The sequence below is a fragment of the Sulfuriroseicoccus oceanibius genome, assembly GCF_010681825.2.
Taxonomy (GTDB): Bacteria; Verrucomicrobiota; Verrucomicrobiia; order Verrucomicrobiales; family SLCJ01; genus Sulfuriroseicoccus; species Sulfuriroseicoccus oceanibius.
Genome location: NZ_CP066776.1, coordinates 173014 through 230684 on the forward strand (window position 1 = coordinate 173014; position 57671 = coordinate 230684).

Annotated in this window: 45 protein-coding genes (2 of these 45 only partly in view); 21 read left to right on the plus strand and 24 right to left on the minus strand. The window is 59.7% G+C overall.

The features are described from left to right. Positions 1 to 636 carry the 5' portion of a Stf0 family sulfotransferase gene (locus G3M56_RS00720; RefSeq protein ID WP_164364954.1) on the minus strand. Its footprint begins 138 nt before the window's first position, so 636 of the gene's 774 nt are visible here — the first part of the coding sequence; it begins with the start codon at positions 634 to 636; its stop codon lies off the left edge, out of view. 54 nt (positions 637 to 690) lie between these two features. Between G3M56_RS00720 and G3M56_RS00725 the strand changes: the two genes are divergently transcribed. Continuing rightward, a complete protein-coding gene (locus tag G3M56_RS00725; protein WP_164364953.1) occupies positions 691 to 1554 on the plus strand; it encodes a hypothetical protein in 864 nt (287 codons plus the stop codon). 387 nt (positions 1555 to 1941) lie between these two features. Here G3M56_RS00725 and G3M56_RS00730 read toward each other — a convergent pair whose 3' ends face one another. From G3M56_RS00730 to G3M56_RS00755, 6 genes are all read right to left on the minus strand, one after another. Beyond that, the gene (locus G3M56_RS00730) at positions 1942 to 3930 is read right to left on the minus strand and encodes an ABC-F family ATP-binding cassette domain-containing protein (RefSeq protein ID WP_164364952.1); all 1989 of its coding nucleotides are present in this window, start codon (positions 3928 to 3930) and stop codon (positions 1942 to 1944) included. Positions 3931 to 4006: 76 nt separating this feature from the next. Then, on the minus strand, positions 4007 to 4441 hold the full coding sequence (locus G3M56_RS00735) for an STAS/SEC14 domain-containing protein (protein ID WP_164364951.1): 435 nt from the start codon (positions 4439 to 4441) through the stop codon (positions 4007 to 4009). A 291-nt stretch (positions 4442 to 4732) separates the two neighbouring features. Further along, a complete protein-coding gene (locus G3M56_RS00740) occupies positions 4733 to 7066 on the minus strand; it encodes a sulfatase-like hydrolase/transferase (RefSeq protein WP_164364950.1) in 2334 nt (777 codons plus the stop codon). Positions 7067 to 7248: 182 nt separating this feature from the next. Next, complete coding sequence (galK, locus tag G3M56_RS00745; protein WP_164364949.1) at positions 7249 to 8442, minus strand: galactokinase; 1194 nt, start codon at positions 8440 to 8442, stop codon at positions 7249 to 7251. 158 nt (positions 8443 to 8600) lie between these two features. Continuing rightward, a complete protein-coding gene (locus tag G3M56_RS00750; RefSeq protein WP_164364948.1) occupies positions 8601 to 9620 on the minus strand; it encodes an aldose epimerase family protein in 1020 nt (339 codons plus the stop codon). Positions 9621 to 9626: 6 nt separating this feature from the next. Then, entirely contained in the window at positions 9627 to 11627 is a 2001-nt protein-coding gene (locus tag G3M56_RS00755) for a sodium:solute symporter family transporter (RefSeq protein ID WP_235203507.1), read from the minus strand. Positions 11628 to 11960: 333 nt separating this feature from the next. Here G3M56_RS00755 and G3M56_RS00760 point away from each other — a divergent pair, with 333 nt between their 5' ends. Next, positions 11961 to 12566 carry a DOMON domain-containing protein gene (locus G3M56_RS00760; protein ID WP_164364947.1) on the plus strand — a complete coding sequence of 202 codons (606 nt, stop codon included), beginning with the start codon at positions 11961 to 11963 and terminating at the stop codon, positions 12564 to 12566. 65 nt (positions 12567 to 12631) lie between these two features. Then, positions 12632 to 14257, plus strand: a complete 1626-nt coding sequence (locus G3M56_RS00765; protein ID WP_235203508.1) for a sialidase family protein — start codon at positions 12632 to 12634, stop codon at positions 14255 to 14257. A 74-nt stretch (positions 14258 to 14331) separates the two neighbouring features. Here the strand turns inward: G3M56_RS00765 and G3M56_RS00770 are convergent, their stop codons facing one another. From G3M56_RS00770 to G3M56_RS00785, 4 genes are all read right to left on the minus strand, one after another. Then, complete coding sequence (locus G3M56_RS00770) at positions 14332 to 15246, minus strand: ROK family protein (protein WP_164364945.1); 915 nt, start codon at positions 15244 to 15246, stop codon at positions 14332 to 14334. An 80-nt stretch (positions 15247 to 15326) separates the two neighbouring features. Next, entirely contained in the window at positions 15327 to 15770 is a 444-nt protein-coding gene (locus tag G3M56_RS00775; RefSeq protein WP_164364944.1) for a hypothetical protein, read from the minus strand. Positions 15771 to 15807: 37 nt separating this feature from the next. Continuing rightward, positions 15808 to 16227, minus strand: coding sequence for a secondary thiamine-phosphate synthase enzyme YjbQ (locus G3M56_RS00780; protein ID WP_164364943.1), 420 nt, complete (start codon positions 16225 to 16227; stop codon positions 15808 to 15810). Positions 16228 to 16246: 19 nt separating this feature from the next. Next, a complete protein-coding gene (locus G3M56_RS00785; protein ID WP_164364942.1) occupies positions 16247 to 17371 on the minus strand; it encodes a serine hydrolase domain-containing protein in 1125 nt (374 codons plus the stop codon). A gap of 121 nt (positions 17372 to 17492) precedes the next feature. On the opposite strand from G3M56_RS00785, the gene G3M56_RS00790 reads away from it, so the two are divergent. Beyond that, on the plus strand, positions 17493 to 18596 hold the full coding sequence (locus G3M56_RS00790; RefSeq protein ID WP_164364941.1) for a TlpA disulfide reductase family protein: 1104 nt from the start codon (positions 17493 to 17495) through the stop codon (positions 18594 to 18596). A 433-nt stretch (positions 18597 to 19029) separates the two neighbouring features. Here the strand turns inward: G3M56_RS00790 and G3M56_RS00795 are convergent, their stop codons facing one another. Further along, the gene (locus G3M56_RS00795; protein WP_164364940.1) at positions 19030 to 19860 is read right to left on the minus strand and encodes an SAM-dependent methyltransferase; all 831 of its coding nucleotides are present in this window, start codon (positions 19858 to 19860) and stop codon (positions 19030 to 19032) included. Positions 19861 to 19889: 29 nt separating this feature from the next. On the opposite strand from G3M56_RS00795, the gene G3M56_RS00800 reads away from it, so the two are divergent. Beyond that, positions 19890 to 20462 carry a pseudouridine synthase gene (locus tag G3M56_RS00800; protein WP_164364939.1) on the plus strand — a complete coding sequence of 191 codons (573 nt, stop codon included), beginning with the start codon at positions 19890 to 19892 and terminating at the stop codon, positions 20460 to 20462. A 4-nt stretch (positions 20463 to 20466) separates the two neighbouring features. Here the strand turns inward: G3M56_RS00800 and G3M56_RS00805 are convergent, their stop codons facing one another. The 6 genes from G3M56_RS00805 to G3M56_RS00830 form a co-directional block, all read right to left on the minus strand. After that, positions 20467 to 21747, minus strand: a complete 1281-nt coding sequence (locus G3M56_RS00805) for a Glu/Leu/Phe/Val family dehydrogenase (RefSeq protein ID WP_235203509.1) — start codon at positions 21745 to 21747, stop codon at positions 20467 to 20469. Positions 21748 to 21845: 98 nt separating this feature from the next. Next, positions 21846 to 23336, minus strand: a complete 1491-nt coding sequence (locus G3M56_RS00810; RefSeq protein WP_164364938.1) for a cryptochrome/photolyase family protein — start codon at positions 23334 to 23336, stop codon at positions 21846 to 21848. Positions 23337 to 23384: 48 nt separating this feature from the next. Continuing rightward, positions 23385 to 25400, minus strand: a complete 2016-nt coding sequence (locus G3M56_RS00815; protein ID WP_164364937.1) for a beta-N-acetylhexosaminidase — start codon at positions 25398 to 25400, stop codon at positions 23385 to 23387. Between the two features lie 87 nt (positions 25401 to 25487). After that, a complete protein-coding gene (gene mazG, locus G3M56_RS00820; RefSeq protein WP_164364936.1) occupies positions 25488 to 26354 on the minus strand; it encodes a nucleoside triphosphate pyrophosphohydrolase in 867 nt (288 codons plus the stop codon). 14 nt (positions 26355 to 26368) lie between these two features. Continuing rightward, positions 26369 to 27259, minus strand: a complete 891-nt coding sequence (locus tag G3M56_RS00825; RefSeq protein ID WP_164364935.1) for a rhomboid family intramembrane serine protease — start codon at positions 27257 to 27259, stop codon at positions 26369 to 26371. Between the two features lie 160 nt (positions 27260 to 27419). Further along, positions 27420 to 29270 (minus strand): phosphoenolpyruvate carboxykinase (GTP), encoded by a 1851-nt coding sequence (locus G3M56_RS00830; RefSeq protein WP_164364934.1) that lies wholly within the window; start codon positions 29268 to 29270, stop codon positions 27420 to 27422. Positions 29271 to 29589: 319 nt separating this feature from the next. On the opposite strand from G3M56_RS00830, the gene G3M56_RS00835 reads away from it, so the two are divergent. Then, positions 29590 to 30573 (plus strand): hypothetical protein, encoded by a 984-nt coding sequence (locus G3M56_RS00835; protein ID WP_235203510.1) that lies wholly within the window; start codon positions 29590 to 29592, stop codon positions 30571 to 30573. A 582-nt stretch (positions 30574 to 31155) separates the two neighbouring features. Further along, entirely contained in the window at positions 31156 to 31923 is a 768-nt protein-coding gene (locus tag G3M56_RS00840) for a peptidoglycan recognition protein family protein (protein WP_164364932.1), read from the plus strand. 64 nt (positions 31924 to 31987) lie between these two features. Here the strand turns inward: G3M56_RS00840 and G3M56_RS00845 are convergent, their stop codons facing one another. Together G3M56_RS00845 and G3M56_RS00850 are read right to left on the minus strand one after the other, a co-directional pair. Next, entirely contained in the window at positions 31988 to 32812 is an 825-nt protein-coding gene (locus G3M56_RS00845; protein ID WP_164364931.1) for a YdjY domain-containing protein, read from the minus strand. 147 nt (positions 32813 to 32959) lie between these two features. Continuing rightward, positions 32960 to 34771: an assimilatory sulfite reductase (NADPH) flavoprotein subunit gene (locus G3M56_RS00850; protein WP_164364930.1), complete on the minus strand. Its 1812-nt coding sequence runs from the start codon at positions 34769 to 34771 to the stop codon at positions 32960 to 32962. A 604-nt stretch (positions 34772 to 35375) separates the two neighbouring features. Between G3M56_RS00850 and G3M56_RS00855 the strand changes: the two genes are divergently transcribed. From G3M56_RS00855 to G3M56_RS00910, 12 genes are all read left to right on the plus strand, one after another. After that, complete coding sequence (locus G3M56_RS00855; protein WP_164365767.1) at positions 35376 to 36326, plus strand: IS110 family RNA-guided transposase; 951 nt, start codon at positions 35376 to 35378, stop codon at positions 36324 to 36326. 565 nt (positions 36327 to 36891) lie between these two features. Next, positions 36892 to 37485 (plus strand): trimeric intracellular cation channel family protein, encoded by a 594-nt coding sequence (locus tag G3M56_RS00860; protein ID WP_164365699.1) that lies wholly within the window; start codon positions 36892 to 36894, stop codon positions 37483 to 37485. Between the two features lie 123 nt (positions 37486 to 37608). Continuing rightward, a complete protein-coding gene (locus G3M56_RS00865) occupies positions 37609 to 38601 on the plus strand; it encodes an AAA family ATPase (protein WP_164365708.1) in 993 nt (330 codons plus the stop codon). Next, positions 38598 to 39491: a DUF58 domain-containing protein gene (locus G3M56_RS00870; protein ID WP_164365700.1), complete on the plus strand. Its 894-nt coding sequence runs from the start codon at positions 38598 to 38600 to the stop codon at positions 39489 to 39491. The genes G3M56_RS00865 and G3M56_RS00870 overlap by 4 nt, the downstream gene beginning before the upstream one ends. Before the next feature lie 10 nt (positions 39492 to 39501). Continuing rightward, entirely contained in the window at positions 39502 to 39957 is a 456-nt protein-coding gene (locus G3M56_RS00875) for a hypothetical protein (RefSeq protein WP_164365701.1), read from the plus strand. Further along, the gene (locus G3M56_RS00880; RefSeq protein WP_164365702.1) at positions 39954 to 40988 is read left to right on the plus strand and encodes a VWA domain-containing protein; all 1035 of its coding nucleotides are present in this window, start codon (positions 39954 to 39956) and stop codon (positions 40986 to 40988) included. Before G3M56_RS00875 ends, G3M56_RS00880 begins: the two co-directional genes overlap by 4 nt. A gap of 6 nt (positions 40989 to 40994) precedes the next feature. After that, positions 40995 to 43136 carry a VWA domain-containing protein gene (locus tag G3M56_RS00885; protein WP_235203511.1) on the plus strand — a complete coding sequence of 714 codons (2142 nt, stop codon included), beginning with the start codon at positions 40995 to 40997 and terminating at the stop codon, positions 43134 to 43136. Between the two features lie 19 nt (positions 43137 to 43155). Then, positions 43156 to 44829 carry a BatD family protein gene (locus tag G3M56_RS00890; protein ID WP_164365704.1) on the plus strand — a complete coding sequence of 558 codons (1674 nt, stop codon included), beginning with the start codon at positions 43156 to 43158 and terminating at the stop codon, positions 44827 to 44829. A gap of 3 nt (positions 44830 to 44832) precedes the next feature. Continuing rightward, a complete protein-coding gene (locus G3M56_RS00895) occupies positions 44833 to 45600 on the plus strand; it encodes a tetratricopeptide repeat protein (protein WP_164365705.1) in 768 nt (255 codons plus the stop codon). A 22-nt stretch (positions 45601 to 45622) separates the two neighbouring features. Further along, positions 45623 to 46480, plus strand: a complete 858-nt coding sequence (locus G3M56_RS00900; protein ID WP_164365706.1) for a fructosamine kinase family protein — start codon at positions 45623 to 45625, stop codon at positions 46478 to 46480. Between the two features lie 231 nt (positions 46481 to 46711). After that, entirely contained in the window at positions 46712 to 47119 is a 408-nt protein-coding gene (locus tag G3M56_RS00905; RefSeq protein WP_164365707.1) for a hypothetical protein, read from the plus strand. Between the two features lie 168 nt (positions 47120 to 47287). Continuing rightward, a complete protein-coding gene (locus tag G3M56_RS00910) occupies positions 47288 to 48238 on the plus strand; it encodes an IS110 family RNA-guided transposase (RefSeq protein ID WP_164365767.1) in 951 nt (316 codons plus the stop codon). A 156-nt stretch (positions 48239 to 48394) separates the two neighbouring features. Here G3M56_RS00910 and G3M56_RS00915 read toward each other — a convergent pair whose 3' ends face one another. Further along, entirely contained in the window at positions 48395 to 49267 is an 873-nt protein-coding gene (locus tag G3M56_RS00915) for an N-acetylmuramoyl-L-alanine amidase family protein (RefSeq protein WP_164365406.1), read from the minus strand. A 177-nt stretch (positions 49268 to 49444) separates the two neighbouring features. On the opposite strand from G3M56_RS00915, the gene G3M56_RS00920 reads away from it, so the two are divergent. After that, complete coding sequence (locus G3M56_RS00920; protein ID WP_164365407.1) at positions 49445 to 50755, plus strand: muramidase family protein; 1311 nt, start codon at positions 49445 to 49447, stop codon at positions 50753 to 50755. Positions 50756 to 51058: 303 nt separating this feature from the next. Here the strand turns inward: G3M56_RS00920 and G3M56_RS00925 are convergent, their stop codons facing one another. Next, a complete protein-coding gene (locus G3M56_RS00925; RefSeq protein ID WP_164365408.1) occupies positions 51059 to 52372 on the minus strand; it encodes a paraquat-inducible protein A in 1314 nt (437 codons plus the stop codon). A 23-nt stretch (positions 52373 to 52395) separates the two neighbouring features. Next, a complete protein-coding gene (locus G3M56_RS00930; RefSeq protein ID WP_164365409.1) occupies positions 52396 to 54489 on the minus strand; it encodes a hypothetical protein in 2094 nt (697 codons plus the stop codon). A gap of 205 nt (positions 54490 to 54694) precedes the next feature. Between G3M56_RS00930 and G3M56_RS00935 the strand changes: the two genes are divergently transcribed. Next, positions 54695 to 55510 (plus strand): endonuclease/exonuclease/phosphatase family protein, encoded by an 816-nt coding sequence (locus G3M56_RS00935; RefSeq protein ID WP_164365410.1) that lies wholly within the window; start codon positions 54695 to 54697, stop codon positions 55508 to 55510. Between the two features lie 720 nt (positions 55511 to 56230). On the opposite strand, the gene G3M56_RS00940 is transcribed toward G3M56_RS00935, so the two are convergent. Then, a protein-coding gene (locus tag G3M56_RS00940; protein WP_164365411.1) for a M3 family metallopeptidase crosses the window boundary here: on the minus strand, positions 56231 to 57671 show its 3' portion. The gene runs 671 nt beyond the window's last position; only the last 1441 of its 2112 coding nucleotides appear in the window; its start codon lies off the right edge, out of view; the stop codon is at positions 56231 to 56233.

A 57671-nucleotide genomic window follows, 5' to 3' on the forward strand; every position in this document is an offset into this window, starting at 1 on the left:
GGTCTGCTCGTAGTCCTCGACGAAGTTTTCGTACTCGACCACATACGGAGCGATCTGATTGTCCTGGAAGAACTTCTGCCATTCCTGTTCTTCTTTCTCGAAGCGCTTCACCTCTTTATCGATCGCAGCGAAATCGTAGACCAATTCGACGTCCTGCTTGCCCTGACCATTGTCTTCCTGCATCGAGTTGTAGATCTTGGTCTGCTTGGCCTTGTAGAGGGAAATGGCCTGACGCACCTTGTCGCGACGACGAACCCAGAAGTACTTCAGCTCAGGGAACGCCCCCTTCAGCACCTCCGCCACGTTCTCGGAACGCGTGCCGGTGTACTGAGGATCGGCAAGCAATTGCTCGCGGAACCACGCCACGTGCTTCCACATGATCTTGGCTCCGAACACACCATTGGTCTGGCGCTTGGCCAACAGCGAGCGCAGGTACAACGAAAACGACTCCTCAGGCGGCGTCAATCCGTGCTCCTCGGCAATGACCGGGCTGCGGGTTGGCGAAAAACACTCCTGCGGATAGCCAGCCAGCTCACTCAGCCACAGCGACTGACAGAACAAATTACTCCCACTGCGGTGGGTGGCACAAACCAAGTACGTGATTTTTGGAGAAAGAGAGTCGTTGCCGGTAGTCATCGTGGGATAAACTAGCCTCATCCCCGCCCGCGTCGAGTGGAATCCTTGCACGTCATGACCATTGCTCCACCATCCCGCCCCGCCACCCTCTGGCCACTCAGTGACAACCCATTGGTAGCCGGCTCGTCACTGCACGAGTGGCAATCCCGCATCGCTGACGAACATGCCCCGGCCGAGGCCGCACTGATCGCCAACGCATGGGTCACCGCAGACGACTGGCAGGCGCTTGCCACCACTGCCCCCGGCACCCGGTTACTCTCCACCGACGGTGAACTCCTGGCGTGGCACGGAGCCCCATCTGACGAAGGCCCATCTCTCACCGCCTCGCCCCACTCGGGGTTACTGCAATTCCCCTGGGACGTACTCGAGCTCAACGAAAGCCTGCTCTCCTCACTACAAGCGGACCAGATCCTTGGCGAAGTGCATCCCGCCGCGCATGTCGAGGGCACGCTCCACCTCGGACGCGGTTCCCGCATTCTCCCTGGCGTCTTCATCGAAGGCCACGTCATCATCGGCGATGGATGCAAGATCGGACCGAACTGCTACATCCGCGGCAACACCACCATCGGCAACCGCTGCCACATCGGCCAATCGGTGGAGATCAAAAACTCGATCATCGGACACGACACCGCGATCGGCCATCTCAGCTACGTCGGCGATTCCATTCTCGGCAACAAAGTCAACTTCGGCGCAGGAACCATCGTCTCCAACTACCGCCACGACGCCATGCCCCACCGCAGTCTGGTCAACGGCAAGCTCACCGACACCGGACGCCTCAAGTTCGGCACCATCGTCGGCGATGGCGTGCACACCGGCATCCACACCGCCATCTATCCCGGCCGGAAAATCGGCACCGGTGCCACCACCCTCCCCCAAAGCACCGTCACCACCGACATCGATGACGGCGACGAAGTGTGAGGATCCCCCACTGACGCATCCTCCGCCCACTCGGCAGGAACGGCTCCCCCTCTGTGCGGCGGGCATCGAGTGCGTCCGCGGTTAGGCGCTCTGTATTGGAAGACTGATCGAACCGACGATCACGGAGCTCCGATTCCGATTCCGATTCCGATTCCGATTCCGATTCCGATAAGGATAAGGATAAGGATAAGGATAAGGATAAGGATAAGGATAAGGATAAGGACCTAACCCCACTGCCCTCCCCTGAAAGGGGAGCTCAAACCAGCCCACGGTGACGGGAGCCTCCGGCGACCACACCCTGGGTCACGCCACCGCCCGCAAATCCGGCGGAGCGTACGGCTCCGCCGAACCGCAATGGCCCACCCGATGGCCGCTTATCCAGCCCCGCTACGCTTCGAGCTCAGCCGTCACCTTCTCGATTTCTTCGGAAATATCCGACCACTGCGAGTACGCACCCTCAAGCTCGGCATCGACGTCCTTGAAGCTCTGCAAGAACAACTGCGCTTCCTCTTTGCTCTCGAAGGTCGACAAATCATTCATCTTCTCGACCATCTCCGCCTTGGTCGTCTCCAGCTCGGAGATCCGCGCTTCGACTTTTTCCAACTGATCCTCAAGCGGCTTCAGCTTGGACGCCCGCAACTTCCGCTTTTCAGCTTCGATGCGGCGTTGTTCTTTGCGGTTCACACCCGAGGCACCACCACCTGACGCAGCCGCCGCCCCGGCGCTGGCGGACGCATGCAATGCCTCCACCCGGGCAGCTTCCTTTTCCTCGGCTTCCCGCTTCGCGATGTAGTCGGACACATTGCCCAGGAACAACCGTGGCGGCGCCCCCACACGGAACTCGAGCACTTTGTTGACGATAGGATCGAGGAAGTCGCGGTTGTGCGAGACAATCGCAAACGTTCCTTGGTAATCGAGCAACGCCGACTGCAAACGCGCCTGCGACGCCATGTCCAGGTGGTTGGTCGGTTCGTCTAGAATCAAGAAGTTCGACGGTGTCAGCAACATCTTCGCCAGTGCCAAACGCCCGCGCTCACCACCGGACAGCACGCTCACCGACTTGAACACATCGTCGCCACGGAAAAGGAAGCAGCCGAGAATCGAACGCGCATCAATCTTCGAACCACGCGTATCCACCGACTCCAGAGTCTCCAATGCGGTCAGCTTTGGATCCAGTTCCTCCGCCTGATCCTGGGCGAAGTGGTTGAGCATCACATTGTGCCCGAAAGTCATCTTGCCACCGGTCAGCGGCTCTTTTTCCGCAACGATCCGCGAGAACGTAGATTTACCCGCGCCGTTCACCCCGACCACCGCAATGCGGTCGCCCTTTTCCACAGTGAAATCCCAGTTGTTGATGATGCGCTTCTCTCCGTAGTGCTTGGAGACATCCTCGAGCTTCACCACGGCCTGGCCACTCGGTGGCGCGTCCGGGAACTTGAACCGCACTTCAGGCCCATCCTGGTCGAGCTCGATGCGCTCGATCTTTTCCAGCATCTTGATCCGGCTCTGCACCTGCTTCGCCTTGGTCGCTTTGGCTCGGAAACGGTTGATGAAATCCTCGGTCTTCTCGATCTCGCGCTGTTGGTTGGCCGCCGCTTTCTCCAACTGCTCACGGCGCAGCACGCTCTCCTTCTCGTAGAACGAGTAGTTGCCCGAATACTCTTCGACCCGCCCATTACCGAATGCCAACGTGCGCTTGCACAGCGCATCCAAGAACGCCCGGTCGTGGGAAATGAGCAAAATCGCACCGCGGTAGCTCTTGAGATATCCCTCCAGCCAACGCTGCGCCTCGATGTCGAGGTGGTTGGTCGGTTCGTCGAGCATCAGCACTTCAGGCTCCTGCAACAGGAGCTTCGCTAACGCAATACGCATCTGCCAGCCGCCGGAAAACTCATCGGTCATGCGGTCGAAGTCGCCTTGCTTGAAGCCAAGTCCGCGCAAAATCGTCTCAATCCGCGGGCGGATACGCGACACGTCATGTTCTTCGAGCTGCAATTGCAGATCTCCCATACGGTCGAGCGTCTCGGCATAGTCGTCGCTTTTCGGGTCGAGCACCTCGAGCTCGGCGCCGAGTTCCTCAAGTCGCTTCTCCACTCCGAGGATATCGCCGAAGGCACTCTCCGCCTCCTGCATCAACGTCAGCCCCGACGTTTCAATCCCCTCCTGCGCGAGATAGCCCACGCGCACCGCTTTGGCTTTCACGATCTTGCCCCCATCCGGAGTCACTCTCCCAACGAGGATCTTCATCAACGTCGATTTGCCCGCACCATTCGGCCCTACCAGAGCGACACGCTCCTTCCCCTGAATCACAAAGGACAGATCGGCAAACAGCACACGGCTGCCATATTCAATTCGGACATGTTGGACGGCGAGCATGGGGCGCCAACTTACCGCTGCCCGCAGCAGATTCCATCACGAATCCACCGCGCCGCACGAACTTTCCCCGGCCACACTACGCGCCACCAGCTCTGCGCGCCGACGCCTCAATCACCGCATTGCGCGCCGCACGCTGGTCGTCCAGCCACGCCATAGCCTGCGACTCGACCCGAAACACCCGAATTCTCACCGATGACCGCGCAAATAGCGCCGCCAACTGGTTTGCCTGCCCATACACCCAATCCTCATTGCTCAAGATCGCTAACGACACTCCGTCAAAATGCCGCAACTGGGAGAACATCTTCGGCACGTGTGCCACGATCCCCAGAATCGACACGTCGACCCCTTCCACATCCCGGGCATCCAGCAGCTCGTACAAGTGCGCTCCCTCTTGCGGCAGCTTCTCAATCTGTGCCGAGGGGTGCCTCAGCAAGTCCTCCTTGGTCACACGGCCGAAAGCACGGGTGTGCATCAGGTCGTTTTCCGCATCGTAGTGAAGTTCGGTCGGCATGATCTTGGTATCGGGCTGAGAGAGACAATTTCAGCAACGATACGGCCAATGCCGGCCAAACGGTTTCACCTCGCAGAGCCCGCCCGTTATTCCATTTGAACGGTCAAATTGGCGGAATGGCGGAGAGCTTTTTCGAGTGAGGCAAGGCGCGAACCGCGATGCTAGCGGGCTACCTGAGCTATGAGCAACGCAGCATCACTCAAAAAGATCCCGCCAAGATCACATTCTTTATCTCCGATCCTACTCATTAAAATCCTCATCGGTTCCGCCAAGGTGACAGTTTAATTGGTATTATTCCTCAGCCGGATCGCGCCGCAACTCCACCCGGAGGAAGAACCGATCCAACGCATCCGGCATGTGCTTCCGCATCGCCTCCAGATACTCCGCTTCGGTATCAAACTCGATATCCCCTTCCGGTCCGATGAACCGGGACAACGTGATCTGATCCGTCGGCCGGCCATTCCAATAACTAGGCCACGTGAAGTAGGCTTTGTAGCCGTCCCGCGAAAGGAGCATTGCCTCACGTGTCGAGCCACCCTGCGCGGTCGTCGCGACGATCGATCGTCCCTCCCCGCTCAAAAGCGAAATCCCCGCCATATCCTTTGGTGGGTTACCGTCCGTCAGGTAATCGAGCAAACTCGGCAGCACATCAAGCTGGCTGGCATCGTCGACCAGCGGCCCACGACCATAGCTCGCAGGCCATTTGATCATCATCGGAACCCGCACTTGCTCGTCCTCAAGCGACGACACATGCAGCCAACCACCGTGGTCCTGGAATTCCTCACCATGGTCGCCCAAGACGATCACGATCGAGTCATCATACCGACCGCTCTCCTTCAAGAATTGACAGAACCCCTCGACCAAGTGATCCGCCCAGGCCACGGAGTTGAAGTATTTGTTCTTCACCAGCCGCACTTCCTCGTCCGAGGGGAACGCCGGAAAATAACGTGACTCGTAATAGTCCGGGAATGGCAGCTCGAAATCCTCGTGCCAGGTGTACATGAAATGCGGCGAGTCAATGGCCACGATGTCCAAGTGCCCGCCCACCGGACGCCCGGCGATCTGCGCTTTCAAATCCTCCATCAGCACACGCTCGCGCTCGGGCAAAGGCAGACCGAAAATCGGATCGCCTTCCACATTCTCACGCACGGCTTCAAACAATTCATCACCAGTGGAGAAGAAGTGTGGCCCCATATCGCGGAACTCCAGCTCGGATGCCGCATGCACGCGCATCTTGTATCCGGCGTCCTTGAACAGGTGAAACGTCCGCAAGCCGGGCCATCCCTGTTCTCTCGCCTCATCCCGTTCATCCTCCCAGTGGATCGGCACCTGACCAGACAAGGTTCCGAACCACCCGAGATGCGTTCCATTGGAGCTCGACCACCCGCGCCCGATCGGCTGGCACTCACGCGATTTGAACTGGTAGAGAAACGGGGTGACCTCCGGCGTCAGGGCATCCGCCCGCAGTGACTCCAGGAAAATCACGTAGATGTCAGGCTTCCGCTCCAGCTTCAACGCATCCAACTCCTGAAGCCCCGCATGATCACGGAACTTCACATCGAAATACGCCAATCCCTCCGGCGGACGCACAGGCGAAATCATCACCGAAAACTCATTGTACTCCTGCATCCAACTGCGCCGCGCCTTCCACTCGCGCCCCACGGTCTGCTCGATCGCCGCCCCGAAAAAGCCCAGCGCAATCGCCAGTAATGCCCACACCGGTGCCATCCGGAAGCGCACTTTGTGGGAGATCCAGATCGTCGCCCACGTCAGAGCACAGGCTCCGAAGAACACAGCCAACCCAAGCGCCACTGCAGCCGGCACGCTCATCTCAACACCGCCGCCGCGCAGTTCCTCTTCCAAATTCATCAACCCGTCCCAGCCAAAGTTGTTCAGAAAATCGAGCAGGGTTTGGTTCCAAAACCCGACGATGAAGTGGTCGAGCACGATCGCGATCGGCGCCAATGTCGCCAAACTCCAGATCACCTTGCGGCTCCACAAAGGACCATTCTGAATCGAAAGTTGGATCACAAAGTAGAACCCACCGGTCAACGCCAGCTGCGAAAACGCACGGTTCACAAAAAGGCTCAGCTTGTGCCAGCCGTCGATCTCGGTCATGCGCTCGATCAGATAGAGGTTATGCCACATCAACAGCAAATACAGCGCCAGGAAGAACAACGCATTCCATGGCTTTGGTCGCCGCATCCAAGCCACCGCCGAGCGGAAATCGTTGATCGTCGGCTTCGGATGCCGACTCAATTTCATCGCTCCCGCACTGATCGCCACGATCACCCCAAACCATAACGCGAGGTAGCCATAGCCAGTCACCACATTGCACGCCCCCATCACTCCGACCAACACCTGGGCGGCCAGCGTCACCTTCAGCCACATCGTCGAATGAATCGCCTCACGGTCGCCGGATCCCAACCAACGGGCCAGCCCACCCCAAACCATGGAGCCCACAGCCGCAGCTCCCAGCATAATCAAAATGTGACTACCGAAGTAACTCGGCCCGAGATAGAGCGACAACTCGTCCGCACCAAAGCGGTGGTGCTTGATCACCGGGATCACCCCAAGCAACAGGCCACAAACCCAAACAATAGAGTGCAATAGAGCGAAAGGCATAACAAAGATCCAGATGCCCGATCCGACAATCATCAACAGCACCGGAACAAGCGCGGGACTCTAGCTGCAGATTCATGTCCGCTCAAGTGAGGGAATCCAGCCAGCCGCTATCATAAAAAAACACCCCGTCGCACGCAATGGACGCGACCGGGTGTCGGTAATTGTTTTCAGGAACGAAGCTCTTACGCCTCGATCACCATGGCACCCTTGGATGGACGCGCTGCGATGATCTGCGGCACGATGCCGGTTTCCTTCTCGTAACGCTCGGCCAGGAAGGCGGCCACCGCATCCGCGCGGTCAGCACGGCACAGGGTAACAGTCGATCCACCAAAGCCACCACCGGTCATGCGGGCACCGATCACGCCGCCCTCGGCACCCAGCTCGGCAGCAGCCTCGACCAACACGTCGAGCTCGCGGCATGAGACTTCGAAATCATCGCGCAGCGACTCATGGCTCTGCCACATGTAGGTTCCGAGCTGCTCAAGATCGTCCTCCTCAAGTGCCTTGGCAGCACCAAGTGTGCGGGCGATTTCACCCACCACGTGACGCGCACGGCGGAACACTTCATCGCCCACTTCTTCGCGGATCGCCTCCACGTCGTCCATGGTGACTTCGCGCCAGTTCGGCTTGCCGATCGCGGCCAGGGCGACCTCGGTCTGCTTGCGGCGCTTGGCGTATCCACCATCGCTCAACTGGTGGGAAACCTTGGTATTGGAAATCAGAACGGTCAGCTCCTCGTGCTCGAATGGCACCAGTTGCGCCTCTTCCTTCACACAGTCGATCAACACCAGACGGTTCTCCTCGCCAAAGGCCGAAGCGAACTGGTCCATGATACCGCATGGCACGTTGGCAAACTCATGCTCCGCCTTCTGGCTCAGCAATGCCTTCTCCTTCGGCCCCAACTCGGTACCGGTCAGAACTTCAAGCAAGGTGGCAAAAACCACCTCCACCGCAGCACTACTGGAAAGCCCCGCACCAAGTGGGATCGTCGACCCCATCATCGCGTCGAACCCTTTGATCGGCCACAGTCCACGGGTGCGGAACCCATCAAGCACACCGCGTGGGTAGTTCGCCCAGGTTGGCTGGCCCACTTCCGGGTTGACCGAAAGGTCGATCACCGCGTCCTCAAACCCCTTGCCAGCGGTCAGCACCGCCTTCGGCTCGCCGGTCTCGTTCGGCGCGGCAGCCACCACAGCGTAGAGCGGCAGCGCGAATGGCATGACGTAACCGTCGCAGTAATCGATGTGCTCACCGATCAAGTTCACGCGCCCGGGAGCCGCCACCACAATGGTAGCCTCCCGACCAAAGCGCTCTTTGAAGTCGGCCTTCACTGAGGCGACAAGTTGATCAAGTGCTGGGATGGATTCAATAGCCATGGTTCTATTCAGGATCTGGATAACGAAGAGACGGACCAACGCGCCGCCCCTCCTAAAACTGAACAATCAGCGGCACCGCCGGAACTACCGGCAAATCCTCTGATCGTAAATGATTGCGCTCAATGAGCGGTTCTACGGGACATGCAATCAGGCGAATATCAACAGCCAAACCGCCAGCGGATGATGTGTCGGTAGGATTCGCCCGGATTCAATACCGCAGACGGAAATTCCGGATGATTCGGCGCGTCCGGGAAGTTCTCAGACTCCAACGCCACCCCCGAATACGCCCGATACTCGGCCCCGCCTTTACCCGGAACCGTCGCATCGAGATAACCGCCAGTGTACACATGCACCGCTGGCTGGTTGGTCAGCATTTCCATCCAGCGGCCGGTACCGCGGTCGGTCAAACGCAAGGCACAGCGGGTTCCATCGCCATCAATAGCCATTGCGTGGTCGAGGCCGCGCATCGGGCCAATCTGTGGGTCGTCCAATGCCAAAGTTTCTCCGAGATCAATGCCTTCGCGCATGTCGAATGGCGTACCATCAACCGCCAGCACCTCGCCGGTTGCCAGATGATCTTCATCAATTGGCAAGTAGCGCGACGCCGAAACCTTCAGGTCGTGCGACTCCACCGTCGACTCCGGATCCCCGCTCAGGTTCCAGTAGACGTGGTTGGTCAGGTTGACCACCGTCGGCCGGTCAGTCTCTGCGGTGTACTCGACGGACAACTCACCGTCATCCGACAAAAGATAAGTCGCACGCACGGTCAGCGCTCCGGGAAACCCGCCGTCACCGTCCGGGCTCTCGAGCAAAAACGTCACGCCCTGGCACACACCGTCGATCTCGATCACACTCTCCACCGACCATTCACGGTCGCCGAACGGCGCATCACCGCCATGGAGTGCGTTCGGGCCGTTGTTCACCGCAATCTGGTAGTCCTCGCCATTGAGCGAAAACTTACCATTGCGGATCCGGTTGGCCACCCGACCACAAGTCGCACCGAAGCAGGCTACATTGCGCTTGTGGTCGTCGAGTGTGTTGCCCCCCACCACCACGTCAGCAAGCTGACCGTTGGCATCCGGCACCTCGACCTTGAGGATCGAAGCACCGTGGGAGGTGACCACCGCCCGCACAGGAGACTGCGCGGACTCCAGTAGAATCACGTGTGACTGAGCCATTCCCGCTTACCAGAAGATCACGTACAGGGCGAGAGTCGCGAGCACCACGAGGCCACCAGCAAGTTTGGCACCACTCGAGGTTTCAAGCTCGATCTCTTTGGTCTCAGGCATTTCCACCGGCTTACGCATTGGCGCGATCATAGTCACAATCGCACCTGCAAGCAGCACAATGATGAAGCAAAGGCCCATGCGGTCGAGGAATGCCATATCGTCCGAATACCACCAGCCGTTCTTGGTGATCCATGGCCCCAGCACCCACTTGAAGGCTGCGTAAGAAACGATGTTCAGACCAATACCGACCGCGCCAAACCAACGCGGTGTGCGTGGCGAGAAGAAGCCGAAGATGAACACCGCGAGGATACCTGGGGAGATGAACCCTTGGAATTCCTGGATGTATGCGAAGATACTGCTGAAGTTGTTCAGAGCCGGAGCAATCAGACCGGCGAGGATAACGAACAAGATCACGAACACACGGCCGACCACCACCAGCTTGGCCTGGTCTTTCTGACCCGAGAAGTTCGCGTAAAGGTCCATCGTCGCGATGGTCGATGCCGAGTTGAGCATCGATGCCAGCGAGCTGATCACCGCACCGCAAAGAGCGGCCAGCACGAACCATGAGATGTACCAGTGGTCCTTGACCAAGTTGCGCACCAGAATTGGGAACGCGGCATCGTAGTCGTATCCGACCATCTTCGGACCGACCGCGATCGTCGCATTGTCGCCATTCGCTTCGACGTCCTTCTCGACCGCCTTGTCTGCAAGACCGTTTACCAAGGCCACCAGATCCTCAGGAGTCGCCTCCGCAGGAACCTCGACCTCTTCACCGGCCAGCTTGGCGTTGCGCTCCACGAGCACTGCAACCTGCTCGGGCTGCATGGTCACAAACGCACGGTCGACTTTGATGGCTTGGGTCTCCTTGATCCCTTCCATCGCCTTCGAGTTGCGGGTCTCCGCCGAATCGTGCAGATCACCAGAGAACAAGTTGAATGCCAGGATACCCGGAATCACCACGAGGAATGGAACCACAAGCTTCAGACCGGCTGCGAAAACGATACCTTTCTGACCTTCCGCCAGCGACTTCGAGCCGAGGGTTCGCTGCACGATGTACTGGTTGAGACCCCAGTAGTAGAGGTTTGGAATCCAGAGACCAAGCAGCAGAGCAGTCCATGGGATATCGGTGTCTTCCTTCGGACGGATCATGTGCATCTTGCCGCCGGATCCATTTGGTCCGTTCTGGGCAACCGCTTCGCCTTCCTTGCCGTCGTTGAGGAGAATCAGACGGTCGATCGCGCCCGCATTCTCAATATCTTCCACTGTTGCTGTCGAGTTCGCGACCTTGGTCTTGATCAACTCCTCAGCCGGAGCATCCGACAGGTGGCTGAACGCCAGGAACATCACGATCGCACCACCCACGATAAGAGCCGCACCCCAGATCAAGTCGGTCCAAGCAGCTGCTTTCAGACCACCGATGAACACGTAAATCGCTGCCGCAGCGGCAATCAACCAACAGACAGCGGTGAGGTTGTTGAGCACCGGCACGTCCTTGTAGTACTCGGAAATGAACTTACCACCGGAGAAAATCACCGACGAGGTGGTCACGAAAACCAGCGTCACGATCATCGGAATCGCCATCGCCATCCGCGCCACACCGTCAAAGCGGTACTGCAGGAACTCGGGAATCGTATAAAGACCAGCTTTCAGGAACTTTGGCAGGAACCAGAACCCCACAATCACCAGTGTTACCGCCGCCATCCACTCGTACGACGCAATCGCCATCCCCAGCCAGTCAGCAGCCTGACCGGACATACCGACAAACTGCTCGGTAGAAATGTTTGCCGCAATCAGCGAGAAACCAACCAGCCACCAGGTAAGTCCGCGTCCTGCCAGGAAGTAATCAGACGCCCCCTTCTCACTATCATGGGTCCGCTCCCCTTTTGACTTCCAAATACCAAGGGTGATCACGCCAATCACGGCGCCCACAAACAGGACAAGTTCCAGATAGTTCATATTTCTGAGGGTAAAAGTGAAGAACCCGCCACCGGTCGCGCAGCAGGCTCCAAACAAGTGTGTGGACTCTAATACGATGTTTTCCTCCCTAGGAAGAACAAATTTTCTAGATCCCCAATGTTTCGGCGGATTTCCCAGCGTGCCGGCAACCAAGGTATCAATGCACTACCAATTCCATTCACCGCTCCACCCAGCGCATTGCACTCAATTGACGGATTCTGCTATCTCCAATGACAATCGCCCGGCGCACCATCGATTGATCTTGATCCCCAGCCCCGTCGTATCGTCCATTGCCTTACCTCTTGAAGGTTCGCCAACCCACTATCTCTTCCCATGCCTGACGCCCCGCTTTCGACCCTGCTCATCGACCGCCAACCCGGCGCACTGCGCCCGCTCGTCACCGACGCCCTCGGCACCGACCACCCCAACGCAGACGCCAGCTACGCATTGACCATCGAACCCACAGACGCCCCCAGCGGACGCCGACTCGTCTTTCATTTCTCGGCCGCTCTCCCATTCGAAGCAGCCCCCGGCAGCACCTGCGGCGCCTTCCAAGCGGAACTCTGGAAGCACGACTGCGCCGAATTCTTCCTCGTGAACCCAGCCAACGGCCGCTATCTCGAGTTCAATATCAGCCCGACCGGTGCCTGGTGGGCCGCCAGCTTCACAGCCCCACGCCAACAGGAGGCCGAACAACACTTCCAAAACGTCGACTGCTCCACCACCACACTCGACGAGGATAAGCTCTGGGCCATCGAGTTCTCGCTCCCTGCCACCGACATCGAAGCCGTGCTCGGCGCACCACTCGAAGCACTGTGCGGCAATGTCACCGCCATCCTCCAGTCGCCGGATCAGATCTTCCTCACCGCCGCCCGCCTCGGTGGCACCCAGCCTGACTTCCACGTCCCGGAATCCTGGCTACCGGTCGTAGTCGCATGACGCAAAACCGGTCGGCCATCAAAACCAGTCAGTTCCAGACAGCCAACCCGCCACTTCTCCGTTACATGTCCCGTATGAACAGAATCCAGTCCCTCATCGCCGGAGCCGCCATGCTCTGCGCCATCGCGCCGGCCACCGCTGGCGTCTACAAGACCTCGTTCGAAGACACCAAAGCCGGTGCTATCGATACCTTCAGCGACCAGGACGGCATCACATGGGTTGCCGACGGCAACGCCGCAGTGACCGCCAAGTTCGCCAAGACCGGAAAGCAAGCACTTCACCTGCTCGGCGGCGAGAACCGCGTGGTCACCGTGAAGCTCGAAGGCAGCGCCCAAAAGGCGAAGGGCGTCCGCTTCCAAGCCGAGCGCTGGACCGGTAAGGATCCGTTCAAGTGCCTCCTCGAAGCACAGGTCGATGGCGAGTGGCGCAAAGTCGGCCAACTCGACCACGTCATCATCGTCGGCAAGCGCATGCTTTCGGACATCACGCTGGCCATCCCACCGGGCGACACCGTGGAAGCCCTCCGCTTCACCACCTCCACGCCAAAAGATGCTGGCACGTTGATCGACAACTTCGAACTCCTCTCCGAGAAGCCGGACAAAGTGACCGACATCCCGGAAATGCTGCCAGTCCCAACCGAGCCACTCCCGCTGGTCTCGGAGACCACCGTTTTCACCGCCGGTGAAAACGACTGCCACACCTACCGCATTCCAGCCATCATCACCGCACCAAACGGCGACCTCATTGCCTCGTGCGACGCCCGCTGGAAGACCAGTGCCGACCTGATCCACGCCCGCGACATCGACATCGTCATCAAGCGCAGCACGGACAATGGCAAAACCTGGGGCCCGATCGAAGTCGTCGCCGACTACCCGGATGGCACCGGCGGCACAGACCCATCGTTCATCCTCGACCGCGAGACCGGTGAGATCTTTGTCTTCTACAGCTACATGGGCAAAAAGGGCCAAACCAAGGAGTTCCGTTTCCACGTCCGCAGCAGTAAGGACAACGGCAAAACCTGGTCGGAGCATCGCGACATCACCGCAGACATCGCCCCTCAGGACTGGTCGAAAGGCGCGTTCAAGTTCATCTCGTCCGGACGCGGGTCGCAAATGGAAGACGGCACACTGATCCACAACTACGTCGTGCTCGGCAAAGGCGCGAAAATCTTCGGCAGCCGTGACCACGGCAAGACCTGGGAACTCATGGACTCGGAAATCAAGCCAGCCGATGAGTCCCGCGTGCTCGAACTAACCGACGGACGCCTGATGGTCAACTCACGCGTTGGCGGTGGTTTCCGCTGGGTCCACATCTCCGAGGACGGAGGTAAAACCTGGGACAGCAAGCGCGAGATCCAGTTGATCGATCCGAAGTGCAACGGTGCCATCATCCGTTACACATCGAAGAAGGACGGCTACGCAAAAGACCGCTTGTTGTTCTGCAACGCCGGCTCACAAAACGGCCGCAAGAACCTGACGGTCCGCATCAGCTACGATGAGGGCAAAACCTGGAGCGCCGGCAAGGTCGTCGACCCAGGCCCATCCGCCTACTCGGAGCTGACCATCCTCGAAGACGGCTCGATCGGTGTGCTCTGGGAGCCAGGCTACAATTCGATCAAGTTCGCCCGCTTCACTCTGGAAGCCCTCACCGACGGCAAGGACAAGCTGACCAAGCCATACGAAATCAAGTAAGCGGAATTCTTCCGCCTCTCAGCGCCGGTGCGGACCTCCCGCCCGGCGCATTTTTTTTGAACAGCACTCAGGCATCACTGGGGAATCACCAAGGAAGCCGCCCCCAGGATGCCCGCTTCATTGCCCAGAGACGCAGTGCGTATATCCAAACGGTTCAAATAATACGGGGTCAGCCACTCTTCCAGCTCAGCCATCATGCTCGGATACAGCACCTCGTAGGTCTTCGACACCCCACCTCCCAGAATGACCGTGGGAATGTCAAGAATACGCAGGTTGGAGACAATCCCCTGCCCGAGATACCGGCCAACCTCGGTGAACACCTTCACCGCCACCTCATCTCCCGCCAGACACGCCTTCTGAATCTTGCGAGAGTTCAGCTTGTCGTTGTTCTTGAGTTTGGATTTCCACTTTCCCTTCTTCAGATACTTGCGGCACATCGCTACCATCCCCGCTTTGCCGATGGTTTGCTCCAACGAGAGACCGTTCCCAACCGGAATGTGTCCGACTTCCATCGCATTCCCTCCTTCGCCCCCGAAGATTTCCTTGTCGTAGATCACGGCCCCGCCCACCCCGGTGCCCAGGGTTAGGAAAACATAATTATCCGGCAATGGTTCGGTCGCAAAAAGCAGTTCACCGAGAGCCGCCGCGTTGGCGTCATTCTCCAGCCTGAACACATGACCAGGGAACTCCCCTTCCAACCGGTCCATCAACCCGTAATAACTCAGTTCGGGGATATTCGGTAACTGCATCGTGCTTCGCCGCCGGGGGCCAAGCGTTCCCGGCACCCCGATCCCCACATTCGTGATCTCCGGATGCGCCGCCAGAAATGCCGCCAGAATCCGCAGGAAGGCTTCGATGTAGCCATCGTTGTCCTCCCGCAGCCCCGCCGTCGGATACTTCTCCTTCGCCAACAACTCACCGTGTCGGCTTACGATTCCAAATTTTGTATTGGTCCCGCCAATATCGATCCCCAAATATGTCTCATTCATTGTCTGTGGTCGTTTACCCAAGTCGCTGGGTAAAAGATACGGACACCGCTCATGGATTGGATGTGGCCTCGGTTACCTCATCACCACGTCTTGTAGCGGATGATCGCGCCACGCCCACCGCAATGAGGAAACCCACGATGATAGCGCTGCCAGTTCCAATGCCAGCCGTGCGGTGATCCGTACCACCCACGCCTCACACTCCATCCCACCGGCCACGCTCTGTTTTCAAAACCACGCCAGCGCATCAACTGATGCACAGCGCCCAGAGGCTCGCTCACCTCAATCGCCGGCTGCCCGGACGGATCGAGCTCCACCCCGATCTCGGCCAAATACTCTGCCCACTCGTCCAAATTGCTCACATCCAACTCCACCACCTCAGGGTGCCGCTGACCATCCCGCGTGATCTCGGACAAACGCACCGGATTCCCATCACGGTCAAACCACACCTCCGCCTTTCTCTCGTGCGCCCACCCAACGGACACGACCACCGCACTCCACAAAACCAACCATCGGCACATGCTCATGCAGAGCATGGTACCAGAAACCCACACGCCCCCGCAATCAGAGCCCCATCACATTGAGCGCCAACTCGCGCTGATGCGGAGCCCGCCGGTGCTCGAACAAAAACACACCCTGCCAAGTACCAAGCGCCAGCCGCCCATCCACAATCGGAATCACCTGGCTCACCGAAGTCAGTGCCATCCGGATGTGGCTCGGCATATCATCCGCCCCCTCATAGATATGGGTGAAATACGGTTCGTTCTCAGGCACCAACCGGTCAAAGTACTCCTCCAAATCTCGCCGCGCCGATGGATCCGCATTCTCCATCACGATCAAGCTCGCGCTCGTGTGGCGCACAAACACAGTCAGCGTCCCCGACTGCACACCCGACTCGCGCACCATCGTCTCCAGCGCATTGGTCACCTCATAGGTTCCCTTGCCAGATGTCGTTACCCGGATCCTTTTGCTCTCTGAGATCATCGCTTCGTTTCCTTTAGGGTTATCCCAACAAATCAGCGTACACGCCGGAAACCAAATCGGTCGCCTTCACATTCGGAAGCACACCGAGCTCCATCTGGTTCATCACATAACCAAAGCCAACCCCATTCTCCGGATCACCAAACGCATGGCTGCCACCCGCTCCAGGATGCCCGAACGCCCGCGTGGATGGGCCAAAATTGGTCCGTAATTTATGTCCCGCCGCATCCACCGGATCTTTCATCATTCCAGCTGAGAACGATGTCGGCATCAACAACACCTGGTCATCTCCATTCACCAACGGAGTCTCCATCCAATCGCGAACGCGCTGACTAAACAACGCACCACATGCGATCATGCCGTAATAAGTCGCCAATGCGGCTGCGGTTCCAATCCCACCCATCGCCGGCAACCCGGCCTGCCACGCCATCGGAACATTCATCTCCGCCACCGACTGCAGCCCACGCGGACTCGAAAACGCACTCTTGGTCAGCGATCCGTCTTTGTTGAAAGCCTCGTAGAAAACCGTTTCGGACGTGCTCGTCGTCATCTTTCCCGGATACAAAGTCGCCACTCTATCAAACTCAGACTCCGGCAACCCAATCCAGAGATCGAGACCGTTAGGCTCCGCAATCTCCTTGCGCCAGTATTCGCCCAATGTCTTCGCCCCGGTCAAACGGCGCACCACCTCATCGAGCAAGAACCCATACGTCCGTGGATGGTACCCGTGCTGTGGAGGGTCCCAGGCGGTTAGTTGCTCCTCCAGAGCATCCACCACCTCATCATAATCCCAAACCGAAACCCGACGGTCGAGCGCTGCCAATCCACCCTGGTGGGATAACAACTCACCGACCGTCAAATGCGGCTCGGGGAAGCCGGGCCACAGGGTATGCAATTCCACATCAAGACCACGGTCCACCGCATCGAGTGCATGCAACACACAACTCGACGCCAACCCCTTCGTCACCGAATAGAATGGCACCAACGTCTCCGCAGACCACCCCTTCACTTTCTTCCGCGACATCCAGCCCTCCGCCAAACTCAATACCAACTCGCCATCTTTCCAAACCGCCACCGACGCTCCTAACTCGTTCCTCGATTCGAAATTTCTGGCGTATGCAGCTCGCGTTGATACAAATTCGGTCATTGTTGGCACAGTGGAAGCTCCCTACCGGAAATTCAACCCCCAAGCCCCGCTGGAACAACCCAATCCACACAATCCATTTTCTCAAAGACAAACAGCGGTTCACCAATCGCTCACACTGACCATGAAAGTATCATCACTGATCAAGAAATCATCGCTCCTGATGGCGATGGCCGCCTCACTCAGCTTCACAGCGTCGGCTCAGGAAGCATCCCTCAAGCCAGGGGCGGAAGTCCCTTCGCTCGAACTTGAAGGCGTCACCTGGGTTCAGGGAGAGCCTGTGAAAACTCTCGATGAAGAGGGCAAACTCTACCTTGTCGAATGCTGGGCTACCTGGTGCGGACCATGCATCGCAGCCATCCCACACGTCAACGACCTCTCGCAAAAGTTCAGTGATGACGGACTCGTGGTGATCGGAATGAACGTCTGGGAAGACGGACTCGAGAAAGTCCAAAAGTTCGTCGCAGACAAAGGGGAAGGCATGAGCTACCGCGTCGCCTACTCGGGTGGCCGCAGTTCGGCATTCGCAGACCAATGGCTCAAGCCAGCCGGCGCCAAGGGCATCCCATTCGCCCTCCTCGTCCGCGACGGCAAACTCGTCGCCACCGCACACCCATCAGAGATCACCGATGACTTGGTGAAGATGGCTCTCTCAGATGACTTCGATGCCGAGCAGTTCGCCGCCAAGCGCGCCGAAGAAAAGGCCGCAGCAGAAGCTGAAGACAAAAAAATCCAGACACTCATGCAGCAGGAAAAGTGGGATGAGCTCAAGGCCTTCGCCAACTCGGAGCTCGCCGACAACCCAAGCAAGCAGCGCACCATCCTCGGCATCGCCGCCATCAACTCGGGCGACTGGGCTGAAATTCAGAAAATGGTCGAAGCCTCGGAAGGCCAGGAGCGCGACATGATGTTCATCCGTTCCGCTTTCATGGCTCCATCGACAGACGATGCCAAGGCATTCGCCACCAAGGCCCTCGAAACCTTCACCGAAAGCTACCTGATCGAAGAAGGCAATATCGCCCGCAACTTCGCTCCTACCATCGCCCGCGCCCGTTTCCTCTGGCTCTCCGGCGACCAGGACGCTGCCAAGGCATCCATCACCAAACTGAAAGAGCAAGTCGATGCCAACGAGCAGGCCAAAGCCAGCGGCATGGGCTCCATCCTCGATAAAATCGAAGCCAAGCTGACCGAGGGTGAGTTCCCTCCAGCCAGCACACTGATGCGCTAATCCTCCAAGCATCTACACCAATCTCCGCCCGCTCCGGCTCCGTCCGGCGCGGGCATTTTTGTGCCCCGCGCCAAATCCCGCGCCACCCCGACAAGGCAATCCCGAAACCCAAGAGAACAAACAACCTGCTGATTACAAGCTAGTTACACAACACCCACACCACTCCAAAACAGCGATTACGCACTTGATGTCTGGCATCAAATCTCACGCAATCACGAATCCGACTGCGATTGGGATAGCGATACGGATAAATACCATAGCAGCAACACGACCCCGTCATTTCAAAGAGGGCCGCATTCCTTCCCCTGAATGGGAATCGCAAGCCAGCCCGGGGTGACGGGAGCTTCAGGCGGCCACACTCTGGGTCACCACCCAGAAAAGCACGCGCGGCAGAGCGTGGGCCGCCGCCGAAGCGCACCCGATGGCCGCGCAATCAGCGACGAAACACCATCATCCGGTACTCCAGCCACCCTCGCTCATACCCACGCAGCATCCCAGCCAGCGCACCCACTCTCAGGTCCGACCACCGGCGCACTCGCGCCAGCGCCCGCCACACACCGGCCGATCGCCACGCTCGCGTCCACATCCGCCGCTGCAGCACACTCCACGTCGGTGCCACATGCTCCGACCAATCCCGATCGTCCTCCAATTCAAACCCGGCAGCCACCGCCGCAGCCACCACCTCATTCCGCGTTGCCAAGCCCGTCAGCCGACCATGCTCACACAAACGCATTAGCGTTCGTGATCCATCACACCATCCCCGGTCTGTCGCCAAATAGTCCGACATCACCACCACACCTCCGGGAGCCACCGACAGCGCAGCTTGATCAAAAAACGCGGAAACCGACGCCAAATGCCCCAACGCCTCGACTTCCACCAGCGCGTCGAACAGTCCCAGCCCATCAGCGGCCTGCATCCAGTCGCCACACACGATTCGCAGACTTGGATCCTCTGCCGCCCGCGCCGCCTGCACCGGAGAGACCGTCACCCCCACCACCTCCACACCCAACTCGTGCTGAAGCCGCCCGCTCAGCACACCATTGCCGCACCCGACATCCACCACGCGACCACCATTCACGCCGGCCTGCCCCAGCGCCGCCACAAGCTCGCATTCCAATGCATCCACCGCCTCACCCAGCGATTCACGCCCCGTCGTCCACAATCCGTGATGCAACGCATCGCCCCAAACCGCCCGATACACCGGATCCAGCTCGTCGTAATGACGCGCGACATTGGAACTGGCAACTTGTTCTGGCAATGGCATGATGAGCTCGAATCGGCGTCACTCTGCCCATGCTCATTGCCTTCCACAAGCCCTACGGTGTCCTCAGTCAGTTCAACCAGAACCCGGACCGCCCCGACCAGCCAACCCTGCAGGGCTTCGGACTCCCTAAGGAGGTGCACCCCGTCGGCCGACTCGACATGGACTCGGAAGGCCTACTCCTGCTCAGCGACGACCCGACCTTCGAGCGTGAACTGCTACACCCCACACGCAGTCACCACCGCACCTACACCGTGCAAGTAGACGGCACCCCAGACACGACGGCAATTGAGCAACTGCGCCGCGGAGGCCTCCTCATTCGCGGCCATTCCACCAAGCCGTGCCAGGCTACGCTCTTGGCCAGCGACCCGCCACTGGCTCCGCGAGATCCCGCCGTCGTCATCACTCCGGGCCGATCATTTTCCTGGCTCAAACTCACGCTCACCGAGGGAAAGAACCGCCAGGTCCGCCGCATGACCGCCGCAATCGGCCACCCGACCCTGCGCCTCGTCCGCACGAAAATCGGCGAACTCTCGCTCGCCCCACTCGCACCTGGCGAATGGATGGAGCTGAACCCGAACGAGGAACGAGCGGTTTTCCTGTAAGCGCCTACGGGAACAACCCCCGCATTCCCTTGGCCCCTGCGGTTTCTTCCACCCCGAGCGCCGTCGCAGCCATCCGGAAAGGCATGCCCCGCTTCTCCGCGGTGTAAATCACCCGCTCAAGCGACTGCTGCAGCTTTGTCTCAAGCTTGGTCAACACTTCACTGCGGCTCCAGTTGAAGCGCTGCAGGTTTTGCACCCACTCGAAGTACGACACAATCACCCCGCCGGCATTGCAAAGAATGTCAGGGATCACGAAGACGTCTCCCCGCTCCTCCAGGATCAAATCAGCATCCGGTGTGGTCGGACCATTCGCAGCCTCCGCCAGAACGCGACACTGCAGCTTGCCCGCATTTTCGCCGTTGATCACACGTTCCACCGCTGCAGGGATCAACGCGTCGCACTCCTGCAGCAACATCTCTTCAGGATCCATCGCCTCGGCCTCCGCATATCCGACCACCGAGCCCGTGAGATCCACATGCCGGCACAGCGCCTTCACATCTATACCGCTCTCATTCCACACCGCACCCTTCACATCGCTGATGCCCATGACCTTCACTCCGTAGGCCGCCAAAGTCAGCGCCGCGTGGCGCCCGACATTACCAAATCCTTGAATCACCGCCGACGCATGGGACGAACTGATGCCCAACCTGTCCAGCACCCGGTAGACAAGGAAACCAACCCCACGCCCTGTGGCTTCGGTCCGGCCTTCAGTCCCCTGCAACCCCACGGGCTTTCCGGTCACGATACCCGGCACCAAATAGCCGGCATGGGTCGAATACGTATCCAGGATCCACGCCATGGTTTGTTCGTTTGTCCCCATATCAGGGGCCATCACATCGGTCTCGACTCCGATGAATGGGATCATCTCCATGGTGAACCGGCGCGTCAGCCGCTCCTGCTCGCCGTAACTCATCGTCGTAGGGTCGCAGGTGATGCCCCCTTTGCCGCCTCCGTAGGGCAGCCCGGCCAGTGCGCACTTCCAGTTCATCCACATCGCCAACGCCGCGACTTCGCCAATCGAAACCTTCGGGTGGTAGCGCAGCCCACCTTTCGTCGGCCCGCGGGACAAATGATGCTGCACTCTGTGACCGAAAAATGTTTCCACCCGGCCGTCGTCGAGTTGCACCGGGCAGGTCACGGTCACGATACGCTTCGGCCATTTGCAACGATCGCGGATCGATTGGTCCAACTCCAACGCATCGGCCACACGGTCAAACTGAGCGGCGGCCATCGCGAAAACCGGATCCTGAAGCAGTTCGCTGTTCACGGTCGGAAATCTAACCATATCGACACATTCCGCTCCAGCACCAAATCCACAAATCGCGCGGCAGAGGCCCTCCCAAAACGGGCCCGTTTCTTCAAACCATCACCACCCCGCAGCGGTCACAACAACGCGCCCCACACCTTGCCATCGCGCATCGCCTGCCGGAACTCCGCGGCCAACTTCCGGTGCTGCTCCACCTTCTCCGCGCCCATCCGGTCGAGATGGCTCACCATCATCCGCATCCGGTACTGGCTCTCGAAGAACACACGATGATCCGCCACAAAGCTCCAGTACAGAGCATCCCACACCGCGCACCATTCGCCCTTTTTGAAGTCCGACATCTTGAGCACGTAGTTCGAGCCCGAGATATACGGCTTGGTCACCATCGACCCGCCATCACTGAACTGACTCATCCCGTACACATTCGGCACCATCACCCAGTCATAGGCATCCACGAACATGTCCATAAACCAGCGGTAGACCTCGTGCGGATGGATCCGCAGCAACAACATGAAGTTCCCCAAAATCATCAACCGCTCGATGTGGTGGGCGTAACCTTCGCGCTCGACCTTCTCCAACACATAATCCACCGGATCGATCCCCGTCTTCCAATTCAGAATCGACTGTGGCATCGGCTCCTCGAACTGCCAAAAGTTCGCACTGCGCATCCCGCGCCCATGTCGCAGATACACAATCGCCACAAACTCACGCCACCCGATGATCTGGCGCACAAACCCTTCCAGATCGTTGATCGGCACCTCCTTCTTCTCCGCAAACTCCAACGTCCGCTCAACCACCAGCCCCGGCGTGAGCAGTCCTATGTTGAGCATCGGAGTGAGCACGCTGTGAAAGAGAAAATCCCCGCGTGTGCTCAGCGCGTCCTCGTACGTCCCAAACCCGGCAAAGCGTTGGTCGAGAAACCGCTCGAGCCACTCCGCCGCCGCATCATGCGTGATGGGATACCTGAACCCATCAGCACCTCCCACCACGTCCCCTTGTTCCTCCACCCACGCCAGCGCCTCGTCGAGGAATGACTGCTCGGATCTGCCATACTTCGCCCGGGGAGCATCCGGCACAGCCACCTTCTTCGGAAGCTTTTTCCGATTATCAGCGTCAAAGCTCCACTGCCCACCTGCTGGCTGACCGTCCCCATCCACCAGCACCTTCATCCGCTTGCGCTGTGCCTCGTAGAACGTCTTCATGAACGGCTTCTTGCCATCGCCGAAGAACGCATCACTCCACTCACGAGGTGTCACGAAGCCCGGCGTATCCAGCCACTCGAGATCCACCCCACGCTCATCCGCCCAACTCGTGAGCTTGCGTTCCAACTCATCATCCACCACGCGGCACAGCCGTACGCGGTTGACCTTCTGATCCACCTCATCCAAGCCCGCCACGCATTCCACCTCCATCCCGCGCTTCTCAACCCGTTGTGCGTACGCCAAACCCGCCGCCTTTAACAACAACACCCGCTTGGCATGCGGCGTCATCCGCCACTCGCCCTCCCCCCAATACAGCAGCGGCTCATCCACCAACACGCACCGATCCACGCCCTCGAGCGCCGGATGGTCGTCGAACAATTGATGCGGAAATACCAGGCCAACACGCATCCCAACAGCTCAACACAGCGGCCAGCGGTCGGCAACAGGGAACCACCCTCATTCCGCGCGCACCAGCATCTTCACCTGACCCCGCGAATCCGTCCCACCCATGCCGCGAACCTTCACCCGCAGCGCACACTGCCCACCTTCGATCGCCGGAGCCATGAACGAGTACACCACTTGCTGAGGGTTCCCCCCTGCCGATCCCCGGTGCAGATCTGATGCGACAATTTTTCCGTCCACCAGCAGGTCGGCGCGTTCGATTTCGAGCGCGTGTTTTCCGTCCATGTACACCAATGCGAAATGCAGCTCCTCTTCAGTGTCGCCGGCATACTCCACGTTCCACTCGATCTCCCCCCAGTCGCTGCGCACGTTGTCAGTGGACCACGCCCCAATCACCGGAGCATCCGCAAAATCGCCTACCTCCGGAGGATCGATTTGATCCGCCCCCACCCGGATCCCCTGGCGCTGCCACTTCGCAACCAACGGCTTCAGCCGCTTCACAAACCCAGCATAATCTCTCCGCTCCTTGGCCGACCACGCAACCTCGGCATGCGCCGCGATCCGCGGGAAAATATAGTATTCCAGCTCCCTCACCGAGGGCACCCACTCTCCCCACATCTGGCACCCCATCCCGAGCACCCGCTTTTCCTCGTCTTTGGAAAGCCCGGAAGGCACAGGCTCAAAACCATACATTTTCTTCAGCGGCGTCCGAGCATACGCCTGGTTGAGATACGTGAATTGACTCCACGAGTTCACGATCCGGTAACCATCAGCTAGCACCGCCTTGGCCAAGCCTGGGTTGCCCGCCCAAAAGTGGATGATCGTCTTCAAGTCCACCTTGCCTGCAGTAGCGTCATCTCCGCCGCGCGCGCCTCCGTGCAGGTTCTTGCCGTAAATCTCATTCCATCCCATCGCAACCTTGCCCCGCGCCTCGACCATCTTCGCCACGCGCTTGGTAAAGTAGAGCTGCACGTCTGCCATCGACTTCAACTTTTCCCTCTGCATCAGATCGCGGATCGAGTCGCTCTTCTTCCAATGCGTGAAGTGCACTTCATCGCCGCCGATGTGAATGATCACCCCGGGAAAGAGCGCCGCCACCTCGTCGAGGATATCGCCTAACATTTCATACACCCGCGCCGAGGACGGATCGTAAATATCCACGGCCTCGTCAAAGTTATCCATCACGGGGACCTCGTTCTTTAGTGTCCCCAACTCCGGATACGCGGCAATCGCCGCCGCAGCGTGACCCGGCATTCCGATCTCCGGCACGACCTTGATGTGACGTTCAGCGGCATACGCCACGATGCGCTTGATCTGCTCCTGCGTGTAATAGCCCGCATGCGGTTCACCCGCCCGGCGCTCGCTTCCCCAACCACCCACTTGTGTGTCCGCCCGGCGCCCACCGACCTCGGCGAGGCGCGGGTACTTCTTGATCTCAATCCTCCACCCCTGGTCGTCGGTCAGGTGCCAATGAAACACATTGAGCTTCAGCGCCGCCATCTGATCGAGCAGCTTTTTCACCTCGGCTTCCCCTTTGAAATGGCGAGCCTCATCCAACATAAACGCCCGCCAGCCAAACCGAGGCATATCCTTGATCACGCCACAAGGCAGCACCCACTCATCCACATCAGCCGCTGGTGCCTCGTCCACAATTGCAGCTGGCAACAACTGCAGCATCGTCTGAATTCCATAAAACACACCAGCCGCCGTTCCTCCCCGAATGACCACTCCCTCAGACTCAATCTCCAGAACATACCCCTCAGGGTGATTCGCAACCACCCGCCGGTCCTCAACTAACCGGATGGCCGGTACAGAGCCCCCAGCCTCACTCGAAATCACCACCGGAACCCGCAGCCCCGTGGCAGGCTGCAACTTCCGCTGCAGATAACGCGCCTCGCCGCCTAACTCCCCGGGCGCCACAATCACCGTCTTCGCCGACACCAAGAACTGCCCGTCCTCCCGCTGCGCATAGGCGGGCAACGGCACCACTTCAGGCTCCCACCCCGCTCCAAAGCAAAGGTTGGCAATCAGCGAAAACAACAAGATGGGGCGCAGCAGGGATCGAAGCATAGGCACAGGGAAAACGGCCCCGTAATACTTCTTCCCCACGCATCCCCTATCAGCGGAATCCTTAAAAACCGCGGGTCAACCCGCTCCTCACGCCCGCTCTTTCGCAAACTGCCATGCCGCTTCCATCGTCTCAAGCGACGCTTCTTCAAGCGTCTCTTCCTGTTCGCTCAGAACGCCTTCCATCAGATCGAAACGGCGTGCGAACTTTTCATTCGCAGCCGCCATCAGCACCTCCGGATCCAGTCCCTCTTTGCGCGCCAGATTCACCACCGAAAACAACAAATCTCCGATCTCAGATTCGAGCCCGGCTCGATCTGCCACAGATCCGTCGTCTCCGTAATGCTCGCGCACTTCATCGAGCTCCTCGTCGATCTTGTCGATCACCTCGGCAGCATCGCGCCAATCAAACCCAACTTTGGCCGCTTTCTTCTGCAGTTTTGCGGCTCGCATCAAAGCCGGCAACCCATCGCCCACTCCGTGCAGATACGGCTTCTTCTGGTGCCCCTTTTCCTCACGCTTGATCGCATCCCACTGGTTGAGTACGGCCTCGCTGTCATTGGCCTCGGCCCGAGCGAACACATGTGGATGGCGCCGCACCAGCTTGTCGGAAATTTCATGCGCCACCTGGTCGAAATCAAACGTCCCCGCCTCCTCCGCCAGCTCGGAATGAAACACCACCTGCAACAGCAAATCCCCCAACTCCTCACGCAAGTGGACAATATCGTCCCGCTGAATGGTGTCCACCACCTCGTACGCTTCCTCGAGTAGGTTCGACACCAGCGACGCATGCGTCTGCTCGGCATCCCACGGACAGCCACCCGGTGCGCGCAGGCGGTGCATGATCGCCCGCAAACGATCAATCCCACTCACCCCGGACTCGTCGGTCAGCAATTGGGCGTCGGCAAACTTGTGATCGCCGGAAACGTAATCAGGATGAGGCGTGGGAGCAGACATAGCTTGGGGAAATTCTAGAGATCTTTGCGCGCGCGCTCGAGCACGTCGCGTTCTTTGGTGCTGAGCGAACCAATGCCCGACTTCGCGATTTTGTCCAGCACCGCATCCACTTCGTCGCGGGTCGGCGGGCCGCTTGTCGACGGCTTGGCCGCAGTCGCCTTGCCTCCGCTCATCACTTTGAACTTGCTGCGTCGGCGCCCACCACGCTTGGGTTTGATCATGCTCACCCCACGGTTCGCCCAGTCGAGGGACCGCGGGTTGCGCGCCAGCAGCCATCCGATCAGCGCGCCGCCCAAATGCGCAGCCTCACCTCCTGGGTTTCGACCGCCCGCAAGCAAGGCCAACACGGACAGCACCAGGAAAAAGCCTCCCAGTTGTTTGATCGAAAACTCAAAGGGCAGAAAAAGCGGCCGCACCCGAACATTCGGCATCACCGTCATCAGCCCGGCCACCAGCCCATACAACGCACCCGATGCCCCAACCACCGGCGTCATCGGCGACACCTTCAACAAATCGGGAACCAACAACACCAGCAAAGTCAGCAACAACGCTCCGCCGATTCCACTCAGCAGATAGAACGCGAGAAACTTACGCTCCCCAAAATGCGCCTCCAGCACGCGCCCCAGGAAGTAGATCCCGATCATGTTGAACAACAGATGGAAGAAACCTCCGTGCAAAAATTGATAGGTAACCACACGCCAGACCTGCAAGCCGTACACTCCCTGCTCCACTGAAAACGCACCCCAGGAAGTCGGTGCCAGCGCCGCCGCACGCGCTGAACCAAACAACACGGAGTCGATCAAAAACACGACCACGTTGATCAAGATCAACGTCTTCACCATACTGCGCTGCCCGATACCCGGCCGACGCCCAATGCGTGTGTAATCCCTGTCGTAAAGTCCCATACTCGCGTGATTGTCGTCGGCCCACTGTGAAGCCACCTCCCGTCCCCGGCAATGCCGATTTGTGTCAAGATACCCCAGCCCCGCTCCGGCCAGCCCCACACACCGAGAAAACAAGCGCCCCGCACCGAAGCACGGGACGCAGGAAATCCCCCGTCACCGATTAGGACAACCGCCCGGTCAGCAACTCCTTCTGGTAGATCATCTCTTTCGGCATCGGATCGTAGAGCTTCATGTACAACTCCCCTTGAGAGATGATCTCTTCCTTCCATTCATCGTAGGAAAAGTTCATCGCCTTCTCGAAGTCGTAGTGGCTGAAGTTCTCCAGCCCGTCGAAGTTGAAGTCCGAGTACTTGGGGCGCCACCCGATCGGCGTCTCATGACCAGCCACCTTGCCGCGGCAACGGTTCACGATCCATTCCAGCACCCGCATATTCTGCCCGAAGCCAGGCCACAGATAGTTGCCCTCATCATCGCGGCGGAACCAGTTCACATGGAAGAAGCGCGGAAACTCGGTCAGGTGCCGCCGCATGTCGTACCAATGGTGCAGGTAGTCGCCCATGTTATAGCCGCAGAATGGCAACATCGCCATCGGATCGCGACGCACGCCCGCCTTGAGCCCAGCCGCAGCCGCCGTCACCTCCGACCCCATGGTCGCCCCGACATACACGCCGTGGCTCCAGTTGAACGCCTGGTAAACCAAAGGCATCGTGCTCGGACGCCGCCCACCGAAAATAAACGCACTAACCGGAACTCCCTCCGGATTCTGCCATTCAGGATCAATCGTTGGGCATTGCTTCGCAGGCGCGGTAAAGCGCGCGTTAGGATGCGCCGCCAACCTGCCGCAGCCAGGCTCCCAGTCCTCACCCTTCCAGTCGATCAAGTGCGCCGGCGGTTCTTTGGTCAGCCCCTCCCACCACACATCGCCGTCATCGGTAAGCCCCACGTTGGTGAAGATGGAGTTCTCCTTCATCGATTCCATCGCAATTGGGTTGGTCTCGTAAGACGTCCCCGGAGCGACACCAAAATACCCGGTCTCCGGGTTGATCGCATGCAACCGCCCATCCTTGTGCGGCCAAAGCCAGGCAATGTCATCGCCAATGATCGATGTCTTCCACCCCTCGTATTCCTTCGGCGGCACGATCATCGCCAGATTCGTCTTGCCGCAGGCACTCGGAAACGCACCGGCAATGTACGTCTTCTCACCATCCGGAGACTCCAATCCCAACACCAACATGTGCTCGGCCATCCAGTTGTTATCACGCCCAATGCACGACGCGATACGCAGCGCCAGGCACTTCTTGCCCAACAACGCATTCCCTCCATAACCAGACCCGTACGACCAAATTTCGCGCGTCTCGGGAAAGTGCACGATGTACTTCTCGTCGTTGCATGGCCACGGATCGTTGTCCTCCACACCCGCGGCAAGAGGTACACCCACCGAGTGAACACACGGCACAAAGTAGCCATAGCCCTGCCGCCCTTTCGGTGCATCGCCTCGCATCTCGCTCTCATAACGCTCGAGCACATGCCTCCCGGTGTGGCACATGATGCGCATGTTCACCACCACATAGGCAGAGTCCGTCAACTCGATGCCAATCTTGGCCAATGGCGAGTCCGGAGGACCCATACAGAATGGGATCACATACATGGTGCGCCCCGCCATCGATCCATCGAACTTCTCGTTCATGATCACCTTCATCTCCCGCGGGTGCATCCAGTTGTTCGTCGGCCCCGCATTCCCTTTGCGGCGCGAGCAGATAAACGTCCGGTCCTCCACACGCGCCACATCCGACGGCTTTGATCGAGCCAGATAACTATTCGGCCTTATCTCAGGGTTGAGGCGTGTGAACGTCCCTTTCTCCACTAACAGATCGCACAACTGCTGGTTCTCATCTTCAGATCCATCCACCCAGTGCACGGCCGACGGCTTGCACAAGGCGACCATTTCTTCGACCCACTGCAGGAGCTTTGGTTCTGCGGTTGGCGTTCCAGTAACAGGAGGATTACTCATAGTTTACAAAGAGGTAATAGGTTCAGGTGTATTGAGTACGAACGACCATTCGTTATGGCCGCGTGGAATTGGAATTCCTGCGCCAATTCGCCACCTTTTTTCTCGTGACCAGTCCGCGCCTACCCCGCTCTCCGAACTCGGCGATTGCATCCCCCCGCCGAATTTCCGATGCTCGGCAATCATGACCTGCTCGCCGCTGCGCTCATTTCTTCTCTACTCGGCCATTCCATGGACGTGTGCGCTCACCCTGCTCGTCTTAACCACCGGCTGCGACCAACCAACGGCACCGCCTCAATACTCGCCACCTCCGCCGCCAACTGTGCCCCCCCAACCCAAGGCCTCGCTAGGGACAATTGAAGGAACCTTGGCCGGCGAGCCCATCTCCATTCCGCTCAACACCCACGAAACCCTCCTCAGTGTCACCTCGTGGGAAGGCCTCAAACACGCCGAGGAACCCGAATCCGACGACGCTCTCAGCATCGAAGCCTTTCTCTTCGGTGCCGACGCCTGGAAGGGCCCCGCCCGCCGGCTCTCCATCGACCACCAAAGCGCCGATGCCTCCCTCCAGCTTCACATCGAGTTTGTCGGCGTGTTAGCCATCGACCAATCGCTGCGCGCCCTGCCTGGCGCCACACTCACCCATCAAGGCATCACCTGGTATCCCGAGGCCAATGGCACATGGACCGCTGAAAACGGATCCGTGCTACCAAACTATCAAATCGAGCTCACTGTAAAGCGCTACACCCAAGGCACCGGCGCCCTCACCGGCACCCTCAACGGCAGCTTCCTCGACCCAACCACCCCAAGCGTGCCCCCAAAACCACTCATCGCCAACTTCACCATCCACCCCGCCGCCAAACCCACACCGGAACCCACACCGGAACCCACACCGGAACCCACACCGGAACCCACACCGGAACCCACACCGGAACCCACACCGGAACCCACACCGGAACCTGCAGAGCAACCAGGCGACGCCCCCGTGAAAGTCGTGGTTCCCAGGGTCGTGACCATAGAAGAAATTCTGGCCGCCGAGGAAACCGAGGACGACTCCGCTCCCGAAGACGCTCCCGAAGACGCTCCCGAAGACGCTCCCGAAGACGCTCCCGAAGACGCTCCCGAAGACGCTCCCGAAGACGCTCCCGAAGACGCTCCCGAAGACGCTCCCGAAGACGCTCCCGAAGACGCTCCCGAAGACGCCCCCGAAGACGCCCCCGAAGACAACTCCGACAACTCCGACAACTCCGACAACTCAGACTCGGCTATCGATCCCCCAGCTCAATCCGCCTCAGACATTCCCTGAAAGGGAAGCGCAAATCAGCCCAGGGTGAAGGGAGCCTCAGGCGACCACACCCTGGGACAAATCGCCCAGCCGCATGCTGGCCGAGCCTATGACTCCGCCAAAGCGCAACGCACACCCGATGGCCGCTCGCCTATCGCCGATGCACCAATAACTGGTACCGGGCTCGCCCAACACGATCACCCACAATCTCGAATCCGACTGCGATTGGGATACCGATAACTATATTAATCGGAAACGGACCGCTCGCCTCCCCTAGACTGGGTCGCTGCGCTCCGATTAGGATTTGGATGACGATAAGGATAAAGACCGTAACAACGGCATCTCTCCGTATCTCCAAGACGGGTCGATTTTCCCCTTCCCTGAAAGGGAAACGCAAACCAGCCCAGGGTGACGGGAGCCTCAGGCGACCACACCCTGGGTAAGATCACCCAACCCCAACCAGGCCTAGCCTACGACTCCACCGAAGCGCAACGCACAACCGATGGCCGCTCGTCCCGCGCCGGAACACGCATTCCCGCGTCCCACGCAGCGCTTCTATACTATTTCTTGCAGCTATAGTTAGATCCGCGCACAATCCACCCCATGCCCCCCGCGATCCGCCTCCTTCTCACCGCCACACTCGGAGCGCTAGTCGTCCTAGCATCGACCAGCTGCCAATCGAGCAAGCTCACCTATCTCGAGCCCCCCACCCAATTCGAATCTCCCGAGGAACTTTTCTACAGCCTCAACCTGGAGCAGGACTTCATCCGCCGCGGCACCGCCGGACGCTGGAAATTCCGCCCGATGCAGCCGCGCTATATCACGCTGCACTCCACCCAGAACTACGCCCACGGAGCCGACGCCCATCGCCACGCCCTCGCTCTCAAACGAGGTGCCCTCAAAGGACACAACAGCCTCGGTTACATGACCTGGCACTTCACCGTCGACGACTACCACACCGTCCAACACCTTCCAACCAGCGAGCGCGGCGAGCACGCCGACTTCGAAGGCCCGGGCAACCGCTACTCCATCGGCATCGAGATGTGCGAACACGCCGGCCATGATCGCGCCAAAACCGTCGACCGCTCAGCCCGCCTTGCTGCTGCGCTGATGCACGCCTACGACATCCCATTGCGCAACGTCGTGCCGCACCACCACTGGCCGCGGGCATACTACAAGCAGCCCCACAAGAACTGCCCACATTTCTTGTTAGACAACGGCAAACCCGGTGCCACCTGGCGCGACTACCGCAAACGCGTCAAAGCCTACTACACGCAGATCAAAGACAAGAAGCTCGCCGCTCCCGTCTTTCCACTCAGCCCCGGCCGCGTCACCCGCATCGACCGCGACAACCACGGGCCAAGGGGGTAACTCAAGTAGCGGGTAGCAAGCAGGTAGTAGCAAGAGCCCTCCCTACCCGCTACTTCCTACTTTGCTACTTCTTCGGCAGCTCCAGCACGAGCTGGACGTTGCGGCCTTTTTTCGGCAGCGCCTCCTGGTTTGCCGCGTGCATTTCGTCCTGATCGCGGCCGCGGCGGATACCGTTGATCAACGCAGCGCTGTCACCGATCACCGCAACGATCGACCCTTCTTTCTCTGCGGCAAACCCACCGCCGTAGAAGTTCGATCCGGTGTAAAACCAGGCACCATCCGCCAGCGGTTTACCCGCCGACTGCGGCCCAAGCGAGGTGTCCGCTTTCACCACGCAATCCGACAGCGGCATTTCCCTGTCGGGCCCGTTGGTGGCCCAGGTAACTTTGGCGCGAACTCCGAACTCACTCGGGATCGCAGTCTCGTCCACCGGCCACTTGGTGCCTTCAAATCCCTTCATCCCGAGCAAAATGCACGCCAAATGCACATCGCGCGGACGTGCCTTCGTCGTAAAGACCGATTCGTGCACCTTGCCGCTCTCAGCAACCAGCAGGTACTCCACAATCCCCCGGTCCATGTTCACCGTCATCGGCACCGTCACTGTGCGCGCCTTCTTGTCGAAGGTCACCTTGCCAAGACGATACACATGCTTGCTCACCTTTTTGATTTCCAGCCCACTCTTGATCTCCTCGGCCATCTGCTCGCGGGTGATCGTCGGTCCGCCACCCGGGCCCTCGTGACCACCGCGGGGAGTGAACTTCCCTGAAGAATCCACCCTGCCCTTGTCGGAGGAAGGCTGGGCTTGCGATTGGGCGTGAATAGAGAAGGTACCCACTACGGCACACACACCAACAACCGTTGCTACGACGGGGGAAAGGAATCGTTTCATGGCAGTTTTCGTTTTGTTGTGATGGCTCACTAATCAGAGTCAGGGAGCCGGCGGATGGGTATAGCACAGCCCATCCCCACCAACCATAAAAAATGCGCGCACCCGGAATCCCACCGGATGCGCGCATCAAAACAACTGCGTATCAAATTAGTACACGTCGCGCTGGTAACGCTTCGACTTCTTCAAGTCCTCCACGTAGTACTCAGCCGCGTCGCGCTTGAGTCGGGCTTCCTTCATCGCAATCGCGATCAGTGCCTCGTTCACATCGTTGGCCATGCGCGATGCATCACCACAGACGTAGAAGTGGGCGCCCTCTTCGAGCCACTTGAAGATCTCCTTCGAGTTCTCAAGCAAGCGGTGCTGGACGTAGATCTTCTCCTTCTGGTCACGCGAGAATGCCACATCGAGCTTGTCGAGCGTGCCGTCCTTGAGGTGCTGCTGCCACTCAAGCTGGTAGAGGAAGTCGTAGGTGTAGTGCTGGTCGCCGAAGAAGAGCCAGTTCTTACCCTTCTCGCCGAGAGCCGCACGCTCTTCGATGAACGAGCGGAATGGAGCCACACCGGTACCAGGTCCGACCATGATGATCGGCGTGTCACCGCGCTTAGGCAGTTTGAAGTTCTTGTTGGCGTGGGTGTAGACGCCGACGGTGCTGTCGCCTGGGGTGAGGCCGTCCGCGATGTAGGTGGATGCCACCCCTTTGCGGTCGCGACCGTGGGCGTTGTAACGCACCGAGGCAATCGTCAGGTGCACCTCGTTCGGGTGAGCGTGAATGCTCGACGAGATCGAGTACAAACGCGGTGGCATCTTGCGCAGAATGCCGGTGAAGTCAGCGGCCGAGAGGTCCTTCACAGGGAAGTCGGTCAGCACGTCGACAATCTGACGGCCCCAAAGGTAATCCTTGAGCTCTGCTTTGTTCGAAGGATCAAGCAGCGCGCTCAGTTTGTCCGACTGCGCCAGCTCGTTGTACTTCTTCAGAATCGTTGGAGAAATCCCGGTGATGTCGAGGTTCTCGGTCATTGCGTCGATCAACGGACGCTCGCCTGCCCCCTTGACGGAAACCTTCGCCGATGGATCAAACCCACCCGCCTCAAGCACGGACTCCACCACGTCTGGTGCGTTCTGTGGGATCAGTGCAAGTGCGTCACCCGCGTCGTAAGACATGCCCGATCCTTCAAGACCAAGCTCAAGGTGCCACGTCTCTTTGGACGAGCCTTCGCCGTTCAACAACACGCGGTTGAGCACCGGCGCCGGGAATGGGTTCTTCTTGCCGTAGGCTGCTGCAGGAGCCACTGCGCCTGCAGCTGGAACCGCCGCCACAGCTGGAGCTGCTGCAGGAGCAATCGCTTCAAGTGCTCCAAGCACCGCGCCGATCCACTCTTCGTGCGTCTCGTCAAAATCCACATCGCAGTCCACACGGTCGGCAATGCGCTTCGCGCCAAGTTCTTCCAATCGCTTGTCGAACTGCTTACCGCACTCACAGAACTGCTCGTAGCTGGTGTCGCCCAATGCGCACACCGAGAAGTTCAAGCCATCAAGCTTCGGTGCGTCCGCACCCATCAGCTTCTCGTGGAATGGCACCACGGCGTCTGGTGGTTCACCGTCGCCCCAGGTCGAAACCACCAACAGCGCGTTCTGCGCCTCTTTGAGTTCGTCGAGGGTCGTGTCGCCAAGGCTCTTCACCTTGACCTTGAAGCCCTTCTTCTTGAGCAATGCCGCATCGTCCTCGGCCAACGCCTCGGAGTTACCCGACTCAGTACCGAAGAAAATGGTCACAGGAAGCGCGGCTGCAGGAGCTGCTGCGGGCGCGGCCACCGCACCGGCAGCTGGCACCGCGCCAGCCGAAGCGCCTGCCAGGAACCCGCTCAACCACTGGATCTGACCTGCATCGGCCGATGCCAATGCCAGGTTCAGCGCCTGCCGTTGCTCAGGAGAGAATGGAGAAAAATCAGGAAGCTGCATAAACTGATAAGGTTTGTAAGGAAAAGACCGATACGCGGGATTTACGATTCTGCAACCGACGATTGCTCAACGCCCAACCACGTCACGGGGGCGCACTCTTCCACAAATTCCTCGCAACCTCAAGCGACGGCTTTGTGATAGCCACCCCACGCCCATCCCATAAAGCGCCGCCCACTCCCCACCAAACTCCTTATCTTTATCCTCTTCCTGATCCAAACCCTCACCGCCTCGATCAGGATACCGATTGAAGATGCCCCACTCACCGCGCCAGGGCTGGATCGCTGCGCTCCGATTAGGATTTGGATAACGATAAGGATAAAGAACGCGGCAACGAGATCTCTCCATATCTCCGAGACGGGCCAATTCTCTCCTTCCCTTGGTTGGTCAATTTGAGCTATTCCTAGCTCCATCGGTTTCATACGAAACCGGAGGTTGATCAAGGTGGGGGTGGCCACCCCCACCTCGATCGCTGAAACAGTCACTCCGTTCCTCCTCGAGTCCTTGAACTCGTCTTTCAGCAAGGAGGCCTGTTTCCCTCAAATCCATCTGCAGTTCGTAGAGTTGCAAGAGCCCGAGAGCTCGTAGATCCAAGGTTGAAATACAGATGAACACTCAGAACAAACACTATATCGGCGTCGATGTCAGCAAAGATAAACTCGACTTTTATCACCCCAAAACAAAGCGCTCCTGGACCGTTCCCAACACTCCATCAAAGGTAAAATCGGAGCTCCTCAAGCTATCCAAACAACAGGACGAAATCCACATCATCTGTGAGCCTACCGGTGGCTATGAAAAGTGCCTCCTCGCTCAAGCATTGGAGCTAAACATTCCCATCAGCCTGGTTAATCCAAAGCGAGCACGAGCATTTGCCGAGGCCATGGGAATCTCAGCGAAAACTGACGCGATGGATGCCACGGTCTTGTCTCGCTTCGGAGAGTCGATCACCCCGGCATCCCGCGTAAAACCTACAGCTCTGCAGGAGAAGATGTCAGCGATCGCCAGGATTAAGGATCGTTTCACCCGCCAAGCTGCAGCTCAGAAAACGGCCCTTCAAAAGGTCACCGACAGCTTTGTGAAGAAGGAGCTCAAGACCCAAATCCAAAGCCTTGAGCGAGCGATTGCTCGTTGCCAAAAGCAACTCGACACACTCATTGCGAAAGACGCCGTGCTGCGTGAGAAGAAGCGCAAAATCGAGTCGATCAAAGGACTTGGTCTGGCTGCATCCACGGTCTTCTTGTCTGAAATGCCAGAACTGGGCGCAATCACCGACAACCAGGCTTCGGCTTTAGTTGGAGTTGCGCCATTCAACAAAGACACCGGCACTCATAGCGGCAAGAGGCACGTCCGCGGAGGAAGGCATTTACTCCGGCGCAGCCTCTACATGCCTGCTCTATGCGCCACGAACCACAACCCGATTTTGAAGGAATTTTATGGCCGTCTGATCGCCAAAGGAAAACCTCATCATGTCGCCATCACCGCCGTGATCCGAAAGCTTGTCAGACTCGTAAACCGCCTTCTTTCCGACCCCAATTTCGAGCCGATAAAACAAAATTAGAAACAGAGTTGCTGAAAGGGAAACGCAAACCAGCCCAGGGTGACGGGAGCCTCAGGCGACCACACCCTGGGTAAAACCGCCCCAAAAACCAGGCCGAGCCTACGACTCCGCCGAAGGGCTGCCCGCTACCGATGGCCGCTCGTCTATCGCCGATGCACCAAACGCAGGCACCAAGTTCGCCAAACACAAGCGCCCACAACCATGAGTCCGCGCACGATGGCGATGGCGATGGCGATGGCGATGGCGATAGCGATAGCGATAGCGATAGCGATAGCGATAGCGATAGGGATAGGGATAGGGATAGGGAGCAACTCTGACGGCGAGGACACCCTCGCTCACCTCACTTTCCCGCTTGCGAGCCGCGGGCTTTGGTTCAATACTCCCCAACCCATCGGCGTAATCGCCGCGTTATTCCTTTCCAACCCATTCACCACCATGTCCCGAGCATCCATCTACGTCTGCGGCATCATCCTCGTCCTCGGCCTCATCGGCTTCTTCCTGGTCTACGGCGGCAAAGTGCTGCAGATGATCACCAACGGCTAATCCCACTTGAAAGATCCCGCCCATGATTCTTCTCTGGGATCTTCTTGGAACATTCGTTTTCTGCCTGTCCGGCGCATTGGCCGGCAAGCAGACTGAAATGGACATCTACGGGATGTTCGTTGCCGGCTTGGTCACCGGCACCGGCGGCGGCGCCCTGCGCAGCGTCCTAATTGGCGACGTCCCGCCGGCGATCTTCACGATCCCGCACTACTTCATCGTCGCGGCATTGGCCACGTTGCTTGCCTATTGCCTTGAGCCGTTCTTCCTCAAGATGACGCGAGCGGTCTCGTTTTTCGACGCCCTCGGCCTCGGGTTCTTCGTCTGCCTCGGTGTCCGCACCGGCCAAGTTCACGAGCTTCCGTGGTGGTCATGCACTGCCATGGGCGTCATTACCGCCACCTTCGGCGGCGTCATCCGTGACATCATCCGCAACGAAGTCCCGCTGGTCTTCCGCCGCGAAATCTACGCCACCGCCTGCATTATCGGCGGACTGATCCTCATCGGGCTCGACTTGATGGGCGTTCAAAACAGTCTGGCAATGGCAATTGCCACCTTCAGTGTTGCATTGATCCGTATCCTTGCGATTCGATACGCGATCAACCAGTCGCACGCCTAGCACCACTCTGTCCTCTCCCGTTCACCGCAAAAATTCCTGTGAACGACCAAAACAGAGTAAACAAGCCACTCACCGGCGTGCGCTATGGCTACCGCATTTTCTGTATTCACTGAACGCATTGTCATGAGCCACCCCTCATCCCCACCATCCCTCGCCGAGATCCAAGCCGCCAACACCTGGGTTCAGCCGCTCCGCGATGAACTAGGCACCGTCCTGATTGGCCAAAACGAACTCGTCGACCGCCTGCTCATCGGCCTGCTCTGCAATGGCCACCTGTTGCTCGAAGGCGTACCCGGACTGGCCAAAACCCACGCGGTGAACTCGCTGGCGTCCTGCCTCAATGCCACGTTCAAGCGCATTCAGTTCACCCCGGACCTGCTCCCTGCCGACGTCTTGGGAACCATGGTTTTCAACCCGAAGGAAAGCACGTTCCAACCGCGGCTCGGCCCGGTCTTCGGCAACCTGGTGCTCGCCGACGAAATCAACCGCGCCCCGGCGAAAGTCCAAAGCGCCCTGCTCGAAGCGATGCAGGAACGCCAGGTCACCCTCGGCGAAACCTCGTACCCGCTGCCCGATCCATTCCTCGTGCTCGCCACCCAGAACCCGATCGAACAGGAAGGCACCTACCAACTTCCGGAAGCCCAGCTCGACCGCTTCCTACTCAAACTCACCGTCGACTACCCAACCCGCGACGAAGAACTCGAAGTGCTCGACCTGATGGGTGGCGTGGAATCCCCGCCAAGCCCGAAACCCGTCACCGAGATCGCCTCGCTGGTGGAAAGCCGCCGCATCGCATCCCGCATCCACGTCGACCGCAGCATCAAGGAGTACATCGTCGACCTCGTCCGCGCGACCCGCGAACCACAAGCCCTCGATCCGTCGCTCGATGGACTCATCCGCACCGGCTCATCCCCACGCGCCACGTTGAACCTCACCCGCTGCGCCCGCGCTCTCGCCTTCCTCGCCGGACGCGAGTTCGTCACCCCTGACGACGTCCGAGCCATCGCCCCGGACGTGCTGCGCCACCGTATCCTGCTCACCTTCGAAGCAGAAGCCGAAGAGGTCACCACCGACGACGTCATTGCCAAGTTGTTGAACAAACTTCCGCTGCCTTGAACGACGAACTCACAGCGATCCTCAAAAAAGTGCGCCGCCTGGAGCTGCGTACCCGCTCACTCGTGAGCGAGAACCTGGCCGGAGAGTACCAGAGCTCGTTCCGTGGCCAGGGGATGGACTTCCACGAGTTCCGCGAGTACACCCCGGGCGACGACACCCGCGCCATCGATTGGAATGTCACCGCCCGGATGAACGCACCGTTCATCCGCACGTTCATCGAGGAACGTGAGCTCACCGTGATGCTTGCGGTCGACGTCAGTCCGTCACTGCGCTTTGCCAGCGGCCCGCAGAGCAAGCGCGATCTGGCCGCCGAACTCGCCGCCTTGCTTGGGTTCAGCGCCATTCAAAACAACGACAAAGTCGGGATGGTGCTCTTCTCACACGAAGCCGACCGCATGTTCCTCCCCGGCAAACAACGCAACCACATGCTGCGCCTGCTGCGCGAAATGCTCGCCGCAGAGCCGTCGGAAGGAGAAACCCGCATCACCCCGGCGCTCGACGCCATCAACCACGCGCTTCCACGCCGCTCGCTCGTCATCCTCATCAGCGACATGCTCAGCGATGACATCGAAGACACCATCAAGCGCACGGCCCGTCGCCACGACCTGCTCGTTTTGCAGATCAAAGACCGCGCGGAAGCTCTGATGGGCGCACGCATCCCGCTGTTGATCGAAGACCCGGAAACCGGTCGCAGTTCGGTGATCTCGCCGTTGAGCAAATCCGCCGCGGCAGACCTGCAGCGCCGCCTCAATGCTGCGGACGAACAGCTGGCCACCACGCTCAAGCGAGCCGGTGCCGGCCACATCGTGCTCCACACCAACGAAGACTATCTGCCCGCGCTGCACGGCTACCTGCGCCAGCGCGCGCGCACCCGCCCGTCCGCATCCTAGCCGATCTCCCATGCTCGAACTCGACGACATCATCCCACCTGAGATCCCACAACCCGAGCCCGTCGTGTGGCCATGGGTTGTCGGTGGCGTGGTGCTTGCCGCCTTGATCGCAGCCGCCGTCTGGAGGGTCACCATGCGCAAGAAGTCGCCCCAAGGCACACCGGCCGTGGTCAGCGCACGCGAATCATTCACCGCACTTCGCCACGCCCTCGCCACCCACAAAAACACGGCAGACTCAATGCCCGGCGTCGTCCACCGCTGGATCAACCAAACCCTCGAAAACCACGCGGAGCTCGATCCCGACACCATCGCCGCGTTGGTCAATGTGCGCGACCAACTCGCACCGCACCGCTTCCTTCCACCAGCACGCTGGCAAGCCGAGCTCGACACCGATACCATCACCAGCACGCTCGCCGATGCATTGGGCGCACCTGCTGAGGATCCAAAGAAAGGAGGCTCGGCATGATGTGGGAAAACTTCCAATTCGCCCACCCCTGGGTGCTGTGGCTCGCTTTGCTCCTCCCACTCCTGCTTCTCGGCGCGCGCCGCAAGCTCGGCGGCCAGGGGCTCCGCGTCACATTGCCCAAGCCGGTGACCGAGCACGCCACCGTGCGCCGCAGCCACATTGGGTTCTCCGGCTGGATCGGAGTCGCCCTGCTGTGCGGTATCGTCGCATTGGCACGTCCGCAACTCGTCGACTCCGAGGACATCCGCGAGTTCAGTGGCATTGAAGTCATGATCGCACTGGACGTCTCGCGCTCGATGACCGCCCGCGACCTCAAACTCGACAACCAGGCCGCCAAGCGCCTCGAAGTCGCGAAAAAGATCACCAAAGAGTTCATCGAACAACGCCCGAACGATCGCATCGGCATGGTGGCTTTCTCCGGCCAACCCTTTCCCGTCGGCCCATCCACGCTTGACCACCAGTGGCTGAACGACCACATCGATGACCTGCGCATCGGCCTGGTCGAGGACGGCACCGCAATCGGATCGGCCATCTCCAGCGCCGCATCGCGCATCGACAAGCGCCCGGCCAAAAGCAAGGTCATCGTGCTCGTCACCGACGGCGCCAACAACGTCGACAACATCGACCCGATCGACGCCGCCAAACAAGCCGCGCTGCTCGGCATCAAGGTCTACACCATCGCCGTCGGCACGGAGGGCGAAGTCCAGATCGAAGTGCCCGGACCATTCGGCCGCCCGCGCCTCGCCACCATGGTCAGTGAGTTCGATCCTGAAACCCTGCAGGAGATCGCCGAAGTGAGCGGTGGTGCGTTCTACCGCGCCGGCAGCACCAAGTCGTTTGAGGACGCTTTTGCCACCATCAACGAGTTGGAAAAGACGACGCAGACGAAGACCACCGTTTTCCGCACCAGCGAACTCTTCCACTGGCCGGCCGCTGCGGCCTTGCTCGCGTTGGTGATTGGCACGCTGATCCCACCATTGGACGAGCGCGCCGCCAACCTTCCCCGCCCGCGTCACCTCAAGACGAACTGATTACCCATGACATTTGCTGCTCCAGCCTGGTTTTTCGCCTTCGCCGCGATCCCGCTGATCATCGTGGCGCTGGCGGCCCAACGTGCCCGCAAGCGCCGCATGATCGAAGCGGTGGTTTCCGCACGCGTCGCGGATTCCGTGTTCCCGGCACGCAATGTGTCGGGGGCTGCCCGCACAAGCTTGAGGCTGCTGGCAATTGCTGCGTTGATTGTCGCGCTTGCCCGCCCACAATCCGGTAGCACCGAAGTGCGAGAGGTCGCCAAAACCCGAGACATCTTCATCGCCGTCGACGTCTCAAAAAGCATGCTCACCCGCGACGTCTCGCCAAGCCGCCTCCAGCAGGCGCGCATCATCGCCTCGGATCTGGTCGACCATTTCAAAGACGACCGCATCGGAATCATCTCGTTCGCAGGCACCGCGGCCACCGCAGCCCCACTCACACTCGACCACAGCGCGGTGCGCGAAACCATCGAGCAACTGGACGTCACCAACATCCCCGTCGGAGGCAGTGAACTCGGGTCGCCCATCCGCATCGCAGGCGAAAGCATGGTCAACAAGGACCTCAGCGGCGCGCTGCTCGTCGTCCTCACCGATGGCGAAGACACCGAGGTCAATGAACGCTCGGCCTCGGAGCTCGGCGACGCATCCAACCGCAATGTGAAACTGCTCACCGTCGGACTCGGCACGGACAATGGCGAACCCATCCCAGACCCTGACCGAGGCGGACGCCCGGTCGTCGACCGCCAAGGAAAAACCGTCATCTCACGCCTCGACCGCGACGGGCTGATGGAGCTCGCCCGCATCGCCGACGGCAACGCTATCTTCACCAGTTCGCCCGCTGCGGTCATCGCTTCCGCAGAGGAGGCTCTGAAAGGAATGCAATCCACGGAAATCGAGCAGGAAGTAAAGCAAGCCGCCATCGAACGCTTCACCTGGCCATTGGGCGCAGGGCTCGGCTTGGCGGCACTTTCACTGCTGCCCGGCCTACCGACACTCGTCCGCTCGCTGCGCCGCACCAGCACGCCGCTCGCGCTCGCCGTCGTCGGGGTAGCCACCATTTTCACCACCAACGCCCGCGCCGAATCTGCTGCGCAAAGCCACATCGCCAGCGGGGACAAGCATTGGCAGGCAGCCGACCACGAGGCCGCTCTCAATGCGTACCGCGATGCACTGAACGCGGAGGACGCCGGCAAACTCGACGCAGCGACCCGCCATCGCGTCACCGCCACCGCAGGCAGCGCCGCCTACCGGCTCGAACGCTATGACGAAGCCGCCGAATGGTTCGGCCAGTCGCTCGCCCACGGCACCACCACCCAACGCGCCAACGCCGAGTACAACCTCGCCAATGCACTCGCCATGGGAGCGGAAAAATCCATCGCCAGCGAGGAAGCCCAGCAGGACATCGACGCGCTCAAGCAAGCCGTCGCCACACTCCGCACCGCGCTGACCCACTACGACGACGCCTCACGCCACCGCTCGGATTTCCCACAAGCCCGCTCCAACCACGCCAAGGTCTCCCAGCGCATCGACGAGTTGGAAAAGCAGATCGAAGAACTCGAGAAGCAGCAGGAGCAAGAGAAACAAGACCCGCAGGACGGCGAAAACGACCAGGAAAACGAGACTCAAGATCAGGATCAATCGGATCAATCGGATCAATCGGATCAATCGGATCAATCGGATCAATCGGATCAATCGGATCAATCGGATCAATCGGATCAATCGGATCAATCGGATCAATCGGATCAATCGGATCAATCGGACCAGTCGGACCAGTCGGACCAGTCGGACCAGTCGGACCAGTCGGACCAGTCGGACCAGTCGGACCAGTCGGATCAGTCCGATCAGTCCGATCAGTCCGAGCAGTCGGATCAGTCCGAGCAGTCGGATCAGTCGGATCAGTCCGAGCAGTCCGAGCAGTCCGAGCAGGACGGGGACGGCGAGCCCACCTCGTCACGCGATCGCCAACGCGGCACTCCGGGCTCGGTCGCACAGCTCACCAAGGAACAACTGGAGCAAATGAGCGAAGAAGAACGCGAACAGGCAATCGAAGAAATCCGCGCGCTGCTCCGCGCCCGCGCCAACGAGGCCACCGGCGTCCCATTGCGCGTCCCGCCAACCCGCCTGCGCCAACCGGAAAAGAACTGGTAACCCAATCTTTCACTCACCGATGACGAACACCATCCCATCTATCACCCGCCTGCTGGCATGGGTCGCCGCCGTGATCTGGTGCGCCACCCTGACCGCCATTGCCAACCCGAACGACCCTGAGCCCAAGGCCGAACTTCTCTTCATGCCCGAAGGACTCACGGTCAACCAGCGCGGCTACCTCCGCATCCGCATCCCGGATGCCCGCCCCGTCACCTATCCGGAGATCCCGTCCATCCCCGGACTCAACATCCGCCGCATCCGAGAAGGACAGTCGTTCACCAATGGCCAGTCCTCATACGACTTCCTCTACCAGGTCACCGCGATGAACCCAGTCGCCACGGAACTTCCGCCGATCAAAACCCAAACCCGGGATGGCGACTACTGGACACCTCGCAAGCCTCTGAAGGTTCGCTCGAACGACCATCTGGAAAAGCTCGCCGCCAACGACGCCCAGGTCTTCCTCGATGTCTGGACCCCGACAACCCCGGTCTACCAGCGGCAGTCGTTCCCGATGGAAATTGCACTCTACACCACCACCGAGGGCGATTTTGAACTGCCAAACACGCCACCAACCTTCCGTCATGAAGGGTTCAGCGTCGGACGCATTGAGCGGGGTGTCAGCGGAATCTCTCTCATCAACGGCAAGCAGTTCAACTACACCGTCTTCAACACCACGGTGACCCCAGTGCACGCCGGCACACTCACACTCGAGGCCCCATCGATGGACCTCGCATTGGTCACGCACCGCGCCTCCGGATTTTTCGCCCAGCGCGACACCACACCGCTGACCGCAACCGGCGCCGACCACAGCTTTGAAGTGAAAGAACTACCGCCGGCACCGCCTGAGTTCTGTGGTGCGGTGGGCCGTTACACCATGAACGCAAACCTCATCCACACGCCGACAAACGCTGGCGACGCCGTGGAGCTGGAGCTACTCGTCCGCGGCGACGGCGATCCCGAGTTCGTCACCGAACCAAAAATCCAGGACCCCGAAGGAGCGTGGAAAACCTACAACATGGGCGCGTCCCGCACCGTCATGCGCGACGGGTCGGTCGTCTTCAACAAAGTGCTCCGCCCCACCAAGCCGACAACCACACTCCCCTCGTTTGAGTTCGGCTATTTCAACCCGGACGAGGAAGAATACGTCACTCTTTCCACCGATGAACTGGAGCTACCGTGGGACATCAACCAATTCCCGGATCTGAATGCCCCGGCTCCTGTTCCCGCCACCACGCCAGGGATTCCGCCGCAACCGAAGGTGCTCGCGTTCCCGTCGCTGGAATCGCCAAGCTGGGTAACTCCAGGGCAGCCGATCGGTCAGGGCGCATTGATCGCCACCAACGTCGTCGGCGCGGGTGCCGCGGCAGCGCTGATCGCCATGGCAATCCGCCGCCGTCCACGCCCCGACACCGGTGCCCACATGACCCGCAGCGAAGCCCTGCAGCACCTCCGCACCGCCGGTGGAAATGGCTCGCTCGCCGAGCGCCTGCACGCGCTCATCACCGTGCACGACGCCTTGGACAGCCCACCAACCGACACCGAGAACTGGGCTCTGCTGCGCAATGTCCACGACCGACTCACTTACAACACGCAGGACGGCACACCTCCTTCTCAGGAGGAACAACAACGCGCCGCAGCCGCTCTACCTGCCGCGATTGCCGAACTCAAACGTGAAACCCGCCACCTCTCCTAAGCCATGATCCGAATCGTCAAAACACTGGTCACGGCCTGGCTCGTCACAGCTGCGCTCGCCCTTACCGCTCAGGCGGAACCCTCCATCGATCCCGAGGGCGTCGTCGACGCCGCGAAGGAGCTCATCGCCGCAGAGCAATGGGCCACCGCCGCAGAGACGCTGCAGTCGCTTCACGACTCAGGCCACCGCTCCCCCGAAACCCTCGAAGCACAGGGCGTGGCTCTCGCCCGCGCCAACCGGACCGCCGAAGCCAAAGCCGCATTCCTCCAGTCACTCGCTCTCGATCCGTCACGCGCCGCCGATCTGATGGCCAAAATGAACGAAATCGAACCACTCGCCACCGATGAGTCCCGCGGCGACCAATTGACCGTCCTCGCCGCCGTCAGCCCAACCACGTCGCTGTGGGTCGCGCTCTCCGCGTCGTTCTGGTTCACCATTGTTGTTCTGCTGGTGCGCCGCACACTGTGGCGGCACGGCCTCGCCACACTGGCGTTGGTCATCGGCATCTGTTTCACTCTGGCCAGTGCCACCGCGTTGATCGGACGCTCGCTTTTGCCTCCCGCCTCGGACATCGCGGTCGTCGTCAAAGACGACACCCTGCGCAGTGTCCCTCTGGCAAAAAACACAAGCGGTCCGGTTGTCGGAGCTGGGTCCGCAGCCGTAATCAAAGAAAAGAGCGGCGAGTTCACCTTGGTGAAGCAGATGAACAAACCGCACAACGAAGGATGGGTGCGCAGCGAGTACGTGGTGGAAATCCTGCCAGACTCGTAGCAATCCGCATCCCGGTGGCCCGATGAACCCAGATCCCATCCGCCAATCCATCGCCGATGCCGGCTACGACCCGCCAGACGGCGATTGGCATCAAGTCGGCGGCGGCTGCATCTCCAGTGCCATGCACTGGCAGAACTACTTCGTCAAATACGGACCATCCAGCCAAGCCGCCATGATGGAGGCGGAGCGGGAATCCCTGCAGCATCTGTGGCGGGCACAATGCATCCGCGTCCCACGCCCGCTCGCCAGCGGCAGCACCCCCGACATGGCATGGCTCGTGATGGAATGGCTCCCACTCGGTGGAGCCCCGGATCCACGGCGTCTCGGCCGCGAGCTCACCCAACTCCATCAGACCACGTCCGCCTGGTCGCCCCGCTTCGGCTGGCACGGCGACAACTTCATCGGCACCACGCCACAATCCAACGCCCGCACCACAGACTGGTGCGCGTTCTTCATCGGCCAACGCCTGCGCCCGATGCTCGATGCCTGCCACGACCTCGGCATCCACCTCCACCACACCGAGGCTCTGGTCGATGCCTGCGCCACCGTGCTCGACCGCCACAGCCCGGAACCGTCACTGGTCCACGGAGACCTGTGGACGGGCAATGCCGGGTTCCTCGCCTCTGACTCCGCCCCCGTGCTGTTCGACCCCGCCTCCTATTTCGGCGACCGCGAAGTCGACCTCGCCATGAGCGAACTCTTCGGAGGTTTCGGCCCAGCGTTCTTCAAAGGCGTCGACGAGGAATGGCCATTGCCCCCCGGCTACCCGCAACGCCGCACCATTTACAACCTCTACCACATCCTCAACCACGCCATCCTCTTCGGCGGCGGCTACCCCACCCAAGCCCAAAGCATGATCGACGACATCCTCAGAGGCTGAGGAAAGCCGCATTGGTCAGATTTCAGGATGGGCCCCAGCTACGAGAGAAACTCCCGCGTCCCACGAATTCCCCACCACCCCTTCAGGGTGGGATTTATGACGACTTCCTCCATCCCCAAGGCTAAAGCTGTTGGGCTTCGATCCATGTTCCTCTCAGGAACCAAAGCATAGAAGCTCCGCAAATTTCAGGATTGGAACGAACTGCAAATTGCCAGATCATCCACGCTAACCATGAAGTACTTCTTCGCCATGATGGCGGCTGCATCATTTTCGGTGCTCTGCCTCCTGATCCTCCAACGGCCTTACGAGCCGGTCCAACGCGCCTCAGTCATGGATGTGCCACTCGCAGATCGATGGGATCAGATCAATGAAACTCATGAGATCCCACGCTCTCCTAAAACGCAACAGTTCGAGATATATCTCGCCTTCGCCGACTGGAGACTCCAGCGCCTGAGCGAAAACTACCGCAAGATCCATTGGGCATTTCTGTGGTTCGCCGGAATCAACACTATCACTTTCGCGCTACTCACCCGATCTGCTTTCCGTTCCCCCTCCGCCTCTTCCCGCACGCGGTCCTCCTTGGTTGGTCAATTTGAGCTATTCCTAGCTCCATCGGTTTCATACGAAACCGGAGGTTGATCAAGGTGGGGGTGGCCACCCCCACCTCGATCGCTGAAACAGTCACTCCGTTCCTCCTCGAGTCCTTGAACTCGTCTTTCAGCAAGGAGGCCTGTTTCCCTCAAATCCATCTGCAGTTCGTAGAGTTGCAAGAGCCCGAGAGCTCGTAGATCCAAGGTTGAAATACAGATGAACACTCAGAACAAACACTATATCGGCGTCGATGTCAGCAAAGATAAACTCGACTTTTATCACCCCAAAACAAAGCGCTCCTGGACCGTTCCCAACACTCCATCAAAGGTAAAATCGGAGCTCCTCAAGCTATCCAAACAACAGGACGAAATCCACATCATCTGTGAGCCTACCGGTGGCTATGAAAAGTGCCTCCTCGCTCAAGCATTGGAGCTAAACATTCCCATCAGCCTGGTTAATCCAAAGCGAGCACGAGCATTTGCCGAGGCCATGGGAATCTCAGCGAAAACTGACGCGATGGATGCCACGGTCTTGTCTCGCTTCGGAGAGTCGATCACCCCGGCATCCCGCGTAAAACCTACAGCTCTGCAGGAGAAGATGTCAGCGATCGCCAGGATTAAGGATCGTTTCACCCGCCAAGCTGCAGCTCAGAAAACGGCCCTTCAAAAGGTCACCGACAGCTTTGTGAAGAAGGAGCTCAAGACCCAAATCCAAAGCCTTGAGCGAGCGATTGCTCGTTGCCAAAAGCAACTCGACACACTCATTGCGAAAGACGCCGTGCTGCGTGAGAAGAAGCGCAAAATCGAGTCGATCAAAGGACTTGGTCTGGCTGCATCCACGGTCTTCTTGTCTGAAATGCCAGAACTGGGCGCAATCACCGACAACCAGGCTTCGGCTTTAGTTGGAGTTGCGCCATTCAACAAAGACACCGGCACTCATAGCGGCAAGAGGCACGTCCGCGGAGGAAGGCATTTACTCCGGCGCAGCCTCTACATGCCTGCTCTATGCGCCACGAACCACAACCCGATTTTGAAGGAATTTTATGGCCGTCTGATCGCCAAAGGAAAACCTCATCATGTCGCCATCACCGCCGTGATCCGAAAGCTTGTCAGACTCGTAAACCGCCTTCTTTCCGACCCCAATTTCGAGCCGATAAAACAAAATTAGAAACAGAGTTGCTGAAAGGAGGCTGGATCAAAGCTCAGGGCTTCAGCCCAGTGAGTCCTCACCCGAAAAAACGCACCCTGAAAGGGTGCCGGCAACCACCGTCCCACGCGCTAGCGAACTGAAAACTGAACACAAGCACACTAGCAAACTTCTGCCCTATTTCACCGTCAGCACGCTATTGCCGAGTTCACCGGTGCGGTCGAAGCCATAGGTCGGATCTGTCTTCGATCCCTCAAGAAACTCCATGATCCCACGGGCAATCGCTTTCGCGACGGTTTCGCGGAACGCCGCCTTGGCGAACTTGCGCGCATCGTTTGGGTTGGAAAGGTACCCACACTCCACCAGCACCGATGGCGGTGGTGTGTTCTTCACCACGAACAAATTCTTCTGTCGCACCCCGCGGTCGTTGAGCTTTGTCTCGGTGGTCACCGCATCGAGAATCAGATGCGCCAAGGTCGTGCTGCGCCTGTCGTAGAACGTATTCCGTTCCCCATCCCCGTCATTCAACCACTGCAGCTCACCGCCCTTGGCCCCACTATCGTGACCAGCCGCTCGAGGAACCGGCACGGGGTCGCCGTCATGGACATACACTTCCATCCCCGCCACCGACGGCTTGCGGAAACGGTTGAGGTGAATCGAGACAAAAGGCACGCCGGGGTGCTTTCGCGCAATCGCCACCCGGTCTGGCAACTCCACTTGAACGTCCTCCTCTCGCGTCATCACCGCACGGATCTTGTGCCGCGCCAACTCACGCCGCACACGCTGCGAGATATCCAAAACCAACTCCTTCTCCAACAGGGAAAACACCACCGTCCCGCCGTCGTCCCCACCGTGCCCGGGGTCGAGCACGACTTCGACCGGCTGACGCGACAGCCCACCTGCAGACGCTTTCTCTCCAACTTCCGCCTGACCCGCATTCTGGTCACCGGTTCCCATTCCATCACGGAGCGCATAATGCATCGCCCCCATCGCCACCGCCAGGGCGACGACAATTGCGATCCAGATCCCTTTAGGTAATGCACTGTCCATCCAACTCCTCTAATCTCTTGTCCGGCACTGACATACATGCCCACATGAGAATGATCAACCATTCTTAACGACCGTTTCAAATCCACTTGTGATCGGGCACCGCATCACGCATGATGAAGCCCACCCGCATAGGAACGGGGCACCCGCCCGTCCTCCGCCGCGCCGCCCCAGGACATCATGAAATCAGCCAGCGACTTTCATTCATCCCAGCCCGCCCCTGCAGGATCCTTTTCCCGCCGTGCTCTGACCGCTCTCATTCTGACTGCCGTCCCCATCACGGTTCAAAGCGCCACCGCCCAATCTGGCGCGCACAATGCCGACGTCGAACGCACCCAGCGCCTTCAGGATGCCGTGGACGACCAGGCCCGCGAAGTACAGCGCGTGCGTCAGGAACTTGAGCAACTGCGCCAACTCCTCGAAGACACCGCATCCGACCAACCCGTTGAGTTGCCGGATGAAGTGCCGCCAGCGCCGTCCTCCGAGCCAGCAGAACAACCAGAACCAACCCCGGCTGACGAACCAGCCCCCCAACCGGAGCCTCTTCCTGAACCGATCGCGCCAGAGCCGGCCGCTGAGCCTGCTCCCGAGCCTGCCGTTAATCCCACACCTGTGTCCCCGGCACCACAACCGGATCCCGAGCCAGAAGAGCGCATCGTTCCCGCTGCCTCGCACACCATTCAACGCGGCGAGACCTTATCCTCAATCGCACGCCAGTACGGCACAACTTGGCAGGAACTCGCCAAGATCAACGGGATCGACGACCCGGGCCGCCTCCAGTTGGGCCAGGTCCTGACTCTCCCCGGCAGCGTCGCTGTGGCTGAAGATCCAGCTCCGACGCCACAAGCCGAGCCGGAAACCGCCGCCGCAGTGGCTGAACTCGCTCCTCCTGCGAGCAACCGACCCAAGGAACCTGCGACCATCACGGTCAAAAGCGGTGACACACTCTCCGCCATCGCCCGCAAACACGGCACCACCGTGGAAGCCATGCTCGCAGCCAACCCGGGCGTCGTCGCCAACCAACTGCGCGTCGGCCAAAAACTTGTCATCGGCGACGCTGGCGATGTAGCCCCTCCCGGCGAGCGCGCGAAGCCAATTGCCACCCGCACCTACATCGTACAGGAAGGCGAGACCCTCTACGCCATCGCCCGGAAATTCGGCACCACCGCTGAGGCAATCATCGCATTGAACCAACTGCCGGACGCCAACCACATTCGTCTCGGCCAGGAGCTCAAGGTTCCAGCAAACAACGACCAGTCATCAAGCGGCGGCCAATCTCCGGCTCCCATTTCTCCAGACGACATGGCCCCCTACGAAGTGAAGCCAGGGGAAACCCTCTACGGCATCGGCCGCAAGTTCTTCCTCTCGCCGGCCGAAATCGCCCGCATGAACAAACTGCCAGCCAATGCCAACCTTCAGGCGGGTCAGGAGTTGGTGCTCCCCATGCACGTCATGTACTCGCACGCCGCCACCCGCAGCGCCGATCAGTGATAAATTGGGTACGGTTATCCCGCTGGAACGAGCGGGATGGCTGAGCGCCCCCAATCCGATTCCGACATGGGGACCGTCTAAAATGGCGCCAACCTAAGCCCCGCCGTCGTCAATCCCTCCCTGCAAGGGAGACGCAAACCAGCCCAGGGTGACGGGAGCCTCAGGCGACCACACCCTGGGTTCATCGACGCCCCCATCCGGCCAAGCCTACGATTCCGCCAAGGCGCATCACCCACCCGCCGGCCCGACCCCAACACGGCGAGATGCCTTAAGTTAGTGCCATCCGGGACTGCCTAAATTGCATCAGTCCCGCACACCCGCCACGGGATCGGCAACGACCACCCGCTTGAGCTCAATGCGGTTGATTGAGGGGTCGCGCTCGGCCGGCAGGCTCAGCTCCGCCAACACCCAGCGCACCTTGCGGCGGCCCGCGTCCTCCTCCAGGGGGAACGCTTCCTCCTTGAACGCTGCCTCCAGCGCCTTGTGCTGGTCGCTACCACGCTCGACAAACACAGCGTACGAATCGATTCCACTCCCTTGGTAAACAAGGTAGCTGGCGTACTCACTTGGCGGGAACTGGCGCGGATAGCGAGTGGACCGCTCGACCCGCACCAAGGCTTCGAATGCGCGCCGTGGCCGCTCGTCATTCAGACCCGCCCACGGGAACTCGGAGTAATCGACAAACAACTCCCACTCGATCAATTTCTCCCCATCCGGAGTCACCTCAACGACCAAATGCCGCTGGTCTTCTGGCTGAAGTTCCACCAAGGCATACACAAACCGGCTGCCATTAGGAGCCGCCACCACATACGGCCCGGCGCTCAACTTGCCGCCGCTTCCGTCAAACGCAGCCATCCTCGTGTGCCTCTCAAAGGCCAGCATCCGTGGGCGCGTCTCCAAGGGGTGACGACAAAGCTCCAACCTCGCCTCGAAGTCCGAAGCATTGAGAAACTTCGTCATCACTTGCTCAAGCGCGGCTCGCGCGGAGAAATCGCCACCGCCGATACGGAAGCCACGTACTTCCTCCGCCGTGCCCTCGCCTCCGACGTTGGATGCCGCGGCACGTGCTTCACGCGCGGCCTTCGCATCTGCCGCCTTTTCCTGATGATCCTTCACCGCGTCCCAGATAAAAAAGCCGAGAACCGCCAAGGTGATCAACATCAGGGAAATTCCACCCGCCCGGGACTTGAGCCCACCTCCCGGCCGACGATGCGCACGGTGACGGCGCTTCTTGCCACCCGCCGATGCCTGCATCGCCTGGTTAAATGTCGGGACCTGCGCCGCTGCCGCCGGCTCCGCGGGGGGCGCTACTTCCTCTCCGGCATCATCGCTCACCGTGAACGCACAGCCACAGCGGTCACAATCGAAGACAACTTCGCCAGGCTCGATGTCGAGCGCGTAATGCGTTCCACATTCCGGACAATCAATCTCGTAATGCTCCAGCTCGTCCGCTGCGACCGGCCCGGCTGGATGATTCTCACCAAAGACCGCGCCGCAGCGCTCGCACTGGGCTGGCACGTCGCCATCGGAGGTCAGAGGCTGTACTGCATTGCAGCTAGCGCACACCACCATCCCTTCGCCCACTGTTTGGTATCCGATGTTTGATTGATCTTCCATGAATCCTTTCATTGTCGCTGTGTTCAGGGCATCAGCCAGTTGCCTGCCACTACCTCATCCACCACAAAGCCCCGGTGCCCGTCGGCCTCTTCGTAACGCACCTTGAGGGTCAAGGGCAGCGCGTTCAGTTTCTCCCCTCGCAGGGCCGCTTTCTCCCCGATTTCCTCCAACTTCTTGAACACATCAGTGCCGCGCTGCGCATAAACCGGCAGGGTCGCTTCGGCTCCAGGTTGAGGGTCGAACAAATAAAGCGAATGCCAATCGTCGTTGAGGAACCCGAAATTGTAGTAATTCGCGTTCACATCCACAGTCGCCCGCACCTCTTGCGGCTCGCCCGGCAATGCGCGCCCCAGCTCTTCCAGACTCATCTCGGAATAACGCTCCAGCTGGAACCAATCGAGCTTTGCCTCGCCATCCTGCAACAACACCGCCAAGTGAAGAATTTCGGGATCCGATTCCTCAGCTCCCACACCGTCGAAGGTCGCCATGATCAACTGGTACTCGCGCCCGTGATACTCAGCCCGGCGCTTGAGCAACACAGTCACCCCACCGAAGCGCTTGTTGAAACTCTTGTACCCCCCCTGACGGGCATAAAATGCCTTCATCTTCGGAGCCACCAGCCCCGGGCGGTCACAGTACTTGAGCAAAGCCGCCGGTTCCCTGGCCGCCATGGCCTCTTTCACCGTGCGCTCGACCCTCTCGAAATGCTCACGCCGCCTCTCGCTTGGAAGCTTGAACTGATCCGCATTCTGATCGGCAATCTGTTTGTCCAATGCGGCGGCACCACTCGTCTGCACCACCTCACCTGTCATCGGATCCACCTGGTACGCAGGCTTTTTCGCACTTTGACGGCTGGCAAAACTGGCAATCCCCCACGTGATCAAACTTCCCAGCACCACCACCACGGTCACCACCACAAATGCCCCACGAAAATCCCTTGGCTTCTGCACCTCCGGCACCACTCCCGCCATCTGGCGCATCTCAGCAGGTGTCGGAATCCGCCCGCCTTCAAGCATCGCCGATGGACGCCCGCCCATCGGTCCGGTGGGCCGTCTCTCATCGCGCGCAGGCGACTCGTTTGGACCATCCCCCTTGCGATCTGGCAATGCCACCCGCTGCCGATGAGCATGCCGATGCGGCGCTTGCGTTGGACGCTCCCCCTGACCGACCAAAACCGCAGCTTTGCCCTGATCCGGACGCGGCAGCATCATCGTCGACTGACAGCCACGGCAGACGTACTCGCTGCCCGCCATTCTAAAGTTCAATACATAGCGCTGGTGGCACTCGGGACAATGGACCACCATCGTCTCTGTTCCAGGCACCCGCTTGACGGCCAAATCGCCCTCGCCCATTGCCGCCCGCATCCGTTCCTGCTCCTCCTGTCCGTCGGACACCCGGCGCAACGGCTCAACACGAACCGTTCGACCACCTTCAGCAGGTGCATCACCGGCCTCCACTTCACGAACTGCCGGAGCGGGCATCCTTGGTTCCGCGCTGACCTCAACCGTACGCCGCGCGCTACCGGAACGATCCGGCGACGGACGCTTCTTCTCCGGTAAGTTCCCCACAGGAGTCGATGCCTCCATCCGAGGCTTGAGCAACTCGTCATCACGCCACTCACTGCGCCTCAAAGTCGGCTGAACCGTGCCATCCTCAGCACTCGAAACCAATTCCCGTCGCGGCGGCAGATAACCAAACCCACCTGAGTCCGCAGGCATCTCCTCGCCGGCCACCACTTCGCTCACGTTGGCAGACATCACATCCGCACGACTCGGCGCCATCATCGCATGCCCACACGCCGGACAGTCCAACTGCATCCCCAACGCATCCAACCCAACCTCAAGCAGCTGGTGACAAGTCGGACAGCCAAACCGCACATGCTCGATACTCGCCAACGCGTCCTCTTCCAACGTGCCTGCATCCGAAACCCCGTCCTCCGGCAGCTCCTCGCCGCCCGCAGGATCCAGGTCGTCGGCATCCACATCGACTAAGGGCGCATCTTCAGGCACCACCACATCGTGCGCGCATTCCGGGCATTCAATCGTCTGCCCGCGCCCCTCCTCTCCCACGATCAGTGGCTGTTCACAGTTCGAACATTCAAAGAAGATATCACTCATGTCTGGGGGAATCGGATCGCGCACATTTTTCAGACCGGGAAACCCTCCCAATCCGTAACTTCGCGCGATAGTGGTATCAGACCCGCGGCCATGCAAGCCCGATTGCGCATGTCTCCAAATCGATCTCGACAGGACGGTCACCGTCCCCATTATCCCTCAATTTTTCGATAAACCACCGCCCCTCCCCCCCGTACCCACAAACGCTATGGTTGCTTCAATCTGCCGCATCACCCCGCGGGTACCTGCGCGCGTCACCGCGCTCGCGCTCACCCTCTGGCTCACATTGTGCTCTATCGCCACCGCTACAGAGCCCCTCACGGTGACCAGCTACAACATCCGCCACAGTCGCGGCAACGACGGTCAGGTCAATCTGGAGCGCATCGCCAACGTGCTCAAAGCCCACCCGTCGGACTTCGTCGCTCTGCAGGAGGTCGACCGCGAAGTCGACCGTAGCGGCAAAGTCAGCCAGGCCGCCAAGCTTGGCGAAGCTCTCGGCATGAGCCACTCGTTCGCCAAGTTCATGGACATCGGCGGCGGCCAATACGGGCTCGCCGTCCTCTCCCGCCACCCCATCCTGGAAACCCATGTCCACCGACTTCCAGACGGAGCGGAACCACGCGTCGCCTTGGAAATCATCACCCAACCGGAAGGCTCACCCACCCCGCTCTCGTTCGTCTGTGTCCACCTCGACTGGACCCGCGAAGACCTCCGCCTCTCACAGATCAACACCTTGAAAAAGGCTCTGGAAAAGCGCACCCACCCGGTAATCCTCGCGGGTGACTTCAATGCGGAACCCAACTCAACCACTCTCGAAGTCGTCCGCGCCATGGGATCCATCGTTCCCAAAAATGGCTCGCCACTGACCTGGCCCGCCGACCAACCCCAACAGGAGCTCGACTACATCGCCACCATCGGGCTCCCCACCGAAGGCGTCACCTCCACCGTCATCAACGACGCCACAGCCTCCGACCACCGCCCCGTCAAAGCCGCCCTCCCCCTCCCAGCCAGCTCAGGGGAATAACCCGCACATTCGGTGCGAGCTGATTGGAACGACCTGACCACCGGTAAGCCAGCACTTACAGAGTCAACCCGCAGCAATGAGCACCATTGGTGCTTCTCATACAAACCAGGGACACCGTCTCGAGAAAGAAGACAACGACACCCCCGATCGGCAAGAAACGGACCTGAGCGATCGTCGCGAAGCGACAGATTACCGGTTAGCCGGAGGTTTCAACCTCCGGATATAAGTGCACGAATCAGGCGTCCCGCAGGGACGGTTTACAGTAGAGGGCAGATCATCGAGGTAAACCGCACCTTCGGCGCGAGTTGATCAGATCGACCGAACCAGTAAGCCATCGCTTCGCGATGAAGCGAGAGCTGCCTTTGTCAGCCAGGGACATCGCCCTGGGGTCACGCCATCCGCCGTCCACATGCCCAGACGGGACATCGCATCCCGCGCGGCCAGCGACAACGGATAAAGAGCACCACCGAAACGCAGCCTTCCCTGAAAGGGAAACGCAAACCAGCCCACGGTGAAGGGAGCCTCGGGCGACCTCACCCTGGGAAAGCACCCCACAAACCTGAACCGGCCGAGCGTGCGATTCCGCCAACACGCCCCCCCCACCCGAAGGCCCGATCCCCACGCGAGGGCACACCCCATGCCTCCGCTACACAAAAAAGCCGGTGCCCGGGAATCCACCCGCACACCGGCTTCTTTTGTGATTCAATTGTCTACCGCCAATCAGGCAAGACCACCGCGGCGCAGCAACGCTTCCGGATCCGGATCGCGGCCCATGAAATCACGGTAAAGTTTCGCCACGTCTTCCGAGTTCCCCTTGCTCAGGATCGTATCCTTGAACGACAACCCGGTTTCGCTGTTCAGCACGCCCTCTTCGAGGAATCGGGTAAACGCATCGGCATCGAGCACCTCGGCCCACTTGTACGAATAATAACCCGCCGCATAGCCGGTCGAGTGACCGAACAAATGCGTGAAGCGCACCAGCATGGTCGGTGAGTCCGTCTTCATCGGCACGCGGTACGACTCAAGAATCTCGCGATCGATTTCGTTGAGGTCACGCCCTTTGAACTTCTGGAAGTGCAAGTGCATCTCAAGGTCGAGCTTACCGAACGAAAGCTGACGGATGAACGCGCTCGCCTCCATGTAGTTACGGGCGCGGCGCATCTTGTCGAACAACTCCTCAGGGATCGCCTCGCCTGTCTCGTAGTGACGCGCAAACAAGTCGAGCGATGCACGCTCCCAGCAGAAGTTCTCCATGATCTGCGATGGCAGCTCGACGAAGTCCCAAGGCACCGAGATGCCATTGAGCCCCTTCACCGGCACATCGCCGAACAAATGGTGGATCAAGTGACCAAACTCGTGGAACACAGTCTCCACCTCGTTGTGCGTGAGCAGCGATGGCTTGTCGCCAACCGCCGGGCTCATGTTGCCGCACATCAGGCCGATATGAGGGATCCGCTCGTTGCCAGCGATCGGCGGCAGGCCGGTCTTCAATGTATTCATCCACGCACCGCCACGCTTGGTCTCGCGCGGGTGCCAGTCAGTGTAGAAAATTCCGCGCAGGCTGCCGTCGCCATCCACATCGCGGATCTCAAACACCTTCACCTCCGGATGCCACACTTCGTAGTGACCTTCAGGCAATAGATCGCCTTCATCCTCGAGGTAGGTCGATGGCAGCTCCTTGATCTCCACCCCGAACAAACGCTGGGCGAGCTCGAACATACCGTCGATCACGCGGTTCACCTCGAAGTACGGACGCAACTGCTCGTCGTCGAACGCATACTCTTCGCGGCGACGACGCTCGCTCCAATACGACACCTCCCACGGCTGCATCGGCTGGACTTCCTCGTCGAGCTTGGCGGCGCGATACTTCTCGAGCGATGCCATTTCCTCGCGGTAGGCAGGACGCACGCGGTCGGCCAAATCATCGATGAATGCCAACGCGGCCTCACCCGTCTTCGCCATCCGGCGCGACGTCGTGAAATCTGGGAAGTGCGCTTTACCAAGCAACTGGGCCTTCTCATGGCGCAGCTCAAGAATCTGCCAAATCAGGTCGCTGTTGTCCTTGTCTCCACTCGCACCGACCTTGCACATCGCCTTCCAAGCCTCATGGCGCAACTTGTCGTTCTCAGCCTGCTCCATGAGCGGGATATACGACGGCATG

What these genes read in the sequence shown, in the direction of transcription:
- G3M56_RS00855 (WP_164365767.1), top strand. Translation starts at nt 35,376, where the DNA reads ATGAACACTCAGAACAAACACTATATCGGCGTCGATGTCAGCAAAGAT.
- G3M56_RS00930 (WP_164365409.1), bottom strand. Translation starts at nt 54,489, where the DNA reads ATGAGTGATATCTTCTTTGAATGTTCGAACTGTGAACAGCCACTGATC.
- G3M56_RS00735 (WP_164364951.1), bottom strand. Translation starts at nt 4,441, where the DNA reads ATGCCGACCGAACTTCACTACGATGCGGAAAACGACCTGATGCACACC.
- G3M56_RS00800 (WP_164364939.1), top strand. Translation starts at nt 19,890, where the DNA reads ATGCTCATTGCCTTCCACAAGCCCTACGGTGTCCTCAGTCAGTTCAAC.
- G3M56_RS00880 (WP_164365702.1), top strand. Translation starts at nt 39,954, where the DNA reads ATGATGTGGGAAAACTTCCAATTCGCCCACCCCTGGGTGCTGTGGCTC.
- G3M56_RS00785 (WP_164364942.1), bottom strand. Translation starts at nt 17,371, where the DNA reads ATGACCGAATTTGTATCAACGCGAGCTGCATACGCCAGAAATTTCGAA.
- G3M56_RS00760 (WP_164364947.1), top strand. Translation starts at nt 11,961, where the DNA reads ATGCCTGACGCCCCGCTTTCGACCCTGCTCATCGACCGCCAACCCGGC.
- G3M56_RS00890 (WP_164365704.1), top strand. Translation starts at nt 43,156, where the DNA reads ATGACGAACACCATCCCATCTATCACCCGCCTGCTGGCATGGGTCGCC.
- mazG (WP_164364936.1), bottom strand. Translation starts at nt 26,354, where the DNA reads ATGTCTGCTCCCACGCCTCATCCTGATTACGTTTCCGGCGATCACAAG.
- G3M56_RS00905 (WP_164365707.1), top strand. Translation starts at nt 46,712, where the DNA reads ATGAAGTACTTCTTCGCCATGATGGCGGCTGCATCATTTTCGGTGCTC.
- G3M56_RS00780 (WP_164364943.1), bottom strand. Translation starts at nt 16,227, where the DNA reads ATGATCTCAGAGAGCAAAAGGATCCGGGTAACGACATCTGGCAAGGGA.
- G3M56_RS00935 (WP_164365410.1), top strand. Translation starts at nt 54,695, where the DNA reads ATGGTTGCTTCAATCTGCCGCATCACCCCGCGGGTACCTGCGCGCGTC.
- G3M56_RS00885 (WP_235203511.1), top strand. Translation starts at nt 40,995, where the DNA reads ATGACATTTGCTGCTCCAGCCTGGTTTTTCGCCTTCGCCGCGATCCCG.
- G3M56_RS00840 (WP_164364932.1), top strand. Translation starts at nt 31,156, where the DNA reads ATGCCCCCCGCGATCCGCCTCCTTCTCACCGCCACACTCGGAGCGCTA.
- G3M56_RS00860 (WP_164365699.1), top strand. Translation starts at nt 36,892, where the DNA reads ATGATTCTTCTCTGGGATCTTCTTGGAACATTCGTTTTCTGCCTGTCC.
- G3M56_RS00875 (WP_164365701.1), top strand. Translation starts at nt 39,502, where the DNA reads ATGCTCGAACTCGACGACATCATCCCACCTGAGATCCCACAACCCGAG.
- G3M56_RS00805 (WP_235203509.1), bottom strand. Translation starts at nt 21,747, where the DNA reads ATGGTTAGATTTCCGACCGTGAACAGCGAACTGCTTCAGGATCCGGTT.
- G3M56_RS00750 (WP_164364948.1), bottom strand. Translation starts at nt 9,620, where the DNA reads ATGGCTCAGTCACACGTGATTCTACTGGAGTCCGCGCAGTCTCCTGTG.
- G3M56_RS00845 (WP_164364931.1), bottom strand. Translation starts at nt 32,812, where the DNA reads ATGAAACGATTCCTTTCCCCCGTCGTAGCAACGGTTGTTGGTGTGTGT.
- G3M56_RS00915 (WP_164365406.1), bottom strand. Translation starts at nt 49,267, where the DNA reads ATGGACAGTGCATTACCTAAAGGGATCTGGATCGCAATTGTCGTCGCC.
- G3M56_RS00725 (WP_164364953.1), top strand. Translation starts at nt 691, where the DNA reads ATGACCATTGCTCCACCATCCCGCCCCGCCACCCTCTGGCCACTCAGT.
- G3M56_RS00810 (WP_164364938.1), bottom strand. Translation starts at nt 23,336, where the DNA reads ATGCGTGTTGGCCTGGTATTTCCGCATCAATTGTTCGACGACCATCCG.
- G3M56_RS00895 (WP_164365705.1), top strand. Translation starts at nt 44,833, where the DNA reads ATGATCCGAATCGTCAAAACACTGGTCACGGCCTGGCTCGTCACAGCT.
- G3M56_RS00830 (WP_164364934.1), bottom strand. Translation starts at nt 29,270, where the DNA reads ATGAGTAATCCTCCTGTTACTGGAACGCCAACCGCAGAACCAAAGCTC.
- G3M56_RS00900 (WP_164365706.1), top strand. Translation starts at nt 45,623, where the DNA reads ATGAACCCAGATCCCATCCGCCAATCCATCGCCGATGCCGGCTACGAC.
- G3M56_RS00775 (WP_164364944.1), bottom strand. Translation starts at nt 15,770, where the DNA reads ATGAGCATGTGCCGATGGTTGGTTTTGTGGAGTGCGGTGGTCGTGTCC.
- G3M56_RS00925 (WP_164365408.1), bottom strand. Translation starts at nt 52,372, where the DNA reads ATGGAAGATCAATCAAACATCGGATACCAAACAGTGGGCGAAGGGATG.
- G3M56_RS00740 (WP_164364950.1), bottom strand. Translation starts at nt 7,066, where the DNA reads ATGCCTTTCGCTCTATTGCACTCTATTGTTTGGGTTTGTGGCCTGTTG.
- G3M56_RS00755 (WP_235203507.1), bottom strand. Translation starts at nt 11,627, where the DNA reads ATGAACTATCTGGAACTTGTCCTGTTTGTGGGCGCCGTGATTGGCGTG.
- G3M56_RS00730 (WP_164364952.1), bottom strand. Translation starts at nt 3,930, where the DNA reads ATGCTCGCCGTCCAACATGTCCGAATTGAATATGGCAGCCGTGTGCTG.
- G3M56_RS00850 (WP_164364930.1), bottom strand. Translation starts at nt 34,771, where the DNA reads ATGCAGCTTCCTGATTTTTCTCCATTCTCTCCTGAGCAACGGCAGGCG.
- G3M56_RS00865 (WP_164365708.1), top strand. Translation starts at nt 37,609, where the DNA reads ATGAGCCACCCCTCATCCCCACCATCCCTCGCCGAGATCCAAGCCGCC.
- galK (WP_164364949.1), bottom strand. Translation starts at nt 8,442, where the DNA reads ATGGCTATTGAATCCATCCCAGCACTTGATCAACTTGTCGCCTCAGTG.
- G3M56_RS00910 (WP_164365767.1), top strand. Translation starts at nt 47,288, where the DNA reads ATGAACACTCAGAACAAACACTATATCGGCGTCGATGTCAGCAAAGAT.
- G3M56_RS00795 (WP_164364940.1), bottom strand. Translation starts at nt 19,860, where the DNA reads ATGCCATTGCCAGAACAAGTTGCCAGTTCCAATGTCGCGCGTCATTAC.
- G3M56_RS00815 (WP_164364937.1), bottom strand. Translation starts at nt 25,400, where the DNA reads ATGCTTCGATCCCTGCTGCGCCCCATCTTGTTGTTTTCGCTGATTGCC.
- G3M56_RS00790 (WP_164364941.1), top strand. Translation starts at nt 17,493, where the DNA reads ATGAAAGTATCATCACTGATCAAGAAATCATCGCTCCTGATGGCGATG.
- G3M56_RS00825 (WP_164364935.1), bottom strand. Translation starts at nt 27,259, where the DNA reads ATGGGACTTTACGACAGGGATTACACACGCATTGGGCGTCGGCCGGGT.
- G3M56_RS00770 (WP_164364945.1), bottom strand. Translation starts at nt 15,246, where the DNA reads ATGAATGAGACATATTTGGGGATCGATATTGGCGGGACCAATACAAAA.
- G3M56_RS00765 (WP_235203508.1), top strand. Translation starts at nt 12,632, where the DNA reads ATGTCCCGTATGAACAGAATCCAGTCCCTCATCGCCGGAGCCGCCATG.
- G3M56_RS00920 (WP_164365407.1), top strand. Translation starts at nt 49,445, where the DNA reads ATGAAATCAGCCAGCGACTTTCATTCATCCCAGCCCGCCCCTGCAGGA.